The following is a 57,671-nucleotide window of genomic DNA, read 5'->3' as shown; positions in this document are numbered from 1 at the left end:
GATCATGACCAATGGGCTTTTCCAGCACAATGCGAGCGGCTCCCTCAGCCAGCCCCACACTGGCCAAACCCTGGCTGATTGCCCCAAACAGCGAAGGCGGTACTGCCAGATAACTGACTGGAATACGTTGTCCGGGAGATACGGCATCGAGGAGTTTTCGGTAATCGGCGGCCTGGCTTAAATCCATTTGCACATAACGACTGCGTTGCTGCAACCGCTGCAACACGGTTTCATCGATTGATTCATCAACAAAACGTTCGAAATTGGTTTTTAAAAATTGGCCGTATTGATCATCGCTTAAGGCCTCACGCGCACAACCAATCAGTCGCGTCTCCGTTGCCAAAAGATTTGCTTTTTCCAGTTGATACAGTGCAGGAAGCAGTTTGCGTCGGGCAAGATCGCCCAAAGTGCCGAACAGGATCAAATCACAGGCGTTATGGTCGGTTGTCGTTGGCATCATGAACCCTGATTACACTCCTGATAATACAAGTTTCGGGGACAATAACCGCTTGTTCCTCCGCGGAATTGTCCGGATTGTACAATACTGGTGGTTTGCGTCAACTGCTAAAACCGGATTGGGAATTTCATTGTGCAGTCTTTGTCATCATTTAGTACATGCAGCGAAAAATTTGTAAAAAATATTTACTGATTCATGAAAAGGAGTAACATGGGCTATTCTAACCTAAGGAGACAGTAATGCTAACTAAACAGGGTCTTTTTAAACCTGAATCGAACAAGAACAACTCCAGTTACATTTACACCATGCTTGATTGGGAAAGAGCACAAACCATCATTGCAAATAAAACGGACAAATTTTCGTCACCCTGGCTAATCCGGGAAAGCAGCGTCGACGGCCTTCTCTCCATCACTTACTATAATCCTGAGTCTAAAAAAATCCAACACCAACGCCTGTGCTTTAACGGAACGCTATGGGACCATGCGCCTTCCGATCTCGATGCGGCCAAAACAGTCGCCATGCAATGCCAAAAAGTATCCAAAGACAATCTGAGTGAATCTGGCGGCGTGCTTTTAGCCTCTTTTTTATCAGAACACGGTTACCATGCTGATAATTTAATTTATCCGCCGGAGTCGCAGGCAACAAAAAACAAATTTTATACAGGTTATGATCTCAATACAATACAATACAAACCTTGAAAGCCTTTACGACACTCAATGATCAGCGTAATGGATTGGCTTGTGCGTGTACTTCACAAGCCAAACGGTGGCGCCGCCACAATCCGGATCAGCGACTTTGTGCGTCAGTACGGTAAAATGATGCAGTGCCAGCAGGTATTGATATTCCGCCAGGCTTAACGAGGCATGGTAGAGATTCTGCCCGCCATTGTCGCTCCAGACCTCGCCTTCCGAAGGTCCTGTCGTAAAAAGCAAGACGCCGCCGACATGGAGATGATTTTCAAACACCTTGAACATGGCGCGTTGATCATCCGGCGGCAAATGAAAAAAGCTGTGCCACGCAAGGATGGCATCAAACGTTTCACCAAGTTCCAGCGTTCGCATGTCATCGACAATAAAACGCTGCTCAGGAAAACGCTGCCTTGCCAGTTCAATCATTTTGACTGATGCGTCCACGCCGGTAATGGCAAACCCCTGTTCAATGAAATGGCGTGCGATAGGCTCGCCGGTTCCGCAGCCTAAATCCAGTATCTTTTTACTGCTGCGCCGTATGTCATCACAAACCGCATCGAGATAAGGTTTTTCAAACAGTTCGCGGCTGCGGTGCGCGTCATACCAATCGACGATTTTATCGTAAGACTCATACACCTTGTCTTTATTGCTTTGTTCGCTCATAGAAACCCATTGCCTGCGCGCAATAACGGAAGTATCTCGATTAAAGGTCTTTCCGGTAAGTTAATCAGTGGCTTGTTGTCATTACCCGTACTTGCAAGCAGCATAATCAAACTGTTCACACCGTGGCAGACTGCATCGGTGCGGACTGTGCGTGTGGTGAAATTGGTAATAAATCCACCCATTGCCCGTTCAGGGTTTTTAACATTGTACGTATTCTGCGGCGTATAGGCATTCTGTAATAACCAACGGCTGGTCAGGATCATGGCCTCCTGGTAACGCTGACATTGACTACCACCCTGTTGGGTGCAGAATTGATAAAGCACGCCCATGACTTCATTAATCCAGCCATTACCACTGGTCGTCATCGCGTCGAGGTAGCGTCCATTACTGTAAATGTCATTTTTATCCGTAATCTGCCGTGCCAGAATGGCTTTGGCAATGTCATCAATGGTTTTGCGGTAGACCGGGTTGTTGTCCACTTTAGCCAGATCAATCAGCGACATCATCACCCAGCTTGATGAAATGGAGTTGGCCGGTCGGTAATCATCACCGACGATGAAACCCTGTGTCTGTAATTGCTTTAAAAATTGCCCGGCAATTTTTAAAGCACCCTGATGGTAACGTTGATCATGCGTGATCCCGTAAAGTCTTGAAAGCGCTGACAGCGCCTGACCGGAATAAAGGAAAGACTGTTTGTTACTGTCTTTCCATTGGCCACTGGTGCAACTGGCGACAGGCATGACGGTACCGTCCTGATTTACCCGGGTCAACAGCCAATCGCCGGCTTGTTTAGCCGCGGCGAGGTACCGGGGCTCATTGGGATAAAACTGGTTGAGCTCAAGCAGGGTAAAAATGGTTTTTGACGTGGTACCGACCACTACGCGACAGGATTTTTTTTGGGTTTCGGGATTGTAACCGTAGTAAAACCCCCCGGCATGAGGCCCGTCTTTTACCTGATTGGAAAGAATAAAATCAGCAATGGGTTTAAACTGCGCCGACAAGTGCTGATCCGGGTGAGCACGATAAAGCATCAGCAGGGTGTATAAACTGGAGGAGGAGTAAATGGTACGCAACAATTCCTGCTGTTTGTCCTTCCCGGCATTATAAAATTTGAAAAAGCCATGCAATTGCGGGTGCATGGTTTTCAGTAAATACGCTTCGCTGTTTTTGATCTGCTCTTTCAGGGAGTCCGCAGTCATCGTGCGGACGGCCACGCGGCTGCCGGTTAATTCAAGACCCTTTTCGCCGTATTCAATAAAGGAATACCGGCGTGCAGGGTAATAATCAAAGGCCACTTTGAAGCGGTAATGGTTTAATTCCTCTTCATTCAGGCGATCAGTCGGTTGCGGTTTCAGCGACATGTCCGTCGCTTTTTTTAAAACCTCCGCAAGACTTGATCCATGGCTTGCCCCCTCGCCCACCTTGTTACCGAGGTGATAAAGACTGACATGCACACTCCAGTCGGATTTCTGGTAGGAGTTATTCCAGGTGGCATCAAGCGTCTGCAGGTTTTGCAAAGGAGCCTGTTTGATTTGATTGATGGCAATACCGCGCACGTAATTGATGATTTCATCACGGAAAGCCTGATTATCAACCATCGGGACAAAGGGCTTGCTGGCATGACGCATGCTGTAAGACAACGCGGACTGCGGCAACAAGAAAGCAGGAAATAACAAGGTGGCGAGCAATTTGCGCATGGTTAAAAACGGTCCTCACGCCATTTAATAATCTTTTTAAATTACAGGAGATTAACCGCCTAAACAAGCGTGGCATTTACGATTTTACACGACAGTGATAGCATTGGCAGCGGAAAAATTAAAAGGACTTATGCCATCGCCATGAACCATGGGATTAATCGTTTTGTTGTACTCGTTGCTGCCATTGCGGGCCTGTCCGGTTTTCTTTTCGGTTTTGATTCCAGTGTCGTCGCGGACATTCACGATCAGGTTTCAGCGCAATTATCCTTAAGCACCTGGCAATGGTCACAGGTCGTCAGTGCCAGCTTGTTCGGCTCAGTCTGCGGTATCCCTCTAAGCGGCCTTGTCGCCGATCGCATAAGCCGCCGTTCCCTGCTTAAAGCCGTGGCCCTGCTGTTTATTGCGGGCACGCTGATTTGTGCAGACGCTCATACCCTGACGGCGTTGCTGGCCGGTCGTCTTTTAATCGGACTCTGCATTGGCGTAGCCTCTTATGCGGCACCGCTTTACATTGCTGAAATGGCGCCTAAGAGTAAACGCGGAGCCCTTGTGTTAATGAATGGCCTTGCCATCACCTCCGGCCAGGCCGTAGCCTACCTCCTTGGTTATTTTCTCCATGATGCCTCGTCCTCCAGTTGGCGGCTGTTATTAGCCATCGGTATTCTTCCTGCCCTGGTGTTATTTCTTGGCTTGTTTTTTATCCCCCACTCCCCCCGCTGGTTAATACAACATCACGGGGAAGAAAAAGCCCGGGAGGCTTTGAAGCGGATTCGCCGTCATACCACGGAAACAGCCTTGGAGTTAGAGGAAATAAAAAAACAACGGAGTCCTTCAGAAGCCAATCCTTTGGCCCTGTTCAAACGACCGCTTGCCGGACTCGTCCTGCTGGGAATCAGCCTCGGCATTTTCCAACAGTTTTCAGGCATTAACGCCATCCTGTTTTATGGGCCGATGATTTTTCATGACGCAGGCTTCATTCCCGTTAGAAACGCCATCCTTGCCACGTTCTGGCTCAGCCTGATTAATTTCATTTTTACCGGGGTAACAGCCTGTCTTATTGATCGCTATGGGCGCCGGTCTTTGTTGCTGGTCGGGTCTTTCCTGGCCTGTCTAAGCCTTCTGGCGGCAAGCCTTTTCTTTGCACTTCCCCATGCCCCGTCTCCATTTTTCCTGCTGCTGTCCATGACGCTGTATGTCATTGGCTATTGCATCAGCCTGGGCTCGTTATTCTGGGTTGTCATTGCCGAAATTTATCCATCTCGCGTCCGCGGAATGGCCATGAGTTTTGCCACTTTAATGCAATGGGCTGCGAATTTTGCGGTCTCCATTTCATTTTTACAGGCTTATGAACGCTTTGGTGAAAGCACGGTTTTTCTTGGTTTTGCCCTCATTTGTTTAACAGCCTTTGTTGTCACCTATTCTTTTGTCCCCGAAACCTCTGGCGTCAGTCTTGAAAAAATTGAAGACAACCTGGCGAAAGGCTTGAACCTCAGAGATATCGGCCAACCGCTTCGGCACAGGGACAATCCCTTTGACTTCACTCTGGAAAAAACACCATGACTCATTTATCTTATAAACGCTGTCGCCTCGGTATCCTTGGCGCTGGGCGCATTGGCCGTCTGCACGCAGAAAACATTCAATTTCACCTGCCGCAGTTTCAATTAACTGCCATGGCCGATCCCGCTATGGACAGATCCTGGGCTCAAAGACTGCAAATTCCCATCAGCGAAGATAGTCGTGAACTCATTGAGCGTGAGGACATTGACGCCATCCTGATTGCATCCCCCTCCTCGCTTCACATCGAGCAGATTAAAGCCGCGAGTACGGCGGGCAAAGCTGTTTTTTGTGAGAAACCCATGGGGCTTACCGAGGAGTCGATTCAAGACGCCTTAGCAGTTATTGAATCGAATAATAGCCTCTTGCAGCTCGGTTTTAACCGCCGCTTCGATCACAGCTTTTCCACTCTGCAGGCCCAGATTAAAGCCGGTGATATCGGCTCATTGCAGATTGTGCGCATTTCGTCCCGTGATCCAGTATGCCCACCCAAGGGTTATGCCGCCACTTGCGGCGGTTTGTTTATGGACATGACCATTCATGATTTTGACATGGCGCGTTTTTTAACATCCTCCGAGGTTGTGGAGGTTTATGCCAGCGGCGCGGTGTTGATCGATCCGGATTTTGAAGCCTGCAAGGATGTGGACACCGCCATTGTCCAGCTTCGTTTTGCCAATGGGGCTTTAGGGGTTATTGACAACAGCCGTCAGGCCGTCTATGGCTATGATCAACGCATCGAGGCGTTCGGTTCACAGGGCATGCTGCTTGCGGATAATCAACCCAAGCACACGGTAAAGCATTACCGTCAAAACTCAACCACCACCGCCAACCCCAAATTCTTTTTTCTGGAACGGTATCAACAGGCCTTCATTGCGGAACTGCTTGCCTTCCATGAGGCCTGGCAAGAAAGCAAGCCCAGTCCGGTTTCAGGTTGGGATGGCCTTCAGGCCCTGCGCATAGCCAGTGCAGCAAAGCAGTCACTGGCCACTGGCTTACCTATTCATCTGGATTGAGGCGGCTATGACGCAGACTGATTTTGTCTTTGAAAACGATCGTCCCGTGGATGTCATCGTCATGGGACGTGTGGCTGTCGATCTCTATGCGGAACAAATAGGCAGCAGTCTGGTAGAGGCTCAGACATTCCGAAAATATTTAGGCGGCTGCGCTGGCAATATTGCTGTTGGAGCCGCACGGCTTGGACTAAAAAGCCTGATGTTTTCCTGCGTGGGCAAGGATGACATGGGTACTTTTCTCAAACAGACCCTGATGCGGGAAGGCGTGGACATCAGCCTTCTTCAGGAATCCAGCCAGCATTTAACCGGTTTGGTATTGCTGGGAATTAAACCGCCGCATGATTTCCCGCTGATGTTTTATCGTAATGACTGTGCCGATATGCAGCTAAAGCCTGAACATGTCCAGGAAGACAGAATCGCTGAGGCAAAAGCCCTGCTCATCACCGGTACGGGGCTGTCGACTTCCTCGATGTTTGCTACCAGCCGCCATGCAGTCAGCGTGGCAAAAAAAACACGCACCGCCGTCATTATGGATCTGGATTACCGTCCGGTGTTGTGGGGTTTGACGGACCTGGGCAATGGCGAACTCCGTTATTTAACCAGCCGCCGCGTCACCCAAACCTACCAGCAGATTCTACCCCACTGCGCACTGGTGGTCGGTACAGAAGAAGAAATCTGCATTGCAGGGGGCAACGAGGACATTCACAAGGCCCTGCAGACGATTCGCGGCATCACGGAGGCGCCCATTGTCATGAAACAGGGCGAAAAAGGCTGTGAGGTTTATTTCGCCCAGAACAGCAGGCCATATTCCAGCCAATCGTTCCCTGTCCCCGTTCTCAATGTGCTGGGTGCCGGCGATGGTTTCATGGCCGGTTTGCTGCGCGGTCTGCTGAAGGGTGAATCCTTTGATAAGGCCATGACCTACGCCAATGCCTGTGGTGCGCTGGTGGTTACCCGTCATGGCTGTGCACCCGCCATCCCCTTCTGGCCTGAATTAAATTACTTCATCAGCCATTATGCAGAGGATCCTGACATCTGGGCGAGTGATGAATTAGCCAAACTTCATCAATCGTTCACTTCCTCTTCTGAAACCCTGCTTAAACAACCCCAGGGATTCAAAGACGGTTTAAACCGCATTGTCGACATGCAGAAATCCACCTTAACCACAGGCATGAATTTCAGCTCACTTCGACTAAAAAGCGGCCAGACATTTCATTTTGACACCCACTATGAATTTGCGGCTCTGCTGATGACCGGCCGGGTTATTTTCCATTACCAGTCCCTGACAAAAGAAGCGGAACGCACGGATTATTTCTCCCAGCTGCCTCTGGTTCTTCACTGCCCTGCCGGCACACCGGCACATGTGGACGCCTTGAGTGATTGCGAGATCATGCTGATTGAAACAGAAAACGAGCAATCCTTTGCACCTGTGTTTTTCGATGAGTCCAATCTGCTTGAATGCGATCATCGCGGCAAGGGTCTGCTGGACAATACGTCTTACCGAATGGTCCGCACCGTCTTTGACAAACGTAATCGTCCCGAATCGAATCTGGTGGTGGGTGAAATCATTACCTTTCAGGGCCGCTGGTCCAGTTATCCGCCGCATGTTCACCCGCAGCCGGAAATTTACCACTACCGTTTTTCCGAACCTCAGGGCTTTGCCTTCGGGGAAAACGGCCGCGAGGTGTTGCGGATTGAACACAACGACACGTTTCAAATTGCAGAAGGCCAGTCGCATGCGCACTGCACCGCACCGGGTTACGCCATGTACACGCTGTGGTTTATTCGCCATCAGCCTGACAAGCCCTATCTAACCCCCACGTTCCAGAGCGAACACGAGTGGACACGCCAGGCTGGATCACGACTTCGATCATGGCAGGGAAACAATAAGGAAGCGCGATGAAGAAAATTCGATTAACCATGGCTCAGGCTCTTTTACGGTTTTTAGCCAACCAATACGTGGTGATGGATGGTGTCGAGCAGCGCTTTGTGGAAGGCGTCTTCGGTATTTTTGGACACGGCAATGTCACAGGACTTGGTGAAGCCCTGGAATATGACCATGGCGGCCTGATCTATTATCAGGGTCATAATGAACAGGGCATGGCCCATACTGCCATTGCCTTTGCCAAACAGCATAACCGCCTGAGGATTTTTGCCTGCACCTCCTCCATTGGACCGGGTGCAACCAATATGGTGACTGCCGCGGCGACGGCCACCACCAATCGCATTCCCCTGCTGCTTCTGCCCGGGGACGTGTTCAGTTGCCGTCAACCCGATCCGGTGTTGCAGCAGCTCGAAATCCCGCATGACTACACCCTGTCAGTCAATGACTGCTTTAAACCGGTGAGTCGATACTGGGACAGGATTTCCCGCCCGGAACAATTGATGACGGCCTGCATCAACGCCTTTCGTGTGTTGACTGATCCCGCAGAAACGGGTGCTGTGACCCTCTGCCTGCCGCAGGATGTGCAATCGGAATGTTACGATTACCCTGAATCGTTTTTCAACAAACGCCAGTGGTTCATTGAGCGGCCCTCACTGCCTCAGGACGCCCTGCAGCGCGCGGTGAATTTACTTCAGCGGGCAAAATGCCCCCTCATCATTGCCGGAGGCGGTGTGCATTATTCCTTAGCCACAGCAGCCCTGGCTGATTTTGCTGCCAGGCATGGCATCCCGGTGGCTGAAACGCAGGCGGGGAAAAGCGCCCTTTCAGCAAGCCATCCCTTCAATGTCGGCGGCATTGGGGTTACCGGTTCAGAGGCCGCCAATCGCCTGGCTGCACAGGCCGACGTCATTCTGGTGGCGGGCTCGCGTCTTCAGGATTTTACTACCGCATCCAAGTCAGGATTCAGACAGGCAGACTGCCAACTCATCAACCTCAACATCAGCCGTTTTGACAGCGTGAAAATGGACAGTCTCAGTTTAAAAGCCGATGCACGGACCGGCCTTGAGCAATTGTCGCAGGCATTGAAGGATTACCAGACCGACCTGTCCTATCAACAACAGATTAAAGACTACCGGCTGGCCTGGGAAAAGGAATTAAAGCGGATAAGCCAGCCGATACGCGAAGAAGGGCTTGAGCAAACAGTCGTCCTTGCTGAACTCAATCAATTTGTCACCGCCGAGGATGTGATTGTCAGCGCGGCCGGCAGTTTGCCAGGGGATTTGCATCGCTTGTGGCAATGCAAACAGCCTAAGGATTATCATCTGGAATACGCTTATTCCTGCATGGGCTACGAAGTCGCCGGCGGACTGGGTGTTCGTCTTGCCAAAGGCGATACCGGCGAGGTGTATGTGCTGGCAGGCGACGGCAGTTACCTGATGATGCATTCCGAATTGGTCACCTGCATTCAGGAACATAAAAAAATCACCATTCTTCTGTTTGATAACCACGGATATCAGTGCATCCGCAACCTGCAGGAAGCGCACGGCAGCCAGGGATTTGGCAACGAATTCCGCCACCGCGATCCCCAATCCGGGCGATTAACAGGGGAGTATTTAACCATCGATTTTTGTCAGTATGCCACGGCACTTGGCGCAAAAAGTTTTTATGCGGAAGGCTATGAACAGCTTAAAACTGCACTGCAGGCCGCTAAAAAGGAAACACAGAGTTGCGTCATTGTTTTACCGGTTCTGCCTAAAACCATGAGTCAGGGCTATCACACCTGGTGGCGGGTCGGCGTAGCGGCTCAGTCCAAATCACCGCAGGTGCAAAAGGCCTACGAACAAATGACCCGTCAGCTTGAAGCGATTAAAGATTATTAAGGAGCAACACATGAGCATCAAACTCGGCATCGCCCCCATCAACTGGTGCAATGATGATGATCCCTCCCTGGGCCGGGACATCAGCTTTGAACAATGCCTGCGGGAAATGGCGGAGGCCGGTTTTGTCGGCACGGAAATGGGCAACAAGTACCCCCGTAATCTGGCCGTGCTAAAGCAATCCCTGGCTGAAAGAGGCCTTGAAATGGCCAGTGCCTGGTTCAGTACTTTTTTTACCGAAACCGAGCAATACGATGCCACCCTGTCGCGTTTTCTTGATCATTTAAGTTTTATGCGAGCCTTGGGCGCCCGATTCGTCAATGTCTGTGAATGCGGCGGCGCCATTCAGGGAACGCCGCACCCCATTTTTGGAAATAATAAGCCGGAATTCAGCGCCAGCCAATGGCAGCAACTGATCCAGGGCTTACATACCCTTGGCCGCATAGCCCACGATTTCAATATGCAGATCGCCTACCATTACCATGCGGGAACCGGTGTGTTTAACGAACAGGAAATTGATTACCTGATGCAGCACACAAGCCCTGAGCTCGTCGCCCTGCTGCTGGATACCGGTCACGCCGCAATGGCTGGCATTCACCCGGTCAGCCTGATTAAAAAATACGGCCGGCGAATCCGTTATGTGCATTTAAAAGATATCCGCAGCAACATTCTTCATCAGGTCCAACAACAGGACTTAAGTTTCATGGATGCCGTACGTCAGGGTGTGTTTACCGTTCCCGGGGATGGGGAACTGGATTTTGCGGCCGTTCTTCAGGAATTGCGGCAATTCAATTATCAGGGCTGGATGATCGTCGAGGCAGAGCAGGATCCCGCCAAGGCACCGCCTTTAGACTATGCACGCAAAGCCTACGCCTATCTGACGGAAGTGATCTAGCTTGGATCTACGGCACGTCGGGGCTGCGCTACGGCAGGCTGGTTAATGCTATAATTTTAGAAAGTACTGTAACGCATGAACCATGATTGATATTATCACCCATGAAGCTTGCCAGTTGCATGACATGGGGCCATTTCATCCCGAGTCGCCGGCGAGGATTGAGGCCATTGTGGATGAATTGCAAACCTCAGCCCTCCCCCTGCAATGGCATACGGCAAGACCAATCGACAGCCAATGGCTCTACGCCGCCCATGCCAGAGCCCATGTTGATCATGTGATCGCCGCCGTCCCCGTGCACGGGTACAAAGCGGTTGGTCCTGATGCCCTGATGAACCCGTTTTCCCTGAATGCTGCTCTGCATGCCGCCGGCAGTCTTATCCAGGCCGTGGATAAGGTGTATCAGCAGCAGGCCATGCAGGTGTTTTGTCTGGTCCGACCGCCGGGGCATCATGCAGAATATAATCAGGCCATGGGATTTTGCTTTTTTAACTCGATTGCAAGCGGCGTCATTTATGCCCTTAAGCATTACGGGGTTAAAAAGGTGGGCATTGTTGACTTTGACGTTCACCATGGTAATGGCACTCAGCACATTTTAAAAGACAAACCAGACGTTCTTTTCTGTTCCTCTTTCCAACATCCTTTTTATCCTTTCACTCCCTTAGTCAGGGATCATCCGAGCATTATCCATTTACCGCTTGCAGCAGGAACAGCCGGCGAGGAATACCGACTGCGCTTTGAAGAAAGCATTCTTGCGCCGTTACAGGCATTTAAACCCGACATTCTTTTTGTTTCCGCAGGCTTTGACGCGCATAAGCGTGACCCCATTGGCGGTTTAAATCTGGATGAAGATGACTTTTACTGGCTTGGACACACGCTCGCCAATCTGGCCGCAAATTATTGTGAGGGCCACATCATTTCTGTTCTTGAAGGCGGTTACCATCTTGAGGCCCTGGCTGATTCCACCCACAGTTACCTTTGCGGGCTGTATGATGGCAGTCATCATTAATCAAGCGTTTTGCTCTCCCCAGGGGATAAAAGCCGTCATGTCGTTGAACCAATACAATCCAGCCGGCTTAAGCGGCCAGGTGTCGGCGTGATGCTGCAACAGATTTTGCAACCTTTTGCTGACATGCCGGATAATGGTTTGCAGGCACTCGTCGGATGGCGTTTGATAACGATACGCCAACGTAATATGAAAAACGCGGGGTATTTTATGCTCAAGGTGATGGTCCCGCGCCAGCGCCACGATAGCCTCACGCAGGGCTGTCGGCAAATGACCATAAAGCTGGACGACATCACTGACGATAATTTTTTCAATGGTCAGTATTGGCTTCAGGCACTGCTGGTCAAGGCTCGCTTTTAAGCGCTGTAAGAATGGACGATGCGCTGACAGAAACCGGTCCCACCCTTCCCCGCCTTCATTAGCCTGGGTAAACACATTGATGGCCGTCATGTGGTAACTGTCCATGGGCAGGGGCGAAAAATAACGTAATAACAAGGGATCATCGACCAGTGCCTGATAAACTGCCCGCCAGAAGGTTGTGTCTTCCTCCCGGACAGGGCAAATGACTGTCACGCCGGGAAACGGCGCGTAACGGCCATCGGCATTAATCTTTATCCAGGGTGTGGTTGAGTACGGCAATGAGAGCATCCGCAAAGGTGTTTATTGTCATTTTAAAAAGACTTGCGCGTTTGTCAATTTCACATTGTTTAATCGTCAGGAATATACCTATAATCAAGGCAGGTCTTCAAGGAGAGAAAACGATGCGACGCCAATGGTATATCGGTTTTGGAGTGGTTTTATTAGGCATCCTGCTGTTTCTGGTGATGCTGCATGATACCATATGGTTTTTGGCGGTATTGACACCCATTGTCATTCTCTGGATTTACGACATCACCCAGAAAGAGCATACCATCCTGCGCAATTTCCCGGTCCTTGGGCATTCCCGCTACCTTCTTGAATTTTTCCGCCCGGAAATCCAGCAGTACTTCATTGCCGACAATGAGGCGGAAAGGCCATTCAATCGCGAAGCCCGCTCTCTTATTTATCAACGCGCCAAAAATGTACGCGATACGGTTCCTTTCGGCACTGAACGTGAGATCACCCAGGTCGGATATACCTGGGTTTTGCATTCGCTGGCACCCAAACATGTTTCGGAAGTCGAACCACGCATCATTGTGGGCGGACCCGATTGCAAGAAACCTTACAGCGCCTCGCGCCTGAATATTTCAGCCATGAGTTACGGCTCTTTGTCGCCCAATGCCATCATGGCCTTAAACAAAGGCGCACAATTGGGCAGCTTTGCCCATAACACGGGCGAAGGGGGTTTAAGTCCGTACCATCTGCAGGGCGGCGATATCATTTTCCAGTTAGGGACAGCCTACTTTGGCTGCCGCGACGATCAGGGACACTTCAGTGAAGAAGAGTTTAAAATTGAAGCGAACCGTGAACAGGTCAAAATGATTGAAATCAAACTATCTCAGGGCGCGAAACCGTCGCATGGCGGTATTCTGCCTGCCGCCAAGTTAACAGCGGAGATTGCACGCGTCAGGAAAGTGAAAATGGGAGAAGACGTCCTGTCTCCTCCTGCACATACCGCATTCAACTCGCCGATTGGCCTGCTGGAATTTGTGAAAAAACTCCGCGATTTGTCAGGAGGAAAGCCCGTCGGCTTTAAACTCTGCCTGGGCCGTAAAGAAGAATTTCTGAGCATTTGCAAAGCCATGCTGGCCACCAATATCCTGCCGGATTTCATCACCGTTGACGGTGCCGAAGGCGGCACCGGGGCCGCACCGCTGGAATACACCAACCGCGTCGGCGAACCCCTGGAAGCAGCACTGGTGTTTGTGCACAATGCCCTGGTCGGCATCAATGTGCGCGACAAAATCCGGGTCATTTGCAGCGGCAAGGTGTACAGCGGTTATGATCTGGTGGCTAAAATTGCCATGGGTGCCGACATGTGCAATGCCGCACGGGCCATGATGATGGCTATTGGCTGCATTCAGTCCAAACAATGCAATGCCAACACCTGCCCTACCGGGGTCGCAACCCAGAACGAGCGTCTTCAACGAGGCCTGGTTGTGGATGTTAAAAAGCAGCGCGTCGTCAATTACCACCGCAACACCATGAAAAGCTTTCTGGAAATGGTGGGAGCCATGGGCCTTTCCAATCCCAGCGATTTAAAACCGGACTTTCTGATGCGCCGCGTCAGCGAAGAATCCGTGAAATCCTTTTGTGAAATCTATGACTATTTAAAACCGGGTCAGCTTTTAGGGCCGGATATCCCGCCAAGTTATAAAAAATACTGGGATTTGGCCACGGCGGAAAAATTTTAACCCAGTCCCGGCCATGACCGGGGCGGTTACTTTTCCCCGGTCACAACAAACACTGAAAATTTAAAAAGGCAATCCCCCTGGTGGTGCTCTTTCATTTTTTGAGCATAGATTTGCACCATGGCTTCATTAATTCGTTTAATTTCTTCAGGCTGAATTTGCCCATGGAAAAAAGCGATGCCGTTTACAAATTTACGAAAAGTGTCTAAAGAGGGTAAAGTCAATGCTTCGTCCACTCGCTCAATGTGCACGGTTTGAAGCGGCAAAGCATGGAGTTGCTCCATGTCCTGATGAAGTCGGGAGTAATCGACGGGCGGCTTGAATTCGCGGAGGGAAGCAAACTGCCCTGAATCCCTGACACTGTTAAACGTCCACATGAAGGGATCATCCCCGGTGGGGAACAACGTAAACAATTTTCCTCCTCGTTTAAGCGCCCTGGCGATATTAGCAAATGCCCGCTTGATGTCACTTGCCCATTGCAGGCACCAGAACGAGACAATGTAATCAAACGCCGATTCATAGGGCAGCGTCAATACATCCGCCTGTTGCCAGTCGGCATTCGGGTAATCCCTGGCGGTTTCTTTAGCCAGCGCCAGCATGTTTTCCGAAGCATCGACACCCAGAAAAGAACCGAGAGGTACCTTCTCAATGATTTTTAAACTGAAACTGCCGTTACCGCAGCCGATATCCAGCACCGCATCCTGCGGTTTGATTGCCAACTGAGGTAAAAACGTGTCGGCGACGGTAGCCTGAATAAAAGAACCTATGGCATAGTCGGATGCCGGCCATTCCTGCTTTGACATGATTGCCTCACACAATAAGACCCAGGCACTCAGGCCCGGGACAGGGTTATAAACAATGTTTGTTGTCGTATTTGGTGCAATGATGACCAAAGTACATTCGCAACGGTGACGTATAGACCTTCGGTTCCTTCTCCATCAAAAACAGGCGTTCCGGCTGCAGTTCCACGTAATTCGCATGGCTTAACACAGCCGAATAGGTCCGGTCGGCAAAGGCATAGAACCAGTGATTGAGGAATGGCAGGATCAAATCCGGATCGTTGGAATAAAAGCGTTCATAAATGTCATGAATCAAATCATTCATCAAATCATAGTTGCTGGCAAAATAATGACTCTGATTATCATGCCGATAACGAAGCATCGTGCTGTCATTGCGATGATTCAAAACCCCTGCATCAATGTTAAGCGACACCGCAACACCCCGTGCCGACTCCACCTCAAAGGGAACGCCCAGTAAATCCTGGCCATTGTGTGAGCGCAGGTAATTTTCCAGGTAATAAATGGCGCCGTCGTTTAAGGGATCAAAATAACTGTTGATGGCGAATTGAACCGCATATTCGGTCTCGGGATCATACCCGCAGAAAACAAGGGTGTTGTATAAAAATTTTTCATGGGTAATTTTTGACACGAAAAAATCATCAATTTCCTGAAGGATCGCCTCGCAATGGCGTTCACCGCTGAGCACGCCCTGGACACGAACGACCTGAGTAGGGTAAGGCTGATGACGTTCGAACCATTGCTTATGGCCTGCAGCCTCCTGAAAATTGCTGTATTGCTTTACAACCGCCTGGCCGTCAAAAACCGGAGTAATCACTTCCTTAGGCGGTTCTGCCAGGTTGGCAAAACTTAACGGGGACAGAAGAAACAATGGCGCTACAAGTGACATTTTCATAGTTAATTCCTTTTAAAATGAAAAAGACTTCGCGACGGCTTACGAAGACGGGTAACTTCAAAATCCATTCTACTCTGACTTGCTGTTAACACCAAATCAACACAGTGAATCAGGATTCGCCAACCCGTTTGCACGGTCCAGGCGTATCAGGTATGGTAGGAGGCAGCGGCATCGCAGATCAGGCCATAATAGTGGACAAGAACATTCGAATTTATGCAGAAACAGCCGAAGCGCTCGGACTGCCGGCTATTTTTCAGCCGGAACTGAATATACTGAACATTAAGCTCAGCCGCCGTTGCTATTATTTCCATGCCGCCATTACCCCGTTTAACCAGGGCGCGAGTATTTACATTGCCAAACACAAATACTTAGCCAATTACTTGCTCGACAAGGCCGGTTTTCCAGTCCCTAAAGCGACCTTGCTTCTTGCCAAACATTTCAGCAAGGCCATCCTTTGCCAAAAAATAGAGCACTTCCGCTTTCCGCTGGTTGCCAAGCCGGCTCAGGATACGGTGCGTGGACGGGATGTATTCTGCAACATTAAAGACTTAGACACCCTTTATACTTACCTTGACGAACAATTAAAAACACACAAATCCATGCAGGTGGAAGAATTTCATCAGGGCCTTAAAGAATACCGCGTCCTGGTGTTTAAACGCCGCGTGATTGGTGTCGTTGAGCGCTTCGGCGCCAGGGTCACCGGTGATGGTCGCCACACCCTTGCCCAGTTAATTGACGCCAGCAACGCGGCGCGTGAGAAATTAAGCGATAAATTGACCATTTCACCATTGGTGGTGGATCAGGAATACCAGCAATGCCTGACTGAGCAGGGATTAACCCTGGAAAGCGTTCCGGCGGCAGGACAAACCGTTCATTTGTGCCATACCGTCAACACCGGGCGCGGCGGCGATATCGTTTCCCATGGCAAAAACATTCACCCCGGCAACGCCCGCCTGCTGGTCAAGGCGGCAAAAACCTTAGGCCTGCAGTTTGTCGGATTCGATGTGTTGTGTGAAGACATTAATCAGTCCTTTGAACACAGCCGATGGCTTATCCTCGAAGGCAATTTTAATCCCAACATTACCATTCATGAAATCCCTCATCGCGGCATACCAAGTCAGGTTACCCGTGTTCTCTTGATCGATTTAATCAAACGTCACCCGTTTGCCTACCTTGCCGCTTTATCCCGAAAAAAATACGTGAGCATTGGCATAAAATTTACCCTGATTGTGAGTGTCATCCTGCTTCTGGAGCAATTGGCTGGACGCATTTGATTTTTAATTGATTTTCTTATGATTCCTCTTGTAAATCCCTGCTGCGCGTGAAATTATCTTGTTATTTTTTTATTCACAAGGAGTTGAATATGAAAGAACCCCTCCCCAAACAGATCCATGCGTTAAAAACACGAATCAATGCTCTGGGAAAACTCAAAACCATCAACCCCGTCGCCCATTGGAATCCACAGGAGCTCATCCACAGGCCAACCTACATCGAGGTGCCTCTTCATCGGACCAACCTGTTGAGTAAGGCCAAACAAGCCCAAGAGTTTGCCCAGCAGGAATTGCATGATAAGCACAAACAGATGCAGACTTATCTTGCCACCCAACCTCCTCTGCCATTGCCTCAGCAGCAAATTAAGCGCCTATTTAACGAATTCTATTCTGATCTGTCTTTCGAAAAGACCAACCTGCTCTCCCTCTTTGACAATTATGCCCCTTTTGTCGGTGAGCAGCTAATGCCCATTACCACAGCCAATGAACTAAAAAATTTTATTCTGGAAGTCACCCGGTTTGATTATGATCTTCGCCTGGCTCTAAGCCACGCTCAGGCCCTCGCCAGCACGATTGTTCACTGTTTAGAGTTGTACTATCCCTTAGTCAGTACGGATGAAACACTTTGCAATACCATTGAAAATGACTTACGTAATCTGGATAAACTATGCCAGCTAATCGAGGACACAGACGCACGGTATACGCTTTGCAAGGCACAGGTAAGACAACATATTAAAACAGCAAAAGGCAATGCTGAAATTCATCAAAACTACAAAGCGATGGCCGAAGAAGCCAAAGACGCCCGCGAATTAAAAGAGAATAGCAAAAAAAGCGCGAAAGAGGCACTCTCTCTTGCCCTGAAAACGAAAGTGATTGATGGCAGCCGTGCGTGGTTAGCCGCTGACTCGTTTGATTTTGCCATAAAAAAAATGCGCACCCAGCAAACCATTCTCGCCGACAAGGCAAAAACCAACCCCCGCTATGTCAAGGTGAGTGACATTGCGCACAAGCTGTGCAATGACCTGCAGCAATTAAAACATAATTATTTTGACAAGGGGACGATTCAAGACGTTGACACCTTAAGGGTAGCCTACGAAGCCCTGATTCGTGACGCACGGACTGAATTGGCCAACCATCGCGGCGTCAACCGATACGTCGTCGACACCTTAGCCTACTTGAACACCAGAACAGGCGGCTGCTTTGCCTTTTTCAAAGGGCCGAAAACCAATTCGGAAAGAATCCTGAATGGCTTATTGCATGATTTAAATGCGATAGACTTTCCAGAGCCTAAAGACAATCTCCCCCTTGAACAGATGCCGCCATCACCATGTTAAACGGCGTTAATCCCCTATCAAGCCATGTTTTTTACTGTGCTGTTGGACTGCCTCATCCAGGCTGGCGGCTTCTGTCAGGGCCGCTACATTTTCACGGGTAAAAAACCCGTCAAACTGATGGCAGCGCTCGACGTATTCAGTAATCAGAATGGAATACGGCGAATGTTTGGAAAAAATCTGCTTTAGATCCGGCTCCGTTCCACAGGAGCCGAAAACCTGGGCAAGAAAGGGAATGGATAATTCGTTCTGCAGGGTATTCACCACGTAATCAATGTTCTTAAGGCCGCAGGGGTGATCACCGTCAATCACTTCAATGGCAATATGGTGCATGCGCCGTCCATAATTTCTGACAAAATTTTCCGTGGGCATGGGCAGGCCCTCGAAGGAATTCACCATAAAAGGCGTATTATTGGCCGTAAACACCTTGGCCGGCGATTTGATGTCCTGGCCATGCGCGGTGCGGTTGACGTTGGTGGACGAATTCATATCGCTGATGTTATAAGCGCCCCAAAAATAATAATTCGACAGGCACAACAACTCCAGAATCGCATCTTCACGTTCCCCGGCAAGAATACGGGTCGCCATGTGATCAATGCCTTTTAACAAGGGTTTAATGCCCTTGTCGATACTGAGTTGATCCATGCTGTCGAGTGCTTGCTGTTGTGCCTTGGTCAACTTAAAGGGTTGCCCGAGATTAAGGCTTTCAAAGTCAAAAATATCAGCATCGGTATAACCTAACGCATTGAATGAGTAATCAGACAGTTTGGTAAAGGCAAAATGGCCATTGCAATAAAATGTATTTTCAGTGGTGGCCGGATCGCAAAAATGAAACCCCTGGGATTGAAGAATGTCCCTGGTTTCCTGCTGATTTTTTGTCTTAAACAGTTCACCCACGTAGCGCGCATTAAATTTTTCGCGTGAGTTGGGGTACATTTTATTGATGCGGGTAATGTCATCGCGAAAATTGGGATCCAGCGGTTCGAGAATAATTAAAACGGGCGATTCAGTCGTATTCACCAGACAATAAATTTTATGGGTATCACTGATGTAGCTGGCCTGATAACGGTAAGGCGTCATGAGGTAGAGCTCTTTCAAATAACCCAGCGCATCACCCGTCTGCACCTGAATGACCACCGCGCACATGTCACCGTATAAATCCTGCAACCCTGCCGTTTGACGCCGCTCGTAGATTTTCATGCGATATTCATTAAAATAATCCGAGTTGTGTTTGTCGCCTTTAGGGGTATAGGTTAACGGATTGATCATTGCGGACTCCTGCTCACATCACCTTGACTACTTACTAAGTATATACACAAAAAGAGCGGTCGAAGAGGGACAGGTAAAGACTACCTGATCCCAAAAGATGCCTTTAATTCAGTGTTGAAATGTGATGAAATAAGCAGAAAATAGAAGTTTACTCTTAATTTATTAAATTATACAGCCAGCTCATTTGATTAATTTTTGGTCATATGGTAAAATTTTTTGAATTTTAAATTCATCCCTCTTTTAGTAGAAGAACGTGTTATGCCTAACAATAATTCCATAGCAACGCCTGCGTCACTGCAAGAATTTCTGGCGCATTCCGATTCAATGTATCGTGCTTCCCTGGATACTATTCCCTTATTTGACTCCAGCCAGACGCAACATTGGGATAAGCAACAAAAGCAGCATTTTGCTGCCATTTTTTACCATTTGCGGGGCCATTTTATTAATTTCATGTGGTACATGGCCAATTTTTCATCCAACGAGCAAATTAAACAGGTTATATTGAATAATATTCATGAAGAAATAGGCATCGGCACCCGTTTTTCACATGAACTGCTTTACGATCGTTTCGCCACTGAATGCCAGGTCAATATTCATGAGGAAATGCTGTCTGAAACCTTTTATCTTCCTTTTGCCCGTGAATTCAACAAAAAGCATTTACAATGGCTTACCTCCCACAGCGAAGAAGAACGTATTGCTGCTTTTGCCGCGTACGAACGCCTTGATAACCTTGATTACCCGCTTTTGGTCAATCTGGCTAAATCCCTGCACATTTCTCAACAAGGTATGGCCTTTTTTAACGTCCATGTCCATGTAACCCATTTTGATTCGGTACTCGATATATTATTGCCTATATGGGAAACCGATCAGAATAAGGTAAAAAACGCATTTGAATTCATTAATACTCATCAGCAGCGGATGTGGTCAAACTTGTCAGACGCCATCTTTTCACTGACGCGTTCTGAGGCGGTTGTTGCTTAATCAATTTTAGGAAATTTGACAATAAAATGGGCGAACTCATTCATCTTTCCTTTACATTGAATATCTCCTCCCGCAGCCTGCATCAGCAATTTACAATAAGCCAACCCGACTCCGGTCCCGTCTTTGCGATCGGAGTAAAAAAAATCAAAGATTTTTTCCGTATTCTTAGTGTATAACCCTTTCGCCGTATCCTTGACGTGCAGGTAGTTAAAATCATCCTTATCGCCCCCCTTCTCCAACCAGATGAAAATTTGACCTTTACCGGTTTCGTCAATGTATTCAAAGCTGTTTTTTAACAGGTTCCAGATCAGGTTTTTGAAAGCCACTTCCTCTATCCAAACCTGGAAATCATGCTCGTCATCGCAGTGAATCAATGCCTTTTGCTCATCCTTGACAGGATAATCTTCCAGCGTTTTTTTAAGCAAAACAGCCACAGGGTGGATGGCGAACGCGCTTGTATCAAACTTCTCACGTTTAATATTATTAAGCTGCATGCTGATTAGCTGATTGCCCATCTCGATGCCGCGAGTAATCTTGTTGAGGTTTTCCTTCATGTCTTTTTGAATTTCGGGATTATTCAGCTTGGCGAGCAGCAACTCCTGCAGTTCCGCCTGCAAATGAATACTGGCTAATGGCGTGCGCAGGTCATGAGCAATACTCCCTGCCAGTAAGCGAAGTCCCGATAACCGTCCTGCCTGAATAATTTCTCTGTCGCGAGCAAACAGAGCACCAATCAGGATCGCTGCGGAGTAGGTAATGGTAAGACCAAAGACCGATAAGTTACCCGGGATATACTCAAACACATTCGTGGAGAGTTGAAAGAAACAGAAAAAAGCCAACCCCACCCCGAAAAGCAGCAGAATCAGTGCGCCCAAGGCACTGGTTACCAGCAATAGGAAAAAAATAGCCGAGACACAGTTCATCAGCCAAAGGGTTGTACCATGATTCAATAAAGTCAGATAGCAAAAGAAAAAGGGAAGGCAGAAAAGCAGGGTCAGGTACCAGAATACGGGGAGGATTCTTAATAATGAAGCGGGCCAGAATTTATTAAAGGCTAATAATGCGCACAGTGTCGTCGCAATCAGGCGCAGAAAAAACTCCTCCGTTAACTGAAAACTTTCAAGCTTCCAAAACACCCCGAAAAGCGGGTAGTTGATCATCATCACGATACCAAACAGCGTAATCTGATGACTGGCTTCCTCTGTTTGCCTGACCAGGTAGGAGTAAATAAGGGTGAGTGTGTTGTTTAACCACCGCATTATTATTTAATAAAAAAAGAACAATCTAAAGAGAATACCATATTATCCCGTACTCGTGTTGAATTAAGTCAATTCGCAGCCTCTTCTCTGGAAGAGCGCTTCACAAAACATCATTGGTTTAATCTTAGCTATTGACAACCCCAGCCATTGGCCATAACATGTATTCATTGTAAATTATTTTTACTCCCATTGGTGTTGTGATGGATTATTTTGCCAAACCTGAAATCTGTTCAAATCGTCTTGCTCTCCTCCTCCGCTAAGGCGGACAATACTCAATCACACATTCTATTTTTGCTGACCTCCCTTGAATCAAGGTCATTCCCTAATTTAAATAATGAGTAATGATGATGTCTACTTCACGTTTTGCAGCCTGGGTTATGTGGGCCACCGCCTCGGTTTTTTATGCTTATCAATACATTCTGCGAGTCATGCCGAACATCATGCTCGAGGATTTTACTCGTCAGTTTCACATCGACAGCGCCGTATTTGGTCAATTTTCAGGTGTTTACTACATTGGCTATTCCCTGATGCATTTACCTTTAGGCATTTTGCTCGACCGCTTCGGTCCGCGTAAAGTAATGACCGGATGCATTCTGCTCACCGTCGCCGGACTCATGCCTATTATTTTTTCAGAGCATTGGATCTATCCTGTCATTGGCCGGGCATTAATCGGCATGGGGTCCTCAGCGGCCATCCTTGGTATTTTTAAAATCATTCGTATGGCCTTTGACGAACAACGCTTCACCCGATTGCTGAGCCTGTCCGTGACCATTGGTTTGATTGGTGCAATTTATGGCGGCGGGCCGGTCAGCGCACTGTGTGATCAGTGGGGTTATCAGGCCGTGATCAAACTGTTCTGTGTTTTTGGTTTTGCCCTGGCATTGATGACCTATTTCATCATTCCTGATTTACAAAAACCGAATAAAAACAAGGTCATGGCGGATATCAAAGCCGTCGTTACCAACAGGAAAGTAATCACCTTATGCCTGCTGGCAGGACTTATGGTAGGGCCGCTGGAAGGATTCGCCGATGTCTGGGGCGCTGCCTTCTTACAACAGATTTATGGTTTAAGCCATGAAAGCTCAAGCTACATCACCTCCATGATTTTTTTAGGCATGTGTTTTGGCGCGCCTTTTTTAAGTTTAATGGGTGAAAAAAGCGGCAATTATCTGGGTGTCATCATTGGCGCAGGGCTGGTGATGTTTTTCTGTTTTATTCTGATGATTGCCGGTTACCTCACCTCAGTCACTCTGGTGGCCAGTTTTATTGCCGTTGGTGTTTGCTGCGCCTACCAGATTCTGGCGATTTATAAGGCATCCACCTATGTCCCCGAACAGATTGCCGGTTTAACGACCGCCGTCGCCAACATGATCATCATGAGTTTTGGTTATGCTTTTCATTCAACCATCGGCATGATCATCCAGGCGTTTGGCGGCGCTAAAACAGCACAGGCTCTGATTTACGGTGTGGGGATTATTCCGGCAAGTCTGGGGGTTGCCATTCTGGGCTTTTTGATGCTTTTATACCGTGAACGTCAGGCCTCGTCGGCTGCGCAAAGCAACAACTTGTTATCAGCCTGATTATGAGACTAAGCGGCTAAGGATAGCCGCTGTTCTCGGTTATGACGCCTCAAGCCCCGTGACTAAGGACATGAACCTTCGGGATTAAGCTGCTTTTTAAGCAGTAACGCATCCTCTTCTGCACCGTTTTCATCCCGGTAATACCCTTTTTTAACTGTATCGATTTTAAACCCAAGGCTTTCATAAAGAGCGATGGCGATTTTGTTGCTGGGCCTGACCTCCAGCATCACCGTGGTGGTCATGGACTGATTAAGCGAATTCAACAGCTTTTCCAGTAAAAACCGGCCATAACCTTTACCCTGTTGGCTGTTGTCAACGCAAAGATTTAAAATATGACAAACGCCATAACTGTGCCGGCAAATGATATAAGCCACTACCTGCGCCGCGGATTCGTGCAATTCCAATACCTGACAGTTGTATCCAACGAGAACACAATCCCGCAGAATATCACGGCTCCATGGGGCCCGGTGCGCGGCGAGTTCGATGGTATATACCCTGTCAATATCACTGACCTGCATAGGACGTACTTTAAGCATGGGCTTACCCTGACAATTGGCAATTGTTGGAAATAGATGGACGTTTCTCTGAGTATACTCGGTTTGGACGGTTTTGTAACCGAAGGGACAGGGGTTGCTTGCCCGCTATTTCAGGCAAGCAATCAGTACAGAATTTATTTTTTCTTCTTCTTAGGCAGGTACAAATCAGTAATCGTACCTTCGAATGCTTCGGACGATAACATGATGGTTTCAGACAGGGTTGGATGCGGATGAATGGTTAACGCGATGTCTTCCACATCACATTCCATCTCAATGGCCAACGAGGCTTCGGTAATTAAATCACCGGCATTGACCCCGACGATCCCGGCGCCCAGAATGCGGCTGGTTTCAGGACAGAATAACAGCTTGGTCATCCCTTCCCCACGTCCCATGCTCAAGGCACGGCCGCTCGCCATCCAGGGAAACGTGGCTTTTTCATAGGCAATGCCTTTCTCTTTGGCTTCTTTTTCAGTCAAGCCAGTCCAGGCCACTTCCGGATCGGTGTAGGCCACACTGGGAATGCATTTGGGATCAAAATAGTGTTTCATGCCGGCAATAACTTCAGCAGCCACTCGCCCTTCCGGAATGGCTTTGTGTGCCAGCATGGGTTGTCCAACCACATCGCCAATGGCAAAAATGTGAGGGACGTTGGTGCGCATTTGCTTATCCACTTTAATGAAGCCTCGCTCATCCACAGAAACACCGGCTTTTTCAGCATGGATGGTTCCGCCATTGGGTTTGCGTCCGACTGACAGCAGCACCTGCTGGAAGCGCAGCGGTTTGTCTGTGCCATGCTCCCCTTCCATGCTGACGTAAATACCGTCTTTTTTGGCTTCAACCGCGGTAACCTTGGTTTTCAGCAGGAAGGTCACGCCCTTTTTAGTCATGCGTTTTTGCAGCACACTGACTAAATCCGCATCGGCGCCCGGCATCAGTTGATCCATAAATTCAACGACAGTCACCTTAACGCCCAGAGAGGAATAAACCGTAGCCATCTCAAGACCAATAATACCGCCGCCCAGCACCAGGAGATCCCCCTTGATGTCAGCTAGTTCCAGAGCCCCTGTGGAACTGAAGATACGTGGATCCTCAGGTACAAAAGGCAATTTAATGGACTCACTGCCTACGGCAATAATGGCATGTTCAAAGGCAATCGTGGTATTGCCTTCTTTACCGGCGACAGTGACTTCATGCGTTCCCGAGAATTGACCCACGCCAGTGATAACCTCCACCTTGCGCTGTTTGGCCAATGCCTTAAGACCGCCGGTCAATTGACCCACCACGGAATTCTTCCAGGCAACCATTTTCTTATTATCGAGTTTCGGCGCACCGAAACTGATGCCCTGATCGGCCAGTTCATGCGTCTCATCGGTCACTTTGGCAATGTGAAGCAGGGCTTTGGAGGGAATGCATCCCACATTCAGGCACACACCGCCTAAGCTGTCGAAACGTTCAACAAGTACCACTTTTTTACCCAGATCCGCTGCACGAAAGGCCGCGGTATAACCGCCAGGTCCGCTGCCCAGCACCACCACATCAGTTTTAATCGAACTCATTACAAAGCCTCTTTCATTTAAAATTACAGTAAAATTCGACGAATATCGCCCAGTAAATCAGCCAGGTATCGGGTAAACCGTGCGGCTTCCGCTCCGTCAATGACACGATGATCATAGGACAATGACAAGGGAAGCATCAATCGCGGTTTAAATTCACCGGCATCATAGATCGGTTTGATGCTGGAACGCGACAAGCCGAGGATAGCCACTTCAGGGCTATTGACGATGGGTGTAAACGCGGTACCGCCTATCCCTCCCAAACTGGAAATGGTAAAGCAGCCGCCGCTCATGTCGGCTGGCATTAACCCTTTGTCGCGGGCTTTTTTGCTGATTGCCGCCATCTCGCGGGCGATATCGCTCACCTGCAACTGATCCACCTGGCGAATCACAGGAACCACCAGACCATTCGGGGTTTCAACCGCAATACCGATATTGAAATATTTTTTGTAAATCAGGTTCTCACCACTGGCATCCAGTGACGCATTAAACTGAGGAAAGGCCATTAATGCCTTGGTCACGGCTTTGGCTACGAACGCAAGGATGGTCAGTTTGTAACCGTTTTGCGCGGCACGTTCAGACTCTTCCTTACGAAAGGCTTCCAGATCGGTAATATCCGCTTCATCAAATTGCGTCACATGGGGAATCGTGATCCAGGAGCGATGGACGTTTTGGCCGGTTAATCGCTTGATTTTATTCAATGGCTGGGTTTCAATCGCGCCAAACTTACTGAAATCGATGACCGGTGCCTGAGGCAGCGAGAAACCGCTCGCACCGGCAGCAGGTTTTTCACTTAAACGTGATTTAATGTACTGCTGGACATCTTCTTTGGTGATCCGGTTTTTACGTCCACTGCCGGCTACCTCACTTAAATTGACACCAAACTCCCTGGCCATACGACGCACCGCGGGTCCGGCGGCAAGCGCTGCATTGTTGGCAGAAGCAGACGACGGCATGGGAGCATTCGCTGCCGGTGCCGGTTTGGTTGCTTCCCCGGTTTGGGTTGAAACAGGCGGTGTGGGTTGCGCTTTTTCGGATGGCGCAGACACAGGCACTGCCTGTGTTGTTTTCATGGTCAGGATCACGCTGCCCTGCGATACCTTATCCCCGACTTTAAGGACCAGCTTTTCAATTTCTCCGTCAAAGGGCGAGGGAATATCCATCGTCGCTTTATCGCCTTCAAGGGTAATCAACGCCTGATCTTTTTTAACCGTGTCACCGGCACTGACCATTATTTCAATTACATCCACATCGGTGGCACCGCCAATGTCAGGAATTGTGATTTCTTTCGATTGCGAAGCGGTTTCAGTCGAGGGGGATTGAGCCGGTTCAGGATCTTCTGTCCTGGCAGACGGTTCGCTGGCCTCTATCGGTGTTTTCTGTTCTGTCTCAGGCTTACTCTCTGTCGACAAGGCAAGAATAACATCCCCCTCCGACACCTTATCGCCCACTTTCACCAGCAACTCCATTACTTTTCCTGCGGCCGGAGAAGGAATTTCCATGCTGGCCTTATCCGATTCCAGGGTGATCAAAGGCGTATCCACCTCAATGTCGTCCCCCGGTTTTACTAATACTTCGATGACATCGACACCACTCGCGCCGCCGATATCAGGAACTTTCACTTTCATCTCATCTGCCATTTTTATCCTCAGCAAAAAGGGAAAGCCATCATGCACAGATTGCATCATGGCCCTTCATTATTCTTAGATTAAACGGTTACAGGATCAGGTTTGTCGGAATTGATGCCGTAACGCTTAATGGCCTCTGCCATGCTTGCGGGTTTCATTTCCCCTTCGGCAACCAGGGCTTCAAGCGCCGCGAGGACAATAAACTTGGCATCCACTTCAAAGAAATGGCGCAGACGCTCACGGGTATCGCTTCGGCCATAACCATCGGTTCCCAGCACCACGTAGCGGCCGGGAACATACGGTCTGATTTGATCAGCGTACAGGCGCATGTAATCGGTTGCTGCAATCACGGGACCCTGACGTCCGCTTAACTGCTCCTGAACATACGATTGCTGAGGCTTGGCTTCAGGATTCATGCGATTGTGGCGTTCAACCGCAAGCCCGTCGCGGCGTAATTCATTAAAGCTGGTGACACTCCAGATGTCGGCAGTGACGCCAAAATCCTCTTTAAGCAGGTCGGCAGCCTTAATAACTTCCCTTAAAATGGTGCCGCTTCCCATTAACTGAACATGCAGTTTGCCTTTTTTCTTGCTTTGCTGAAGAAGGTACATGCCTTTGATAATGCCTTCTTCGACATTGGCCGGCATATCCGGATGGGTGTAATTTTCATTCATGACCGTAATGTAATAAAAGACGTTTTCCTGCTTCTGATACATCCGGTGAAGACCATGCTGGATGATCACGGCCAATTCATAGGCATAGGTCGGATCATAGGCAATGCAGTTGGGAATGGTTCCCGCCATCAAATGGCTGTGTCCATCCTGATGCTGCAATCCTTCACCGGCCAGAGTGGTGCGTCCCGCGGTACCACCCAGTAAAAAGCCTCTGGCCTGCATGTCGCCCGCCGCCCAGGCCAAATCGCCAATGCGCTGAAAGCCAAACATGGAGTAGTAAATGTAGAATGGAATCATTGGCAGCTTATTGGAACTGTAGGACGTCGCCGCCGCAATCCAGGAACAGAAAGCGCCTGCTTCATTAATCCCCTCTTCCAGAATCTGACCGTCACGGGCTTCGCGATAATACATCACCTGCTCATGATCCACTGGGGTATACAGCTGTCCAACCGGCGAATAAATACCGATTTGACGGAACAATCCTTCCATACCAAAGGTTCTGCATTCATCAGGCACAATGGGTACAATACGATTGCCTAAGGCTTTATCCTTCAACAAGACAGAAAGAATACGGACAAAGGCCATGGTGGTCGAAATTTCGCGATCCCCTGTACTCTGGGTCACGGATGAAAAAGCAGACAGTTCCGGAATGGGCAAGGATTCGAAAGCGTGGCTTCGCGACGGCAGGTAACCACCCAGCGTCTCACGCTGCTTTTGCAGGTACTTCACTTCGGGGCTGTCGGCCGCCGGACGATAAAAAGGAATTTCGGTGATGTTGTCATCGCTGATGGGGATGCTGAAACGATCACGGAAAGCCCGCAATTGTTCAATGGTCATTTTTTTCTGCTGGTGAGTAATGTTCTGCCCTTCGCCAGCCGCACCCATGCCATAACCCTTAATGGTTTTTGCCAGAATCACCGTGGGAGAACCCTGGTGTTCGACCGCCTGGGCATAAGCCGCATAGACTTTTTGCGGATCGTGACCGCCGCGGTTAAGCCGCCAGATTTCCTCATCTGAAAGGTTCTCAACCATCTTTTTCAATTCGGGATATTGACCAAAAAAGTGTTCGCGGACATAAGCGCCGTTATTGGCTTTATAAGCCTGGTAATCCCCGTCAACGCACTCTTCCATGCGCTTCTGCATAATGCCTGTTTTATCGCGGGCAAATAAGGGATCCCAGCGTCCTCCCCAGATGACTTTAATGACATTCCAGCCAGCGCCGCGGAAGACTCCTTCCAGTTCCTGAATAATTTTGCCGTTGCCACGAACAGGCCCATCCAGGCGCTGCAGGTTGCAGTTTACGACAAAAATCAGGTTATCGAGTTTTTCACGGGCGGCAATGGACAAGGCTCCGACGGATTCGGGTTCATCCATTTCACCATCGCCTAAAAAGGCCCACACTTTTCGCCCTTCCGGTTTTATCAGCCCGCGGTTTTCAAGGTATTTTAAGAAGCGCGCCTGGTAAATGGCCTGCAAAGGGCCTAATCCCATGGATACGGTGGGGAATTGCCAGAAATCGCTCATCAACCAGGGGTGAGGGTAGGAAGACAGACCATCAGCCTCCACTTCCTGGCGGAAATTGGCCAGTTGACTTTCATTTAAGCGGCCTTCAAGAAAGGCTCGTGCATAAATTCCGGGCGACGAATGGCCTTGAATATAAATCAGGTCACCGCCATGCGGTGTGGCATTGGGGCCTTTAAAGAAATAATTGAAGCCTGTCTCGTACAGGGTGGATGAGGAAGCGTACGATGCAATATGGCCGCCCAGCTCCGGCGCATATTTCCCGGCGCGCAACACCATGGCGACAGCATTCCAGCGAATCAGGGCATTGATGCGTTTGCCCACGCCCTCATCGGGAGGCATTTGTTTTTCTTCATCCGGTCTGATGGTATTACGATAAGGCGTATGCACCGCATCACGTAATTTAACACCCTCCGTGCTGGCTTTGCTAACCAGTTCCTGGAGAATGTAGGCCGCACGTTCATTTCCATCATTCAGCAATACCGCTTGCAAGGCATCCAGCCATTCACGTGTTTCAATCGGATCTATATCGTTTATCTTTTCTTGGGACATGGATGTCTTCCTCGTCAATCTATAAAACGTTTAACAAACAGCCGCAGCCTGCAGGCGTTTTTTCACCACCCCTCCACAGGATTGCACGCAGGCCACATAATCGCCGCGGCAATTGCACGTTGTTTTGCGGCATTGTAGTGGATCAAAATAAGAATTCAAATCCCGTTTAATGATTTGCCCATTTACAGCACTTTCATGGAAATAATGATTAAAGTTCTTTGCGGCTGTCTGGAAATTATAGGCGGTGCATTGCGCGCAGTTATTGCGGCACACTTTATTGCAGGCACGGGCTTTCTGTTCACAGGACAGGGTACAGGTTTTGTAATTGGGCTTACCCTGCGGCGTAATTATCGGATGTGAGCAGGCGGCGAGCAGAGCCAGAGCCAGAATTGTCAGTACCACACGAGCCATCGAATTTATCATAGTCAACGCTTCCTCGTTATTATTTAACCCGTTTTACAGCCAGGCAACCAGAGTAAAAAAGGCTAAAAACACCAGGTAAACAATCAGGGCATGTTCAACCAGCGTTTGCGCCTGCGGCAGGGTCACCACGTCATTTTCAGACGTGCGCGCCGCGAGTACCCCTCCCTGTCCAAGGAGTAATTCGTTATTATCAGGCTGTGAAAGAAAATACTGGGTAAAGAAACTGAAGCCTCGTTGGAAATTACCCACCAGCAAATAAAGCAGGACGGTCACACGGGCAGTAATCCAGTCGAGGTAACGGGTTATCGTTGCTGCGGCCACGGCCGTTTGCGCCTGAACCTGGCTTAAAGACAGTAACCGGTACACCAGCACGGCTAAAGGACCCAGTAAAATATACCAGAAAATGACGGCAAACAATTGCCCGTTGACGGCAGTAAAATAATCCCGGGCAGCGGAGTCATCCTCTTCACTGGATTTATCCGAAGCGACGGGGTAAAAGGGATTATTGGGTCCCAGACAGTAGTAAAAAATAACAATGTTCAGCAGCAGATAAATGAACCCAAACAGAATATGGCAGAATAAAAACAACACCAGGCCGATGATTAGGAATGGAGGTAAAATCACCGCCAGAAGCCTTAAGTAGGGATTGGCCAATGCAGAACCTTCCGGCAAACGCTGATTAATGGCGTTAAAATAACGGGTAAACCACGTAAACCGGTTTAGGGAAGCAGCATGAATCAGGTAACGTTCACTAAATAGACACAGTACAATGACCAATAATTTCATGATTAATCCTTCTGCATTTTTTCCGAGAGAGCAATCGGTGTTGGGTATTTCAACACCACGAGGTATGACGACACAATAAACGTTAAAATGGTTGTCGCCTGAATCAGATTGGAGGCAACTTCTGAAATGAGTTTAGTACTTAAGGCAATACTTGCCACCAGCAATGAGAATTCGCTCGCCTGACCGAGACGTATGCCGACCTCCTTGGCAATGGTTTTCTTTTCGCCGGCCCGCTGCAGCAGGAACCAGAAAAACAGGGGTTTAAGCACCAGCATGAGGAAGGACAGGATAATCGCGGGTATAAAAACCTGCGCACCAAAACCGAAATTAAACGTCGCCCCGATGGAGAAAAAGAACATGACCAGGAAAAAATCGCGCAGGGGTTTTAAGCTTTCGGCAATGAACAGGGAGATCGGGCTTGAGGCTAACGCAACGCCGGCGACAAAAGCGCCAATGTCTTCTGACAGTCCCAACTGCTTGGCCAGGAAAGAAAGCCCGAGACACCAACCGATGGAGAGCAGAAAAACGTATTCCTGGGTGCGGTCAAAACGGGCAAGGAGCTTTACCAGGATGTAGCGCTCGACTGCAAAGGCGAACAAGGTCAGCGACGGCAGCGCCACCAGCACCAGAATGAAATCATCCAGGGCCAGACCATTGGCCTGGGCACCGTTAATCATGATAAGGATAATGATTGCGATGACGTCCTGCATCAGCAGAACGCTGATCATCACCTCACCGGTGTGCTGATGATGTAAAATGGTTGTCGGTAACAGTTTAAGCCCGATGATGGTACTGGAAAACATCATCGCCGCACCAAGAATCCAGGACTCGGTTTCGTTAAGACCAAACCAGCGGCCAATGAGGTAAGCAGTCATGGCGAAAACAACGGAACTGACGATTGCAATCCAGGTGATCTTGCGCAGCATATGGACTAAATTCTGCGGCTGCAGGTGAAGGCCCAGCAGAAACAACAGGAAGACAATGCCAATATCGCCGACCTGCTGCACCACGGTTACATCGGAAACCAGGCGCAGGCCCCAGGGGCCTAAAGCCGCTCCTAATAAAATGTAGGCGACCAGCAGGGACTGTTTTGTATACAATACCAGAGTGGAAAAAACCGCTGCTCCGGCAAATATTAAAAAAATTGTATAAAAAACTGACTCATTATGCATAAAGTGAATGCCCTACTGTTCGTGTTGTCTGAAATGAATGGCAATACCCAAAATTGGCATTATAAAAAACACCCGGATGGGAATCTACCTCAACATTATCAGAATCAGGATCTTGGCTGTCCCTAGGATAACACAGATTAGCAAAGACCCAATCCTTTTATCCGCAGGAACGCCTGAGGACATCGGTTGCGGCCGGATCCTGCCGGCGGAACATTTCCTCAAAGAGGCAGAATAGACAATTAATTATCAAGATGATAAAATTTTTGGTTGGTCTATGCCAAAGCAAACTTATTCAGTACAATACAGACCTTTTTGCCCAGAAGCCGAAAGCGCTTGCATCGTTGGCCAGCCAACTCAGGCGTATTTTATTTAAAAATCAGGGAGTATTTCAGTAGATGTCGAACAGTAAAAATCATGGCGTTACGGATGTCATCTCCAAAGGCACAGCCAAGGCCTGGATTGTTTGGGGACTGGGTTGCGTCTTTTACTTCTACGAGTGCCTCCTGCAGGTTTCCCCCAGTGTCATGAGTAACGAATTAATGCGTGATTTTGCTGTGACCAGTCAAACCCTGGGCATTTTATCCGGCATCTATTTTTACTCCTATGCCGCCATGCAATTACCTGGCGGCGTCATGATGGATTATTTCGGCCCGCAAAAACTGCTGACCTTAGCGACCACCATCTGCGCCATCAGCACGATTGCGTTCGGTCTGACCGACAATTTCTTCGCTGCCTGCCTGGCACGACTGATGATTGGTTTTGGCTCCGCTTTCGCCGCCGTAGGCGCCATGAAACTCGCTGCCAACTGGTTTCCGGCTAACCGCTTTGCCCTTCTGACCGGACTGATGGTCACCATCGGCATGCTCGGCGCTATCGGGGGCGAAGCGCCACTGGCTTTATTGATTGATCACTATGGCTGGCGCAAGAGCATGGTCATTATGGGCAGCATTGGCCTGGTCATTGCTGTGCTCATTCTGGTCATTGCCAAAGACGCGCCCGCCAATAAAAAACCTGCCGTCGCGTCGTCTCACGATGAACCCCTGTGGAGCAGCCTGGTTGCCCTCGTTAAGAATAAACAATTATGGCTGGTGGCCATTTACGGCGGGTTGATGTACATGTCCACACCGGTTTTTTGCGGCCTCTGGGGTGTCCCCTTTCTGATGTTTAAAATGGGCCTCGCCAAAGCCACCGCCGCCAATTACATTTCTTTAGTCTTCATCGGCTGGGCTATTGCAAGCCCATTGTGGGGAATCTATTCCAACCGCATCGGCCGCCGCAAACCGCCCATGTACATTGGCGCCGTTGGCGCTCTGATCAGCAGCACCCTGTTCATTTTTGCTCCCATTACCACCGGCTGGCAGATGCAGGCACTGCTGTTCATTTTCGGCCTTTTTTCTTCGGCTTTTCTGCCGGCTTTTGCAGTGGCAAAGGAGCTGTGCAGCCGTCGTTATGTGGCCACCGGTTTAAGTTTTATGAACATGATGAACATGGTGGGTATTGCTTTGGCGCAGCCCATCATCGGCTTTATACTCGATAGGATGTGGCAGGGCGAAGTCGTCAATAAAGTCCGGGTCTACCCTCTTGAGGCTTACCATGTTGCACTGGCTATTCTGCCGGTAGGCATTTTAATTTCATTACTGATTTTACCCAGGATAAAAGAAACCTTTTGTCAAAGTGTTCATGATTAATTAATAGAAAAAGACTATGGCTAAAAAACTTTTTATTAAAACCAATGGCTGCCAGATGAATGAATACGATTCATCCAAAATGGCAGATGTCCTGTTAAATACGCACGGACTTGAAAAAACAGACGTTCTTGACGAGGCCGATGTTATCCTTTTAAACACCTGCTCGATACGCGAAAAAGCCCAGGAAAAAGTCTTTTCGCAGTTAGGTCAATGGCGGGAATACAAAGAGAAAAATCCGCATGTGATTATTGGTGTCGGCGGCTGTGTTGCCAGTCAGGAAGGCGGGGATATCATCAAACGAGCGCCCTATGTCGACATCGTTTTCGGTCCTCAGACGCTGCATCGTCTTCCGGCCCTGCTCGAAGAACGGGCACGGACTAAAAAACCGGTAGTTGATATCAGTTTCCCTGAAATCGAGAAATTCGATCACCTGCCCGCTCCCCGTGCCGAAGGCCCCGTCGCTTTCGTTTCCATCATGGAAGGCTGCAGCAAATACTGCAGTTACTGTGTCGTGCCCTATACCCGGGGTGAGGAAATCAGCCGGCCCTTTGACGATGTCCTTGCTGAGTGTTATCAACTGGCTTCGCAGGGTGTCAGGGAAATTAATCTTCTCGGCCAGAACGTGAATGATTACCGCGGCGTGATGAGTCAGGGCGAAACCGCTGATCTCGCCTTGCTCATTCACTACCTCGCAGCCATTGACGGCATTGGCCGGATCCGCTTCACCACCTCTCACCCGCTTGCCTTCTCAGACAACCTGATCAATGCCTTTGCGGAAGTGCCCGAGCTGGCCAACCACCTGCATCTGCCGGTTCAAAGCGGCTCAGACCGTGTGCTGGCCATGATGAAACGCGGTTACACCGCCCTTGAGTACAAATCAAAAATCAGAAAGCTTCGCAAGGTGAGGCCCGACATCCGCCTGTCCACCGACATCATTGTCGGTTTTCCCGGTGAAACCGACAAAGACTTCCAGGATACGATGGATTTAGTCCATGACATCGGTTTTGATACGTCGTTCAGTTTTATTTACAGTGCCCGTCCGGGCACCCCGGCAGCCAACCTGCCGGACGATACGCCCATGGACGTCAAAAAGCAGCGTCTGCAAATCCTGCAAAACCGGCTTTTGATCAATGCAGCACAATACAGCCAATCCATGGTTGGCAGCACGCAGCGTATCCTTGTTACCGGTCAATCCAAAAAAAATGCTCAACAATTAGCCGGACGCACGGAATGCAACCGCGTCGTTAATTTTGATGGTCCTGGCACCTTAATCGGCCAGTTCGTTCATGTGGACATTTCTGAAGCCCTGCCTAATTCCCTGCGCGGCCGCCTCAGCGTTTCCGAGGCTGCCGTCCCGGCATGAGCGCACTGAACAATGAACTGCGGGTTCCTCGCGATCTGCACGGGCAACGCATTGACGTTGCCTTAGCCAGATTGCTTCCTCTCTATTCCCGCTCCCAATTGAGCCAATGGCTGAAACAGGGACTCATCCAGGTCAATCAGCGTCAATTAAAACCCAAAGACAAGATCATGGAGGGCGATGTCATAACGCTGGCAGTGGATGACGAAGCGCATCAACAGTCCAGTGCGCCCTGCGAGCCGGAATTTATTCCCCTCGATATCGTTTATGAAGACGAGGCTTTGCTGGTGGTGAATAAACAGGCTGGCCTCGTGGTGCATCCGGGTGCCGGAAATCCCAAACACACACTGGTCAACGCCCTGCTGCACCATGCCCCCCAACTGGCCTCGCTCTCGAGAGCCGGCATCGTGCATCGTCTCGACAAAGACACCACCGGCCTCCTGGTTGTCGCGAAAACCCTGCCCGCTCATACCTCGCTGGTACGGCAAATGCAGGAACGTGACATTCAGCGTCGTTACGTGACCCTGGTTCAGGGGCATGTGATAAGCGGTGGGGAAATTGATACTTTTTTTGGCCGACACCCCCGTAATCGTTTGAAAATGGCAGTGCTCAATCAGGGCCGGCAGGCGGTTACCCTGTATACGGTCAAACGGCATTATGACGCGTTCACCCTGCTTGATGTGCAACTGTTAACCGGCCGCACCCATCAGATTCGCGTCCACATGGCGCACATCAATCATCCGGTGGTCGGCGATCCCCTGTACGGCGGACGCACTAAAATACCGGCCGAGATTGCCCCTGAATTACGCGAGGCCCTGCAGTCGTTTAAACGTCAGGCCCTGCATGCCGCCTCCCTGTCGTTTCATCATCCAGAGAACAATGACTTATTGACTTTCACCGCCCCTTTGCCGGATGATTTTCAATCCCTGATAAACAGCTTGGATGAGTACCTTGTCTAATTTAATTGCCGACTGGCCCGCCCCTGCGACAATTCGCGCCCTCACCACATTAAGGCACTCGGGTTTTAGCCAGCCGCCCTATGATCAAAATAACCTGGGTCTTCATGTAGGCGACAACCCTGAGCATGTGCTGCGAAACCGCCGCGAATTGGTAACCAGCCTTCGCCTGCCTGGTGAACCCGCCTGGCTTGACCAGACGCACAGCACCACTTGTGTGGTGATTGAAGAAAACCACAACCGCCGCGCCGATGCCGCCATCACCCGTAATAAACAACAGGTTTTAGCCATCATGACCGCCGATTGCCTCCCTATCCTGCTCTGCAACCGGCAAGGGACGGAAATTGCAGCCATCCACGCCGGCTGGCGTGGTTTGGTTAATGGCATTATTGAAAACACAGTGCAGGCCATGCAGAGTCAGCCAACTGATCTCATGGCCTGGATAGGGCCAGGCATCTGCCAATCCTGTTATGAGGTTGGCGATGACATGCGCGATCAGTTTAAAACCCGTTATGACTTTTCATTGCCCGCTTTTCAAAAAAAGGACAGCAAATGGTTAGCTGATTTACCCGGTTTAGCTGCCCTGGTTTTGGAAAATTTGTCCATTTCTACCGTTTCGAAGTCTAATCTTTGCACTTTTGAGCAAAAAAATGACTTCTATTCCTATCGCCGCGAGCCACAAACAGGTAGAATGGCCACTTTAATTTGGTTCACTTAAACGCTCGGAAAAACTATGTCTCGTAAATTACTTTCATTTCTGACCGGTTTACTTTTCCTTGGCCTGACGGCTTCCGCTGCCGCCGATGATAATAAAACCATCACTACCTTAGCCCCCGTTCTCAAGAACGTGATGCCAGCCATTGTCAACGTCGCTGTCCAGGGGGTTATCCCCGCCGGCCCGCCTGCCGCAGACAATGACGATGACGACAATGAACGCCAGCAGCTCACCCCTGAAAAACCGCGCAAATTTCAAAGCATCGGTTCCGGTGTCATCGTCGATCCCAAAAACGGTGTCATCATTACCAATGATCACGTCATCCGTAACGCCACGCTCATCACCGTGACCTTGAATGACGGCCGCCGTCTCAAGGCAAAATTGATTGGCAGCGACAGTGAAACCGATCTGGCGGTGTTAAAAATCGACGCGAAAAACTTAAAAAGTCTGCCCATTGGTGATTCAGACAAAGCCGAAGTCGGTGATTTTGTGGTCGCCATTGGTAACCCCTTCGGTTTAAACAGCTTCGGCAACAGCCAATCGGCTACTTTCGGCATCATCAGTGCCATGAAGCGCAGCGATTTAAACATCGAAGGCATTGAAAACTTCATCCAGACGGATGCCGCCATTAATCCCGGAAACTCAGGCGGTGCCCTGGTTAACGCCCGCGGTGAACTAATCGGCATTAATACGGCAATTCTCTCGCCCTATGGCGGCAATGTGGGCATCGGCTTTGCCATTCCTGTCAACATGGCGAAAGACGTGGTGCAGCAATTAATCAAATTCGGTTCAATCCATCGCGGCCTGATGGGCATTTTTGTGCAGCATTTAACCCCAGAGCTGGCCCAGGCGATGGGCTATCCTGAAGATTTTCAGGGTGCACTGGTTTCGCAGGTGAATGAAAAATCCCCGGCTGAACGCGCTGGACTGAAACCGGGCGATATCATTACCCAGATCAACAACACTAAAATTACCCAGGCGACCCAGGTCAAAACCACCATCAGCCTGCTGCGTGTGGGCAGTGACGCCAAAATCACGGTTAAGCGCGATGGCAAGGAATTAACCTTAAACGCCGTGGTAACCGACATTAAAAAGCACGAGCAGGAATTGCAGGCCACTAATCCCTTCCTTTACGGTCTTGCTTTAAGGAATTTTGAGCAGGATTCGCCTCTGCATGGTCATGTGGTGGGTATTCAGGTGGTAGGCGCCTCTGAAAGCAGTGCCGGCTGGCGCGCAGGCTTACGTCCTGGCGACATCATCATCAGCGCCAACAAGGAACGCACCCCTAACGTGAAAACCCTGCAAACGATTGCGTCTCAGAAAAAACAACAATTGCTGGTTCAGGTTTTACGTGACGCCGGCGCGTTGTATATTCTAATCATCTAGTCTTAAAGGCGGGCAAGTCGTCAGGCTTGTCCGCCCTCAAAAAAATTAAAAAATTAAGCATCTAACTCTTGACAGAATTCCTCATAAACGACAAAATCACGGCCTCTTGTGGCTATGTAGCTCAGCCGGTTAGAGCGCGGCACTCATAATGCTGAGGTCGGTGGTTCGAGTCCACCCATAGCCACCATTTCCAATCCCTTTCATTCGTTCCATTTTTGCTTCCTGCCCCGTACACGTCTGAATCCAGGTACCTTTATTTAATTAATACCCTGATTATTCAAAAACGCTATTGAAACCTTGTAAATTTGGTTATGATGTCAGAATTGCTTATTTCAGTGTTGCTTGATGCGAAAGATTTTATCATTAATCCTGATTTCATTTGGTTTGGCCTGTGCTTATGCGACAACAGTTGCTATCAAAAACATAGCAATTGATGGACGACCTGCCTACGAGCTCAATGCCGGGCATTTTACCAATGAAAACAGCGCCCTTCAGTTGAAGCTCAAGTTGTCTTCCACACTGAAGCAACCGGTAACCATCGAGCATGACAAAAGTCAAAACGTCTATGTCGTTAAGATTGGCCCGATTGAAGATTATACCGTGGCTCAAAACATCAAGCAGTTGTTAAATCACGAACCCTCATCAACCAGCAATGACACGCCCCCCGCCCAGGCACCGCAACTGACGCCGGGAGAGACAGTAAGCGCTGAGAGAAAATTATGGAATCTTCGCAATGCTGACATCCGTGCCGTCATTGCCGAAGTGTCCCGCGTCACAGGCAAAAATTTCATTATTGATCCGCGTGTCCAGGGAAAAATTTCCATTGTCTCTTCAACGCCGATGTCCAATAAAGAACTCTATCAGGTCTTTCTGTCCGTGCTGCAGGTTTCTGGTTACGCGGCCATTCCCAGCGGCGACGTCATCAAGATTATCCCCAACATCGATGCCAAGACTGTCTCGTCTGATTTATTAAGCCAGATGCGCCACCCGCCGCGTGGCGATGACATGATGGTGGAAGTCATACCCGTGCGTTATGTACCCGCCGAACAACTGGTGCCTGTGTTGCGTCCCCTGATGCCGCAATGGAGCAGCATCTCTGCCTATGCGCCATCCAACATGCTGATCCTTTCCGGGCGTGCAAGCAATATTAAAAGTCTTGCGAACATCATCAAACAGGTCGACAGCTCGTCCGCCAATGACATTGACATGGTCAGACTGCGGCACGCCCTGGCCATGGATGTGGCAGCGACCCTGAAAGATTTAATCAAATCGCAAACCGGCAGCGGCCATGCGCAAACCATGATTGCCGCCGATGATCGCAGCAACGCCATCCTAATCAGCGGCAGCCGTACCGAACGCATTAAACTGCGCCTGCTGATTGCCGGCCTCGATCGGCAGAGTCCTAACGGCACCAACAGCAATACTCAGGTTGTATATTTAAATTATTTACGGGCGGAGGATTTGGTTCCCATCCTCGCAGGAATTGCTCAGGCGAATTTCAGCGGCAACGTGGGCACGACCATCGGCACAATTACCCGTCCTGAACTGGACAGCACCAATCCAGCCTCTAACCTCGTGAACAATTCATCCTCCGGGGGTTATGGCGGCAACAGCGGCGGCATGACGCAACCGGCTCAACCGGCGGCGGCCAATCCGGCAGCAACGCCCAATACCACCGGTGCCAGCACTCAAAGTGAGGGGTCGACTAAGCCCACGGTGCAGATTATTGCCGAACCCAATACCAACTCCATCATTCTCAATGCGCCGGCAAGTTTAATCCGCATTCTAAAAGGCGTCATTCATCAATTGGATATTCGCCCGGCGCAATTATTGATTGAAGCGCTGGTGGCTGAAGTGGATGCCAGTGACGTCAACAGTCTGGGTATTGAGTGGGGAACCAATCAGCAGACCGGCGATCCAGGTGATTTTCGTCCAGGGTTTGCCATCATTAACAACCAGACCACCATTGATGATTTTCAGGCCCAGATTTATGCCCTGGCACGCAAGCGCAAGGCTAATATTCTGTCCACGCCGTCCGTCGTTGTTTTGGATAATCGCCAGGCAAAAATTTTAGTCGGTAGACAGGTGTCCGTGGCCTCCACCACCTACCCCAACAACGCCGGCGGCACCACGACGGCAAGCCCCTATGTCACCTTTGATCGGGTGAACGTCGCCCTGCACCTGTATGTTCGTCCGCAAATCACGCGCGGCGAGGGCATCCAGTTACAGATTGATCAGGGCAACGACACCGTGGACCCAGCCAGCACACTGGATACGACTAACCCGGTCTTTAAAATCAGCAGCATTGTCACCTCGGTTCATGTGGAAAGCGGTGACATTGTGGTGCTCGGCGGTTTAACCCAGGACAGTCTGGGTAATGATGATAACCGTCTGCCGATCCTGGGTGATATTCCAGGCATTGGCCGTCTTTTCCAGCACAATATCCGCAACCGCGAAAAGCGCGTGCTCATGGTCTTTATCCGTCCTATCATTTTAAGAACGGAAGCGGATGCAGTGCACTTAAGCGGCGGCAAGTACAATGACTTACGGCAGTCGCAGCTCGATTTCCTCCGCTCTCAGGAAACGTATCACAAACATGATGATGAAACCGTGCTGCCGCCCCTGAAGTCCGCGGATTTACCGCGGCCATTCCAGAATCGCCTGGTTCAACGCAGCACCACTGTAGTCACGACGAAATAGCAATGGACGAATCCAAAAACATCAAGCGATTACCCTATGGTTTTGCCAAAAACCATGGGCTGGTTGCTGTCACCAACGATGAGGAGACACTGCTTTACCACCTCCCCAATTTGTCGCTGACAGCGCTGGCTGAAGCGAAACGCCTATTACAGCACAGGTTGACACTTCAGGAAGTCAGCGAACACGAATTTCAACAGCATCTGGCGCAATGCTATCAATCGCAATCGTCTGTTCTTGATGCAGCCATCGACATGGAAGGCGATTTTGATCTCTCGCAATTTGCGGATCAACTCTCCAACAGCGAGGATTTGCTGGATAACAAGGATGACGCCCCGATTATCCGCCTGATCAATGCCCTGTTTACCCAGGCCATTAAACAGAAGGCCTCGGATATTCACATTGAAACCTACGAAAACCGGGTGATTGCCCGCAACCGCATTGACGGGGTTCTTCATGAAGTGCTGGAAATCCAGCGTGCTATCGCGCCGCTGCTCATTTCCCGCGTCAAAGTCATGGCTAAACTGGATATTGCTGAAAAGCGCATTCCTCAGGATGGCCGTATTGCCCTTCGCATCGGCGGCCATAATATTGATGTGCGGGTATCCACCCTGCCATCCAATTATGGTGAGCGTATCGTACTCAGGATCCTGGACAAACAGGCAGCGCAACTGGATTTAAACCTGCTCGGCATGCCCGAAAGCACCCTGAACATTATCCGGCGCATGATTGCCGAACCCCATGGCATTATTCTATTAACCGGTCCCACCGGCTCCGGTAAAACCACGTCGCTTTATGCCATGCTGACCGAATTAAACGAAGTCAGCCGCAATATCCTTACCATTGAAGATCCGATTGAGTACGATTTACCCGGCATTGGTCAGACCCAGGTCAACACCAAAGTGGAAATGACCTTTGCCAAAGGGTTGCGCGCGATTTTACGTCAGGATCCGGATGTGGTGATGATCGGGGAGATCCGCGATCTGGAAACGGCTGAAATCGCGGTGCAGGCGAGTCTTACCGGCCATCTGGTGCTTTCGACCCTGCATACCAACAGTGCGCTGGGCGCCATTACCCGTCTGCGTGACATGGGTGTTGAATCTTTTCTGCTCTCATCCAGTCTGGTTGGACTTATCGCACAGCGTCTGGTGAGAAAACTATGCTCCTTTTGCAAAGTGCCGCATGAGCTCAGGGATGATGAACTTGAATTGATGAATCTCCCTAAAAATTCCGAAAAAATCACAGTCTATGAACCCAAAGGTTGTGCGGAGTGCAATAACTTAGGCTATCGCGGCAGAACCGGGATTTATGAATTGATTGAAATCGACGAGACCTTACGGCGAATGATTCACCGCGACGAGAATCTTCAGATCCTTGAGGATTACCTGCGCCCCAATAATCCCAGCATCCGTCAAGACGGTTTTAAACGCGTACTGGTGGGCGATACATCCCTGGCTGAAATTCTGCGCGTGACCAGTCAGCACTAATCCTCTTCTTCAAACAGACGAATCGCATTGGGCTGTGTCTCCATGACGAATAGTTTCTCCGCTTGAGGAGGAACAGCGACAGCAGCCGGAGGTGTTGCCTGAGCGACCGGGGTGAGCTGCGAAACAATCAGGTCGTTGCTTAAATCAAGATTTTCTTCCACCACCTCTGCCGTACCGGGATTCAGCGCGGACGCTTTTAACAGGCGCCTGGTTTTTGATTCAATGAAGTACATGACATCATCGACGATATCAAGCCCCTGAGGCTCTGAAAGATTGCTGACCAATACTTCTTTAATGCGTGGATTAGCCAGCGAAATGCGGCTGATTTTCCCGCTGTTGACCATACCTGTGGTCGTCTGCCCTAACTCAACGACATAGACATAGCCCTGGTAAATTTTAAGCTTCGTCGGCGCAGCCAACCCTGAGGCAAAGGACTCGACCACGACATTACTGGATTCAATGCCGCCATTGTGAGAAATTTTAACAATCGTACCCTCCAGTAAACTGGCCGCCAGATAATACTCCCCCCCATTGTTTTCTACCCGCACGGTGGAGGAGGGTTGCTTATACCATAATCCGGTGTAGTCACCAGTCAGTGTTTGATCATGGATGGAATAATCTGCCCGATTAAGGACTAGAATATTACCCAGAAACATGTCGGTTAATATGATTTTCCCTTCCTGACTGTCATCGAGGGTTAAACTGGTGGCGTGAAAATTAAGATTGGTAAGGCCTGAATTAAAATCTGAAAACACAAAGCGGCTTTCAAGACTGGCATCCTTGGCATTGAATTCCTTAACCGATGCAAGATCAGTAACATACAGGGAACGCCGATCCGAATCATAGGCAAAATCCCACATTTGCGCTACCGGCGAATCAAACAGAATCTCCGTTGTACGGGTAGCGACATCAATTTCAAAAATCTGATTCTGATTATTGGTGACGTAGACTTTATCGCCTGAGCGATCCAGCGTTAGATTATCAAGACCGGGTGGAAGCGTTGCCAACAACACGGTTTCTTCGCGCAAGGGATCATGCCGGTAAACATGGCCGGTACGTCTTCCGATAAAATAGACCAGACCATCCCGGTCTACTTTCACAGCAGCCGGTTTATCAATGTTTTCAACCAGCGGGGTCACTACCCCGGTTTCCACATTAATGACAACAATTTGGCCATGCACCACATCGGGTGCATAAAGCAACCCATCCGGGCCAAACTGAAATGAATTCAGCCATCGTCCTTCCGGTAAAAACGGCAATAAGGGGATAGGACGCGGCAAGGATCCCCGCCAATCCAGTTCATAAAGATTATACGGATCAAATCCTGCAACATACAGGCGATCATCCTGACGTCGATAGGCAATGCCGTCTACGCCCAGCAGGCTGGGACCAAAGGTAGCCTTGTACAGGCCCGTTTCCGGTAATAATTGAAAGGCCTCCATATTGGATTGAACCACACTGCCATTATTAAGTACGGTAATAACCCGGCCATCCAGAAAACTGCTGATGGCAATCCCTCCCGGGACATCACGTGAGGGATTTGGCGGAATAAGAGTCAAATCCAGAGGAAAACTGCTCACTTCACTCAGGGTATAAAACACGCCCTCAAATTGTTTTTCAATCACATTAAACAACCGGATGACTTTAGGGGCTGATGCCGTCAGTAATTGATTATTATTGCGGGTCGAAAGGCCATAAGACCCTTTGGTTTCTTCAGTTGACTGCAGAAAAAGGGAGGTGCTGCGGGTTTGCGCCGCTGCTTGATGAACAGGCCATACAGCCAGGAGGCTGATGAAAACTAAAAGACAAAGCCTTAACCGCGCTCTGCTGGCGAGTCGATTCAGAAAAAAATGGGTGACGTCACTACAGGGCTTATCAGCAATAATCATTACTTTGAGCTCCCGGACTTAAAAAGAATCTTCGTTTAATCAACGATAAACTAACTATAGCCCAAGAGCCCTGATTGTGCTTAATCGCTGACTTTTCGCCAGGTTGTCCCCTGCGGGCCGTCTAATAACTCGATTCCTGACTTAGCCAATGAATCCCGGATTTCATCAGCACGGGCCCAGTTCTTGTTAGCGCGTGCCTGCAGACGTTCCTGAATCAATTGTTCAATGCCCTCCTTGTCTTCTTCATTCAAACCAGCCTGCAGGAAATCCAGGGGATTGGATTGCATGAGCCCTAACACACCGGCTAAATGCTTAAGTGTTAAAGCCAGTTGCGGATCGCGGGTTTTATTGACTTCATGACTGAGATCAAATAACACAGACAAGGCTACAGGGGTATTGAAATCGTCATTCATGGCTGCGGCGAACGCTGCTTCCCATTTTTCATGCAGGGTCAACGAGTCATCCCAGTGAATGTCTTTGATGGATTGATAAAGTCGCGCCAACGCCTTGCGGGCATTATGCAGATTCTCTTCGGAATAATTCAGGGGACTGCGGTAATGACTGCTTAACAGGAAATAGCGGATCGCTTCCGCATGGTGTTTTTTCAAGACATCCTGAATCGTGAAAAAATTCCCGACTGATTTCGCCATCTTCTCATTATTAACCTGCAGCATGCCGACGTGCAGCCAATAATTGGCAAACGGTTTTTCGCTGGCTGCCTCGCTCTGGGCAATTTCATTTTCGTGATGCGGGAACTGCAAATCCAGGCCGCCGCCATGAATATCAAATTGTTCGCCCAATTCCTGCATCGCCATGGCAGAACATTCAATATGCCAGCCTGGGCGGCCATCACCCCAGGGTGAAGGCCAGCTGGGTTCTGAGGCTTTGGCTTTCTTCCACAGCACAAAATCAAGCGGCGAGCGCTTTTCCCTGACAACGTCGATGCGCGCCCCGGCAATTAAGTTCTCAATTTCTTTATTGGACAGTTTGCCATAGGCTTCAAAACGCTCAACCTCAAAACAGACATCGCCATTGTCGCTGACGTAGGCAAAGCCTTTTGCCATCAAACGTTCGATTAGGCGAATAATGGCTTCAATATGGGCCGTAGCACGAGGCTCCACATCGGGCGGCAGAATATTCAGGGCACGGGCATCTTCATGCATGGCTTCAATGTAAAGGGATGTCAGCTGATCAATCGGCATGTGCCGCTCATTAGCGCGGACAATGATTTTATCATCAATGTCGGTAATGTTTCTGACATACGTCACGTCATAACCTTCAGCACGCAGAAAACGGACCATGACATCAAAGGCCACCATGGAACGGGCATGGCCTAAATGACAACGGTCATACACCGTAATGCCGCAGGCATACAAGCCGATTTTTCCCGGATGAATGGGTACAAATTGTTCTTTTTTTCGGGTCAGTGAATTGTATAAATATAACATGCCTTCCTCTTAGCTCGTTTTGCCCCAGGTATCCTTTAGTCCGACAATGCGGTGAAAGGCCATGACCTTATGATTTTCCACCTCGTTGACGCAATAATACCCTAACCGTTCAAACTGGAAGGTTTCCCCCACAGGTTGTTTCGCCAGCGAGGGTTCGCAAAATCCCTCACGAACCTGTAAGGAATCCTTATTAAGGAATTGCAGGAAATCCTCCTCGCGCGCCGGGTTCGCGTCATTAAATAACCGATCGTATTGATGGATTTTAACCGGGTAAGCGTGTTGACTCGACACCCAGTGAATCACCCCTTTCACTTTGCGATCAGGCGGGTTTTTGCCTAAGGTGTCTGGATCATAGGTACAGCGTACTTCGATAATCTGCCCGTTATCATCATGAATAACCTGATTGGCACGGATAACATAGGCATTACGCAAACGCACTTCCCGCCCCGGTGCTAAACGGAAATAATCCTTGGGCGGATCTTCCATAAAGTCGGAGCACTCAATGTAAAGCTCGCGACTGAATGGCAGCGTGCGGCTTCCGGCATTGGCATCCTGAGGATGGAAAGCCGCGGTTAACTCTTCAACCTGATCGACAGGGTAATTGTCAATGACGATTTTAAGCGGCTCCAGCACACAGAGCGCACGTTTCGACACTTTATTTAATTCATCCCGAACACATTCTTCGAGCAGGGACATGTCAATGACTGAATCGCTGCGGGAGATACCGATCATTTCACAAAATTGGCGTATAGCCGCCGGTGGATAGCCGCGTTTACGCATGCCCCGCAAAGTCGGCAGACGCGGATCATCCCAGCCGGAGACTATTTTTTTCTCAACCAGTTCGCGTAATTTGCGTTTACTGGTCACCGTATGGGAAAGGTTTAAGCGGGCGAACTCCGTCTGCACGGGGCGGGCAGGCACCGGCAGGTTTTCAATGAACCAGTCATACAATGGGCGGTGATCCTGGAACTCCAGGGTACACAGGGAGTGCGTGATATGCTCCAGGGCATCGGAGATGGGGTGCGCATAATCGTACATGGGGTAAATGCACCACTCGTCACCCGTGCGCTGATGGCTGGCATGGCGTATGCGATATAAAACCGGATCGCGCATGTTCACATTACCCGACTGCATGTCGATGCGCGCTCTAAGCACATGGGCGCCATCAGGGAACTCCCCGGCTTTCATCCGTTCAAACAAATCAAGATTTTCCTCCATGGACCGATTACGGTAAGGGCTCTCTTTACCTGGCATCTGCAATGTGCCGCGGTAAGAGCGGATTTCGTCCATGCTTAAGCTGTCAACATAGGCTTTCCCTGCCTTGATCAACAGCACCGCGTAATCATAGAGTTGTTGATAATAGTCTGAGGAATGCGTCATGTCGCACCACTCAAAGCCCAGCCATTTCACATCGTCGATGATGGCATTGACAAATTCTTCTTCTTCCTTAATGGGATTGGTATCGTCAAATCGAAGATAGCAACGCCCTTTGAATTCCTCGGCAAGACCAAAATTCAGGCAGATGGATTTGGCATGGCCTACGTGAAGGTAACCATTGGGCTCCGGCGGAAAACGGGTCACGACTTGTTGATGTTTGCCGCTGGCTAATTCGTCGGTAATCAACTGGCGTATAAAATGGGCTCTTTTTTCACTGCTTTCTGTCATGTTTTTATCCATTATTCATCGATGGCGCGGCGCATGTCTGCAATCAGAGTCACGCCTTGTAAAATGTAATCGTCCTTACGCTTATAACTGTCGAAGAGGCGTTCCACCAGCGCAGCTCCCACAATCACTCCGTCGGCAAAATCGGCCACCTGAGCGGCCATGTCTGCCGTTTTAATACCAAATCCTACCATAAGCGGCAAGCGGGTTTGCGATTGACGATGCTGATAGTGTTTTCTGACCTCATCCAGGGCAAAGCTGCTGGCGCCGGTTACCCCTTTTAAGGACACGTAATAAAGATAACCCTGCGCGAAGCGATTGATGCGATCCATGCGTTCATCGCTGGTAGTCGGTGAGCAGAGATAAATCATATAAAGCCCTGACTCACGCCAGATTCCAGCAACCTCTTCACTTTCTTCGGGCGGCAAATCCACTAAAATGGTGCCATCCACACCCGCTGCTTTCGCCTCACGGGCGAAACGCTCATAGCCATGAATTTCCACCGGATTAACATACCCCATCAGAATGATGGGCGTGGTGACATCCTTTTGGCGAAATTCTGTCACGTACTGCAAAACCGTTTTCAAGGTCGTGCCGTTTTGCAACGAACGCTCCATAGCCGCCTGAATCACCGGCCCCTCCGCCATGGGATCGGAGAAAGGGATACCGATCTCGAGAATATCAGCGCCAGCATTGACCAGCGCGTGCATCAACTCCACGGTTCTTTCAGGCTGCAAATCCCCGGCCGTGATATAAGGGCTTAAGGCTTTTTTATTGCTGTTTTGCAATCGTTTTAAACATGCATCAATTCGATTCATTACGTCCTGCCTGCGTTAAATGGTCAGATTGTCAATCGCGGCAATGGTATGCATGTCTTTGTCGCCGCGTCCCGACAAATTGACAATGATTCGTTGGTTAGGCGCCATGGTCTTTGCCAGCTTCATGGCATACGCCACCGCATGACTGGATTCCAGTGCCGGAATAATGCCTTCTGTCCGTGTCAGGGTACGGAATGCCTGAAGGGCCTCTTCATCGGTGATGGGCACGTACTGGACACGGCCCTGATCTTTTAGATAGGCATGCTCAGGCCCCACGCCGGGATAATCAAGCCCTGCGGAGATGGAGTGAGTGTCTTTGATTTGGCCGTTTTCATCACACAGCAGGTAAGTGCGGTTGCCATGCAGGACGCCGGGTTTACCTGCAATCAATGAAGCAGCGTGTTCACCGCTTTCAATCCCTTTGCCCGCCGCTTCGACGCCATAAATGGCGACAGACTCATCATCCAGGAAAGGATAAAACAGCCCCATGGCATTCGAACCGCCCCCCACACAGGCCACCAGCGCATCCGGCAGAGCACCGGTTTTTTCAAGCATTTGCGCACGGGCTTCACGGCCAATCACAGCCTGAAAATCACGGACAATCTGCGGATAAGGATGGGGACCTGCCACGGTGCCGATAATGTAGAAGGTGTTGTCGATGTTACTTACCCAATCGCGCATGGCTTCATTCAGGGCATCTTTCAGGGTTTTGGAACCGGCGGTGACTGGCACCACCTCAGCACCCAAAAGTTTCATTCGATAAACATTGCTGGCCTGGCGTTTGATGTCTTCCGAGCCCATGTACACGACACATTCAAGACCCAGTTTGGCTGCCACCGTGGCGGAAGCCACGCCATGCTGGCCGGCACCGGTTTCAGCGATGATGCGGGTCTTGCCCATGCGCTTGGCCAATAACCCCTGTCCCACGGTATTGTTGATTTTATGTGCGCCGGTATGATTAAGATCTTCGCGCTTTAAATAGATACCTGCCCCGCCCAGTTGTCTGCTCAACCGTTCTGCATGGTATAAGGGGGTAGCTCGACCGACATAATCCTTCAATTCTGACGTCAGTTCCGCCAGAAAATCAGGATCCAAACGGTATTTTTCATAGGCTGTCTTTAACTGCTGCAAAGCCTGCATTAAGGTATCGGCAACAAACACACCGCCATACGGGCCAAAATGGCCGTGTTCATCAGGAAGATCGCTGAAACGCATCTACATGTCTCCTAAGGCCTGAACAAATAATTTCATTTGATGATGATCTTTAATTCCGGGGGCCGATTCAATGCCGCTGCACACATCCACCGCATAGGGGCGATAAATGCTGACCGCTTCCCTGACATTGCCGGCATGCAGCCCGCCCGCCATGATCACCGCTTTATCGAGCAATGGAGGAATGGTACGCCAATCAAACACCTTGCCGCTGCCGCCGCGGGAATCGCAAGGCGTATCAAGCAGGATAGCCCTGGCGGCGGTATAATGGTCTGCAGCCCTTACAATCGCCTCCGCAGAAACCGCCGGAATAGCCTTGATGTAGGGAAAGGCAAACTGCTCACAAAACTCAGGGGATTCATCGCCATGAAACTGCAGGCATTGAATCGGTAATTTTCTCACAATTTCATCAACCAGTGCCGTCTTCGGATTAACGACCACAGCGACGGCGCTCATCAACGGAGGCATCGCCTGCATCAATTCATAGGCCTGCTGGATTGAAATAGACCGCTTGCTTCGGTCATAAAAAATAAACCCCGCCGCATCCGCTCCGATTGCTGCCGCCTGCCGGACCTCGTCCTCGCGGGTCATACCGCACATCTTTATTCTTATGCGATTTGAGGTCAATCAACGCTCTCCAAGAAACAAAGGTCCGGGTGCCATTTGCATCACGCCGTACTCCTTGGGATAAGTAACCGCTACCAGATAAAGGCCATAAGGCGGTGCGGTTTCTGCGCCAAGGCGCCTGTCGCGGGCCAGAAGCACTTCTTTTACCCACTCTACCGGCTTTTTGCCGGAACCCACGGCAATGAGCACGCCGGCAATGTTTCTCACCATGTGATGAAGAAAGGCATTGGCGGTAATGTCAATGACGATTAAATCACCCATACGTGCCACCTGCAATTGATGCACGTTGCGCATCGGCGTATTGGATTGGCATTCGACGGAACGAAACGAAGTAAAATCATTTTCACCGACTAAGTATTTGCTGGCCTCCGCCATCAATTGATGGTCTAAGAGCCGATACTGCCAGGTCACATTCCCCCTCAGCAGAGCAGGGCGTATCGATGCATTGTAAATAATGTAACGGTAACGGCGAGACAAGGCTGAGTAACGCGCGTTGAATTCATCCGGCATTTCCCGCCCCCACTTTACGCAGACGTCTTTGGGTAAAAACGAATTGGCGCCGTGAATCCAGGAACGAATGGTTCGTTCCTTGTCGCAATCAAAATGGATAATCTGGTTGGTTGCATGGACGCCTGTATCCGTCCTGCCTGCACAAACAACGCTAATCGGACAATCAGCGACTCTTGACAGCGCTGATTCGATAACTTGCTGAACGGTATGCAGGCCAGTTTGTGCTTGCCAGCCATGGTACTGGCATCCATCGTATTCAACCCCTAAGGCAATACGCATCACTATTCCTGCCCAAAAGGGTCAATGTATAACACCAGCCCGCGTTTGTCCAGTCTGCTTCCGTGAAAGGTGAACCTCACGAACACGATTATTTTTTATCCATTTCATCCAGCAGTTTCTGAGCTTCCGCGCGTTGTTTTTTATTACCGAATTCGACGATTTCCTGCAGGGACTGCCTGGCAGCCTCATGATCATCCATACTAAGGTAAGTTTTCGCCAAAGCCATCAGGGTATCCAGGGCTTTTTTACTTTTCACCAGCTTCTGTTCTTCAGCCGAGCTCTTACTTTCTTCCGATTCATCGGCTACCTCATCAGCCTCAACAGGGAGGTCGGCTACAGAATCATCCCCACTAAACTCAGCCTCGAAGTTAAATTCATTATCCCCCTCGTTTGCCGCGGCAAACGGCTCATCGTCTGCTTCCGGGTTGTCGAGCGCGATGGTGTCAAATTCATAGTCATCTTTCTGACTGGCTTTAGTGGATTTTCCAGGCTTTTGTTCTGGTTCCGGTTTAAGCGGTGCGGCGTTAACGTCGTCTGGTTTCTCTTCCTCGGCAGGGTTGTCAAAATGGATGACCGGGCCTTCCTCATTGGCCTCCTCGTCAAATTTTAGCAGTTCGTCTATCTCAGGCGATTCGATGGTTTGGCTTTCGGCCTTTTCAGGTTTGAGTCTTTCCGGTTCGTAATGCAAACCAGCCTCAAAATCCAGAGCATGATCATCCCTTGTCTCCACCTCAGGTAAGGCCGCCTTTTCCTCTGCCTTTGTTTCAATGGGGGTTGAAATAAAATCAAGTCCATCCTCCGCAGCCTGCTCCACTTCCTCAGAAACCGTTTGCTTTTGCTTGTTCTCTTCCACCATTTTTTCAAGACTGGGTTCAAAATCAAGCACAAAATGGTCGGATTCGGAAGTTTCCTCTTGAATGGGTGCAGGTTCTTCTTCAGCGGGCGTCTCCGGTTGCTTTGCCTCATGCACCTGACTGTCTATACCCACCACCTCGACGGGGTAATCGGCCGCGGTTTTCAGCAGATCACTTAAAGGCCGCTTGAATTCTTTTTTCTCAGACGCCTTTTCCGCTTCGTCAGCAACAGCAGCAGGCTCTTCGGTCAACTCGTAGGCGAGAGGCTCTTCATTATCATGAATGGCCATCGGCGGTTCCGGCTGTACAGGCTCTTTCACAACGGCAGGACTTTCAATGGCTTGTTCAGCCACCGTCTCGTTGACATCAGGTCTCGTTTCGTCCAGGGCACTTGCCGCGGCCGGCTCCTCCGCCGGGGAGCTGTCTGTCGGCTCCACACTGACTGCAGCCGGTTCAATGGCTGCCTGGTGAATGATTAATGCGTCTTTGGATTTGGATTTGGATTTAGACCGGGGTTTGTCGGTGGTTGTTTTATCGCCATCGCTCAAAGCGCCGGTAGAGTCTGCCGGGCTTTCGGTGTCCTCTGAGCGCTCGGGCTCAATGGCCTGAGTCTGCAGCAGCGGCTTGACGGGTAGAGGAGGTATATCCTGATTCGGATGATCATCCGGCTCCGACAGGGAATTGCGGCGGTTTGCTTTTTGTTTCAGGAAAAGCCAGGTAAAAGCGCCGAGGCCACCGGCAGCCAGTATCAACAACAGGTAAATCCATAAATTGGATGAATCGTCTTCAGTCTGCATCTGGCTTGTCTGGGCGGCAATGGCCTGGCGCTGCTTGAGCAGTAATGCCATTTGTTCGCGCAGTTGCCTGATGTCCTCATCGCGCTTGCTCATTTGTTCCTGCAGCGCTTTATTGTTCTTCTCCAGGGATTGCAGTTGGTTTTTCAATTGCGAGTTAACCAGACGCATGGAATCAATGGCTGCATTCGTCACGTCCATCTCCGCCTTCATGGCTGAATCCGGTTTAACCGGCTGCTTGCCGGCAGCCGCCGGCTTTTTGCTGTCTTCCGCCGACATGAGTGAATCCGCGGTGGAGAAGATATCCGTAAAAGCATTGCCCTGGGTGGTTTTTTGCTGATTAAAGACCGGCGCCTGGGGAATATTGGAGGGACTTGCACCCGTGGCTGGATTGGTTATAGGCTTGGTCGATGACTGGTTGTCGAACTGTGACGTGCCAGCAACGCCATCAATGTAAGGCGGCAACAGCACATGTTTAATTTCTTCCTTGTTTCGCCAGGCCAGATCATGGGCCTCCACCTCGCCTCGCGCCAGGTCTTCCGGCACTTTCTTCACTTCATCGCTTGAGGGAATACGCAAACGCTCGCCGGTTTTCAACCCGTTCAGATTGCCTTGGGTAAAGGCCTGAGAGTTGGTTCCCACAATGGCTAAGATGACCTGTTGAATGGTTGTATCCGGCGTGGTGTAGCGCTGGGCAATCTGCCAGATGCTTTCATTAGCAACGGTGGGACCATACGTGGCCTCCTTACGGAATTTGCTGCTCTCGGAACCCTGCTCGACCACATGCGAATAGGAAGGCTTGTCAACCACACCCGGCTCACTGGCATACGTTTTAAGTTTGACCGGGGAGCCCGTGGCTTTTATCCCGCCATTTAGCTGATAACCCGGAGGATCAAGCAACACCGTGTACGCCCGGTAAAGCTGGCCATTGGCCCAGGTTAAATCGACGACAATTTCAAGAAAGGGTTCAACGATGCGCTCATGGGAGGAAATAAAAATGACCGGCTGCCCATGCTCATTTTTCTTGATTTCAAAACGCAGCAGGGTCAATATCTCATTGCGATCGAGGCCAATGCGCGCAAAGTCCTCCACCGAGGCCAGGCGGGCTTTGATGCCGGCGAGAGGGATATCGACATCGATCAGTTGAATTTCCGCTTTGAAAGGCTGATTCAGGGAGGATTCAACCGTCATGTCGCCCATGCCGAGTGAAAATGCAGCAAAGGGTAAAGATGCCATTATCGCGACATACAACCGTGTCTTATTCAATTGGCGCTCCCTGCATGAACAATCTAACCTTTTAATTAATAGCCAAAAAATAGCATCTTCATCACGGGTATTCAACAGGTTCAATGACAATAAGGCTTGATTGCCTTTTCAAATCTCATATTGAAAATTTAATGCCCACTAAAAAGCGGTTTTCAGCAATTTATAAGAAAAGAGCATTGCATAAGCACGCCGGCTATTTCATAATCCGCCCCACCATATTCTCTACGAGGATATTGCATGACCGCCTTGATTCTGGACGGCAAAGCCCTTGCCCGGTTAAAAAAAGACGAGATCAAACTGGCCATTCAGGCACGGATTGCCAGCGGTCGGCGCGCTCCGGCACTGGCCGTCATACTGGTGGGCGATGACCCTGCTTCACACATTTATGTGACCAATAAAAGCAAAGCCTGCTTGGAGGTAGGCATCACCTCCGAATCCTACCAGTTGCCGGCGAAAGCCTCCGAGCAGGAATTGCTGGATTTAATCGACCGGTTAAATCACTCAACCGCCATTGACGGCATTCTGGTGCAACTGCCTCTTCCCGACCACATGAGCACCCACAAAATCATTGAATGCATCAATCCTCTGAAAGATGTTGACGGTTTTCATCCTTACAATCTGGGACGACTGGCGCAGCGCCTGCCGCTTCTGAGACCCTGTACGCCTTATGGCATTATCCAGTTGCTTCAGGCCAATGGCATCGCCCTGCGTGGTCTCCATACAGTCGTGATAGGCGCATCCAACATTGTCGGTCGGCCCATGGGGCTTGAATTTTTAGGCGAAGGCGCGACCGTCACCATCTGCCATCGTTTTACCAAAAATCTCAGAGAGCATGTGCGCATGGCTGATGTACTGGTGATAGCCACCGGCAAACAGGATGTCGTGGATGCCGACTGGCTGCATCGCGATCAAATCATTATTGATGTCGGTATTCATCGTCTCGCCGATGGAAAACTGCGCGGCGATATTGATTTTGACAAGGCGGTTACCCGGGTTGGCTGGATTACGCCCGTCCCAGGCGGCGTCGGCCCCATGACCATTACCGCCCTGCTGCAAAACACCGTCTTTGCTGCAGCACATCAGGACATCAGCCCGCTACCATAAGTAGGCGGTCGGGTTGTCGGGGCATTCCCCAAGCCCGCATTCAGCCAAAATCGCGACAGCATTGGCTAACGCCAGCACAAGTAACAGAGCAGACACCGCATGCATGATGGATTTTGTCGCCGGAGCATTGCGCCATTGGTTCTGGTATTGCGTATCAACACCCAGGATGATGGTATTAAACAGCACAATGGCCATGGAAATAATGAAGGACCAGGTGTACATGTGCAGCCCTAAAATGCTTGAACCATAGGCGCCGCTGCCAGGGAGCACATGCAAGGCAATCTGCCGTAAAGCCACGAAGGCCGTGAATAAGGCCCCTAGTAGCGTCAGGGCATAATGGCTCGGGCGCAGGCCAAAACGCAAATTCAATAGAAAGCCCATCGCTGCGATTAAAAAACCAGCCCGCTGCAGCAGGCATAAAGGGCAGGGCAATTCATTAAAAACAAACTGAAAAACAAAGGCCATCATTAAAATAAGAACAATGGCAAAGGCATTGAGGAGATTAACAAGCTGCATCATACGATTCATGAACACTGTCTTCATTCCTGTTCCTATAAATTAAGATTCAGCTGACTGGTGATGTGGTGAAGAAAAGAAGCCGTGCCCAGCAAAAGAGCAAAAACCAGTGTCGCGAACGACAGGTTTCGCCGTCCGGCCCAGGCAAGCGATACCGCCAGAGCCAGTACCAGAAATAAAAATGCCATCATACCCTTCGTCCCTGAACTTGCGTTTTATTTACTATAACCCTTTGCGCCATGGGTCGCAATGAGGGCCTGTTTGAAATAAAAAAGCAGCGGGTAATCCGCTGCTTTTTTCCTGTATTTGAAAGAGCAATTGATTGCTGTTAAGGGGTTACTGCTGGTGATGGAGGAGGAGCTCCTGACAATAAATTTAATACCAGCAAAACAATAAAAATCACTAAGAATAAGAAGAATAATATTTTAGCAATTTCCGTTGCTGTTGATGCCACTCCCCGGAAACCAAACAAACCCGCGACAATGGCAATCACCAGAAAAACAAGAGCCCAATATAACATGGTTCACTCCTTAATTTAGTGTCTTCTGAATCGTTCCAATTGCTTGTCGATTTCGTCTTTGGTATAACCGTAATGTTTCGTTAGCTTACCATAAATCTCTTGATTGTCTCCTTCGATTTCAAGTAAATCATCATCTGTGAGCCTTCCCCACTGCTGTTTTATTTTACCTTTCATTTCTTCCCAATTTCCCTCAAATATTTCCTTATTCATTTTTGTTTCTCCGTTGGGTAAATTTTTATTAAAACCTAATGAAAAAATAAAATTTACATTCCTCAATATATAAGAATAGTATTAACAAATTTGATTGTAAAATTTAAAAAATTTAAGCACATAATTATTAAGTGTTTTTTTAAAAAATTTGAACAACCAGGAATATGGGATTTAGATAATAAAAGGAAAAGAAAGAGCCTAAGGCCGATTTGGCCTCAGACTGTATTCGTATCGTGATGACTTGCGGCTTTATCGTCTTTAACGATCCAGTTCATCCCAGTCAAAATCACCATCGAGCTCGTCGAATTCTTCCTTGAGTCGTTTCCTCTCCAGACGTTCTTCGAGTTTTTTACGCAGGTGTTTTTTCCGATTTAACTCATCGGTATCCTCTTCGATAGAAAAATCGGTAAACGAGTAGCTGTCATCATCCTGCTCTTTGTGCAAGCTCATGTCGGCCTCCGTAATGATTCCACGTTATAAGTATAGTGCAAAGCGTGCCAATGATGAGGACTGAAAAAAAGAAGGCGGCGCCTTGCCAGTCAGGCTATAATCAACGTCCTGTCGTCTTGCCATTGATTAGTTATGCTCAGTTACCAACACGGATACCATGCCGGAAATTTTGCCGATGTCATTAAGCACGTCACCTTAACCCGGCTTATCGATTACCTTGTGCAGAAGGACAAGCCTGTTTTTTATTTAGAAACCCATTCCGGCCGCGGCCTCTATGATTTAAAAGACAGCCAGGCCAATAAAACCGCTGAATACAAACAAGGCGTTTCGCTGCTTTGGGAAAAACAACAGCAATTGCCGCCGGTTTTTCTACCCTACCTGAACCTGCTTAAAGCACAAAACCCCACGCAGACTCTGCGTTATTATCCAGGCTCCCCCGCCATTGCCATTGCCCAATTCAGGAAGGACGATCGCTTGTTCTGCTGCGAACTCCATCCCCAGGAATTTGAACAGCTTAAGCAGTTAAAACGTCAGGGTAAGCGGGTGTTTTTCAGCGAATCGGACGGCATTCATCAATTAAAGGCTCTGCTGCCGCCCCCCGAACGACGCGGCTTAGTTTTTATTGATCCGGCCTATGAAATCAAAAGCGAATACAAACACATCCCGCAAGCCATAAAACAGGCCTTCGCCCATTTTTCCAATGGGGTTTATTGCCTGTGGTATCCGCTGGTGGATCATTATCACCATCAGCAATTGGTTAGAAATCTGGCTGAAATCCCCGCGGCCAATACCCTGCGCGTGGAATTTAATTTGACTAAGGCTCAAAGCGGCGGCATGACCGGTTGCGGCCTGTGGATAGCCAATCCCCCCTATACTCTGGCAGGCGAAATGAAGGAAGCCCTGGACTACTTACAGTCCCTGTTTAATCCCGG

At 49.5% G+C, this 57,671-nt stretch carries 49 protein-coding genes and 1 tRNA gene (2 of these 50 running past the window's edge); 22 read left to right on the top strand and 28 right to left on the bottom strand.

Annotated elements, in window-relative coordinates; genetic code table 11:
* A protein-coding gene (zwf, locus tag Lrub_RS06975; protein WP_237760763.1) for a glucose-6-phosphate dehydrogenase crosses the window boundary here: on the bottom strand, positions 1 to 460 show its beginning. The gene continues 1,010 nt to the left of window position 1, outside the view; 460 of the gene's 1,470 nt are visible here — the first part of the coding sequence; its start codon is at positions 458 to 460; its stop codon lies off the left edge, out of view.
* Between the two features lie 236 nt (positions 461 to 696).
* On the opposite strand from zwf, the gene Lrub_RS06970 reads away from it, so the two are divergent.
* Positions 697 to 1,155, top strand: a complete 459-nt coding sequence (locus Lrub_RS06970) for a hypothetical protein (protein ID WP_058531437.1) — start codon at positions 697 to 699, stop codon at positions 1,153 to 1,155.
* Positions 1,156 to 1,170: 15 nt separating this feature from the next.
* On the opposite strand, the gene Lrub_RS06965 is transcribed toward Lrub_RS06970, so the two are convergent.
* Positions 1,171 to 1,809 (bottom strand): class I SAM-dependent methyltransferase, encoded by a 639-nt coding sequence (locus Lrub_RS06965; RefSeq protein ID WP_058531436.1) that lies wholly within the window; start codon positions 1,807 to 1,809, stop codon positions 1,171 to 1,173.
* Positions 1,806 to 3,506 (bottom strand): glycoside hydrolase family protein, encoded by a 1,701-nt coding sequence (locus Lrub_RS15080; protein ID WP_058531435.1) that lies wholly within the window; start codon positions 3,504 to 3,506, stop codon positions 1,806 to 1,808. Before Lrub_RS15080 ends, Lrub_RS06965 begins: the two co-directional genes overlap by 4 nt.
* A 69-nt stretch (positions 3,507 to 3,575) precedes the next feature.
* On the opposite strand from Lrub_RS15080, the gene Lrub_RS06955 reads away from it, so the two are divergent.
* From Lrub_RS06955 to Lrub_RS06930, 6 genes are all read left to right on the top strand, one after another.
* The gene (locus Lrub_RS06955) at positions 3,576 to 5,066 is read left to right on the top strand and encodes a sugar porter family MFS transporter (protein WP_237760762.1); all 1,491 of its coding nucleotides are present in this window, start codon (positions 3,576 to 3,578) and stop codon (positions 5,064 to 5,066) included.
* Positions 5,063 to 6,073, top strand: coding sequence for an inositol 2-dehydrogenase (gene iolG, locus Lrub_RS06950; protein WP_058531434.1), 1,011 nt, complete (start codon positions 5,063 to 5,065; stop codon positions 6,071 to 6,073). The genes Lrub_RS06955 and iolG overlap by 4 nt, the downstream gene beginning before the upstream one ends.
* Before the next feature lie 7 nt (positions 6,074 to 6,080).
* Entirely contained in the window at positions 6,081 to 7,976 is a 1,896-nt protein-coding gene (iolC, locus tag Lrub_RS06945; RefSeq protein ID WP_058531433.1) for a 5-dehydro-2-deoxygluconokinase, read from the top strand.
* Positions 7,973 to 9,838, top strand: a complete 1,866-nt coding sequence (gene iolD, locus Lrub_RS06940) for a 3D-(3,5/4)-trihydroxycyclohexane-1,2-dione acylhydrolase (decyclizing) (RefSeq protein ID WP_058531432.1) — start codon at positions 7,973 to 7,975, stop codon at positions 9,836 to 9,838. Before iolC ends, iolD begins: the two co-directional genes overlap by 4 nt.
* Before the next feature lie 10 nt (positions 9,839 to 9,848).
* Positions 9,849 to 10,730 (top strand): myo-inosose-2 dehydratase, encoded by an 882-nt coding sequence (gene iolE, locus Lrub_RS06935; RefSeq protein ID WP_058531431.1) that lies wholly within the window; start codon positions 9,849 to 9,851, stop codon positions 10,728 to 10,730.
* An 82-nt stretch (positions 10,731 to 10,812) separates the two neighbouring features.
* Complete coding sequence (locus tag Lrub_RS06930; RefSeq protein ID WP_058531430.1) at positions 10,813 to 11,736, top strand: histone deacetylase family protein; 924 nt, start codon at positions 10,813 to 10,815, stop codon at positions 11,734 to 11,736.
* Here Lrub_RS06930 and Lrub_RS06925 read toward each other — a convergent pair whose 3' ends face one another.
* Positions 11,737 to 12,372, bottom strand: a complete 636-nt coding sequence (locus Lrub_RS06925; RefSeq protein WP_162263127.1) for a DUF1868 domain-containing protein — start codon at positions 12,370 to 12,372, stop codon at positions 11,737 to 11,739. It abuts the gene before it with no gap.
* A 122-nt stretch (positions 12,373 to 12,494) separates the two neighbouring features.
* Here Lrub_RS06925 and Lrub_RS06920 point away from each other — a divergent pair, with 122 nt between their 5' ends.
* Entirely contained in the window at positions 12,495 to 14,066 is a 1,572-nt protein-coding gene (locus Lrub_RS06920; protein WP_058531428.1) for an FMN-binding glutamate synthase family protein, read from the top strand.
* 26 nt (positions 14,067 to 14,092) lie between these two features.
* Here the strand turns inward: Lrub_RS06920 and Lrub_RS06915 are convergent, their stop codons facing one another.
* Positions 14,093 to 14,866, bottom strand: coding sequence for a class I SAM-dependent methyltransferase (locus Lrub_RS06915; RefSeq protein WP_058531577.1), 774 nt, complete (start codon positions 14,864 to 14,866; stop codon positions 14,093 to 14,095).
* 46 nt (positions 14,867 to 14,912) lie between these two features.
* Positions 14,913 to 15,755 (bottom strand): Lpg0189 family type II secretion system effector, encoded by an 843-nt coding sequence (locus Lrub_RS06910; protein ID WP_058531427.1) that lies wholly within the window; start codon positions 15,753 to 15,755, stop codon positions 14,913 to 14,915.
* 104 nt (positions 15,756 to 15,859) lie between these two features.
* Between Lrub_RS06910 and Lrub_RS06905 the strand changes: the two genes are divergently transcribed.
* Both Lrub_RS06905 and Lrub_RS06900 read left to right on the top strand, forming a co-directional pair.
* Complete coding sequence (locus tag Lrub_RS06905; RefSeq protein ID WP_133134137.1) at positions 15,860 to 17,029, top strand: UDP-N-acetylmuramyl peptide synthase; 1,170 nt, start codon at positions 15,860 to 15,862, stop codon at positions 17,027 to 17,029.
* Between the two features lie 89 nt (positions 17,030 to 17,118).
* Positions 17,119 to 18,360 carry a hypothetical protein gene (locus Lrub_RS06900; protein WP_058531425.1) on the top strand — a complete coding sequence of 414 codons (1,242 nt, stop codon included), beginning with the start codon at positions 17,119 to 17,121 and terminating at the stop codon, positions 18,358 to 18,360.
* Between the two features lie 6 nt (positions 18,361 to 18,366).
* On the opposite strand, the gene Lrub_RS06895 is transcribed toward Lrub_RS06900, so the two are convergent.
* Positions 18,367 to 19,626, bottom strand: coding sequence for a hypothetical protein (locus tag Lrub_RS06895; protein WP_058531424.1), 1,260 nt, complete (start codon positions 19,624 to 19,626; stop codon positions 18,367 to 18,369).
* Between the two features lie 258 nt (positions 19,627 to 19,884).
* On the opposite strand from Lrub_RS06895, the gene Lrub_RS06890 reads away from it, so the two are divergent.
* Positions 19,885 to 20,607, top strand: a complete 723-nt coding sequence (locus tag Lrub_RS06890) for an iron-containing redox enzyme family protein (protein ID WP_058531423.1) — start codon at positions 19,885 to 19,887, stop codon at positions 20,605 to 20,607.
* Here Lrub_RS06890 and Lrub_RS06885 read toward each other — a convergent pair.
* Complete coding sequence (locus tag Lrub_RS06885) at positions 20,604 to 21,866, bottom strand: sensor histidine kinase (protein ID WP_058531422.1); 1,263 nt, start codon at positions 21,864 to 21,866, stop codon at positions 20,604 to 20,606. The two genes, Lrub_RS06890 and Lrub_RS06885, sit on opposite strands and share 4 nt — an antisense overlap.
* 344 nt (positions 21,867 to 22,210) lie before the next feature.
* On the opposite strand from Lrub_RS06885, the gene Lrub_RS06880 reads away from it, so the two are divergent.
* Positions 22,211 to 23,446: an MFS transporter gene (locus tag Lrub_RS06880; RefSeq protein WP_420324346.1), complete on the top strand. Its 1,236-nt coding sequence runs from the start codon at positions 22,211 to 22,213 to the stop codon at positions 23,444 to 23,446.
* Positions 23,447 to 23,508: 62 nt separating this feature from the next.
* Here the strand turns inward: Lrub_RS06880 and rimI are convergent, their stop codons facing one another.
* From rimI to Lrub_RS06845, 7 genes are all read right to left on the bottom strand, one after another.
* Complete coding sequence (gene rimI, locus Lrub_RS06875) at positions 23,509 to 23,982, bottom strand: ribosomal protein S18-alanine N-acetyltransferase (protein ID WP_058531421.1); 474 nt, start codon at positions 23,980 to 23,982, stop codon at positions 23,509 to 23,511.
* A 134-nt stretch (positions 23,983 to 24,116) separates the two neighbouring features.
* Positions 24,117 to 25,538: a dihydrolipoyl dehydrogenase gene (lpdA, locus tag Lrub_RS06870; RefSeq protein WP_058531420.1), complete on the bottom strand. Its 1,422-nt coding sequence runs from the start codon at positions 25,536 to 25,538 to the stop codon at positions 24,117 to 24,119.
* A 23-nt stretch (positions 25,539 to 25,561) separates the two neighbouring features.
* Positions 25,562 to 27,175, bottom strand: a complete 1,614-nt coding sequence (aceF, locus tag Lrub_RS06865; protein WP_058531575.1) for a dihydrolipoyllysine-residue acetyltransferase — start codon at positions 27,173 to 27,175, stop codon at positions 25,562 to 25,564.
* A gap of 68 nt (positions 27,176 to 27,243) precedes the next feature.
* Positions 27,244 to 29,910, bottom strand: coding sequence for a pyruvate dehydrogenase (acetyl-transferring), homodimeric type (gene aceE, locus Lrub_RS06860; RefSeq protein WP_058531419.1), 2,667 nt, complete (start codon positions 29,908 to 29,910; stop codon positions 27,244 to 27,246).
* Positions 29,911 to 29,940: 30 nt separating this feature from the next.
* Positions 29,941 to 30,333 (bottom strand): acyltransferase, encoded by a 393-nt coding sequence (locus tag Lrub_RS06855; RefSeq protein WP_133134136.1) that lies wholly within the window; start codon positions 30,331 to 30,333, stop codon positions 29,941 to 29,943.
* Positions 30,334 to 30,366: 33 nt separating this feature from the next.
* Positions 30,367 to 31,119, bottom strand: a complete 753-nt coding sequence (locus Lrub_RS06850) for a hypothetical protein (protein ID WP_058531417.1) — start codon at positions 31,117 to 31,119, stop codon at positions 30,367 to 30,369.
* Positions 31,120 to 31,121: 2 nt separating this feature from the next.
* A complete protein-coding gene (locus Lrub_RS06845) occupies positions 31,122 to 32,291 on the bottom strand; it encodes a cation:proton antiporter (RefSeq protein ID WP_058531416.1) in 1,170 nt (389 codons plus the stop codon).
* A gap of 395 nt (positions 32,292 to 32,686) precedes the next feature.
* Between Lrub_RS06845 and Lrub_RS06835 the strand changes: the two genes are divergently transcribed.
* The 8 genes from Lrub_RS06835 to lspE all read left to right on the top strand — a co-directional run bounded on the left by Lrub_RS06835 (position 32,687) and on the right by lspE (position 42,580).
* Positions 32,687 to 33,979: an MFS transporter gene (locus Lrub_RS06835; RefSeq protein WP_058531414.1), complete on the top strand. Its 1,293-nt coding sequence runs from the start codon at positions 32,687 to 32,689 to the stop codon at positions 33,977 to 33,979.
* Positions 33,980 to 33,995: 16 nt separating this feature from the next.
* Complete coding sequence (miaB, locus tag Lrub_RS06830; RefSeq protein WP_058531413.1) at positions 33,996 to 35,342, top strand: tRNA (N6-isopentenyl adenosine(37)-C2)-methylthiotransferase MiaB; 1,347 nt, start codon at positions 33,996 to 33,998, stop codon at positions 35,340 to 35,342.
* Positions 35,339 to 36,298 (top strand): 23S rRNA pseudouridine(1911/1915/1917) synthase RluD, encoded by a 960-nt coding sequence (gene rluD, locus Lrub_RS06825; RefSeq protein WP_058531412.1) that lies wholly within the window; start codon positions 35,339 to 35,341, stop codon positions 36,296 to 36,298. The genes miaB and rluD overlap by 4 nt, the downstream gene beginning before the upstream one ends.
* Complete coding sequence (pgeF, locus tag Lrub_RS06820; RefSeq protein ID WP_058531574.1) at positions 36,291 to 37,013, top strand: peptidoglycan editing factor PgeF; 723 nt, start codon at positions 36,291 to 36,293, stop codon at positions 37,011 to 37,013. The genes rluD and pgeF overlap by 8 nt, the downstream gene beginning before the upstream one ends.
* Positions 37,014 to 37,028: 15 nt before the next feature.
* Positions 37,029 to 38,396, top strand: coding sequence for a Do family serine endopeptidase (locus Lrub_RS06815; RefSeq protein WP_058531411.1), 1,368 nt, complete (start codon positions 37,029 to 37,031; stop codon positions 38,394 to 38,396).
* Between the two features lie 110 nt (positions 38,397 to 38,506).
* Positions 38,507 to 38,583 (top strand) — tRNA-Met (locus tag Lrub_RS06810).
* 158 nt (positions 38,584 to 38,741) lie between these two features.
* Complete coding sequence (lspD, locus tag Lrub_RS06805) at positions 38,742 to 41,096, top strand: GspD family T2SS secretin variant LspD (RefSeq protein ID WP_058531410.1); 2,355 nt, start codon at positions 38,742 to 38,744, stop codon at positions 41,094 to 41,096.
* A gap of 2 nt (positions 41,097 to 41,098) precedes the next feature.
* Positions 41,099 to 42,580: a GspE family T2SS ATPase variant LspE gene (lspE, locus tag Lrub_RS06800; protein WP_058531409.1), complete on the top strand. Its 1,482-nt coding sequence runs from the start codon at positions 41,099 to 41,101 to the stop codon at positions 42,578 to 42,580.
* Here the strand turns inward: lspE and Lrub_RS06795 are convergent.
* The 8 genes from Lrub_RS06795 to Lrub_RS06760 all read right to left on the bottom strand — a co-directional run bounded on the left by Lrub_RS06795 (position 42,577) and on the right by Lrub_RS06760 (position 53,939).
* Positions 42,577 to 44,469, bottom strand: a complete 1,893-nt coding sequence (locus tag Lrub_RS06795) for an NHL repeat-containing protein (RefSeq protein WP_058531408.1) — start codon at positions 44,467 to 44,469, stop codon at positions 42,577 to 42,579. The two genes, lspE and Lrub_RS06795, sit on opposite strands and share 4 nt — an antisense overlap.
* Before the next feature lie 80 nt (positions 44,470 to 44,549).
* Positions 44,550 to 45,917 carry a cysteine--tRNA ligase gene (gene cysS, locus Lrub_RS06790; RefSeq protein ID WP_058531407.1) on the bottom strand — a complete coding sequence of 456 codons (1,368 nt, stop codon included), beginning with the start codon at positions 45,915 to 45,917 and terminating at the stop codon, positions 44,550 to 44,552.
* A gap of 9 nt (positions 45,918 to 45,926) precedes the next feature.
* Positions 45,927 to 47,582 carry a glutamine--tRNA ligase/YqeY domain fusion protein gene (locus tag Lrub_RS06785; RefSeq protein WP_058531573.1) on the bottom strand — a complete coding sequence of 552 codons (1,656 nt, stop codon included), beginning with the start codon at positions 47,580 to 47,582 and terminating at the stop codon, positions 45,927 to 45,929.
* Positions 47,583 to 47,593: 11 nt separating this feature from the next.
* Positions 47,594 to 48,397, bottom strand: coding sequence for a tryptophan synthase subunit alpha (gene trpA / locus Lrub_RS06780; protein WP_058531406.1), 804 nt, complete (start codon positions 48,395 to 48,397; stop codon positions 47,594 to 47,596).
* A gap of 15 nt (positions 48,398 to 48,412) precedes the next feature.
* Positions 48,413 to 49,612, bottom strand: a complete 1,200-nt coding sequence (trpB, locus tag Lrub_RS06775; RefSeq protein WP_058531405.1) for a tryptophan synthase subunit beta — start codon at positions 49,610 to 49,612, stop codon at positions 48,413 to 48,415.
* Positions 49,613 to 50,236, bottom strand: coding sequence for a phosphoribosylanthranilate isomerase (locus tag Lrub_RS06770; protein WP_058531404.1), 624 nt, complete (start codon positions 50,234 to 50,236; stop codon positions 49,613 to 49,615).
* Positions 50,237 to 51,025 (bottom strand): tRNA pseudouridine(38-40) synthase TruA, encoded by a 789-nt coding sequence (gene truA / locus Lrub_RS06765; protein WP_058531403.1) that lies wholly within the window; start codon positions 51,023 to 51,025, stop codon positions 50,237 to 50,239.
* 88 nt (positions 51,026 to 51,113) lie between these two features.
* A complete protein-coding gene (locus Lrub_RS06760; RefSeq protein ID WP_133134135.1) occupies positions 51,114 to 53,939 on the bottom strand; it encodes a FimV/HubP family polar landmark protein in 2,826 nt (941 codons plus the stop codon).
* Between the two features lie 237 nt (positions 53,940 to 54,176).
* Between Lrub_RS06760 and folD the strand changes: the two genes are divergently transcribed.
* Entirely contained in the window at positions 54,177 to 55,043 is an 867-nt protein-coding gene (gene folD, locus Lrub_RS06755) for a bifunctional methylenetetrahydrofolate dehydrogenase/methenyltetrahydrofolate cyclohydrolase FolD (RefSeq protein ID WP_058531401.1), read from the top strand.
* Here the strand turns inward: folD and Lrub_RS06750 are convergent.
* From Lrub_RS06750 to Lrub_RS06735, 5 genes are all read right to left on the bottom strand, one after another.
* Positions 55,035 to 55,586: a disulfide bond formation protein B gene (locus Lrub_RS06750; protein ID WP_065235723.1), complete on the bottom strand. Its 552-nt coding sequence runs from the start codon at positions 55,584 to 55,586 to the stop codon at positions 55,035 to 55,037. The two genes, folD and Lrub_RS06750, sit on opposite strands and share 9 nt — an antisense overlap.
* Positions 55,587 to 55,594: 8 nt before the next feature.
* A complete protein-coding gene (locus Lrub_RS14725; protein WP_156413028.1) occupies positions 55,595 to 55,750 on the bottom strand; it encodes a DUF5993 family protein in 156 nt (51 codons plus the stop codon).
* Positions 55,751 to 55,887: 137 nt separating this feature from the next.
* The gene (locus Lrub_RS06745; RefSeq protein WP_058531399.1) at positions 55,888 to 56,079 is read right to left on the bottom strand and encodes a DUF1328 domain-containing protein; all 192 of its coding nucleotides are present in this window, start codon (positions 56,077 to 56,079) and stop codon (positions 55,888 to 55,890) included.
* A 15-nt stretch (positions 56,080 to 56,094) separates the two neighbouring features.
* Entirely contained in the window at positions 56,095 to 56,289 is a 195-nt protein-coding gene (locus tag Lrub_RS06740) for a CsbD family protein (protein ID WP_058531398.1), read from the bottom strand.
* Between the two features lie 258 nt (positions 56,290 to 56,547).
* The gene (locus Lrub_RS06735; RefSeq protein ID WP_058531397.1) at positions 56,548 to 56,739 is read right to left on the bottom strand and encodes a hypothetical protein; all 192 of its coding nucleotides are present in this window, start codon (positions 56,737 to 56,739) and stop codon (positions 56,548 to 56,550) included.
* A 132-nt stretch (positions 56,740 to 56,871) separates the two neighbouring features.
* Between Lrub_RS06735 and Lrub_RS06730 the strand changes: the two genes are divergently transcribed.
* Positions 56,872 to 57,671: the 5' portion of a 23S rRNA (adenine(2030)-N(6))-methyltransferase RlmJ gene (locus Lrub_RS06730; protein WP_058531396.1), read on the top strand. It continues 25 nt past the right edge of the window; the window shows 800 of its 825 coding nt (coding positions 1-800); its start codon is at positions 56,872 to 56,874; its stop codon lies beyond the right edge, outside the window.

This window comes from Legionella rubrilucens, from assembly GCF_001468125.1.
Classification (GTDB): Bacteria; Pseudomonadota; Gammaproteobacteria; order Legionellales; family Legionellaceae; genus Legionella_C; species Legionella_C rubrilucens.
Note: the sequence above shows the minus strand (reverse complement) of the source record. Positions and strands in the feature narration are given on the sequence as shown.

Bases quoted from the DNA above. Each gene is read 5' to 3' on its own strand.
- Lrub_RS06970 (WP_058531437.1), top strand. From the start codon at position 697: ATGCTAACTAAACAGGGTCTTTTTAAACCTGAATCGAACAAGAACAAC.
- Lrub_RS06965 (WP_058531436.1), bottom strand. From the start codon at position 1,809: ATGAGCGAACAAAGCAATAAAGACAAGGTGTATGAGTCTTACGATAAA.
- Lrub_RS15080 (WP_058531435.1), bottom strand. From the start codon at position 3,506: ATGCGCAAATTGCTCGCCACCTTGTTATTTCCTGCTTTCTTGTTGCCG.
- iolG (WP_058531434.1), top strand. From the start codon at position 5,063: ATGACTCATTTATCTTATAAACGCTGTCGCCTCGGTATCCTTGGCGCT.
- iolC (WP_058531433.1), top strand. From the start codon at position 6,081: ATGACGCAGACTGATTTTGTCTTTGAAAACGATCGTCCCGTGGATGTC.
- iolD (WP_058531432.1), top strand. From the start codon at position 7,973: ATGAAGAAAATTCGATTAACCATGGCTCAGGCTCTTTTACGGTTTTTA.
- iolE (WP_058531431.1), top strand. From the start codon at position 9,849: ATGAGCATCAAACTCGGCATCGCCCCCATCAACTGGTGCAATGATGAT.
- Lrub_RS06930 (WP_058531430.1), top strand. From the start codon at position 10,813: ATGATTGATATTATCACCCATGAAGCTTGCCAGTTGCATGACATGGGG.
- Lrub_RS06920 (WP_058531428.1), top strand. From the start codon at position 12,495: ATGCGACGCCAATGGTATATCGGTTTTGGAGTGGTTTTATTAGGCATC.
- Lrub_RS06915 (WP_058531577.1), bottom strand. From the start codon at position 14,866: ATGTCAAAGCAGGAATGGCCGGCATCCGACTATGCCATAGGTTCTTTT.
- Lrub_RS06910 (WP_058531427.1), bottom strand. From the start codon at position 15,755: ATGAAAATGTCACTTGTAGCGCCATTGTTTCTTCTGTCCCCGTTAAGT.
- Lrub_RS06900 (WP_058531425.1), top strand. From the start codon at position 17,119: ATGAAAGAACCCCTCCCCAAACAGATCCATGCGTTAAAAACACGAATC.
- Lrub_RS06895 (WP_058531424.1), bottom strand. From the start codon at position 19,626: ATGATCAATCCGTTAACCTATACCCCTAAAGGCGACAAACACAACTCG.
- Lrub_RS06890 (WP_058531423.1), top strand. From the start codon at position 19,885: ATGCCTAACAATAATTCCATAGCAACGCCTGCGTCACTGCAAGAATTT.
- Lrub_RS06885 (WP_058531422.1), bottom strand. From the start codon at position 21,866: ATGCGGTGGTTAAACAACACACTCACCCTTATTTACTCCTACCTGGTC.
- Lrub_RS06880 (WP_420324346.1), top strand. From the start codon at position 22,211: ATGATGTCTACTTCACGTTTTGCAGCCTGGGTTATGTGGGCCACCGCC.
- rimI (WP_058531421.1), bottom strand. From the start codon at position 23,982: ATGCTTAAAGTACGTCCTATGCAGGTCAGTGATATTGACAGGGTATAT.
- lpdA (WP_058531420.1), bottom strand. From the start codon at position 25,538: ATGAGTTCGATTAAAACTGATGTGGTGGTGCTGGGCAGCGGACCTGGC.
- aceF (WP_058531575.1), bottom strand. From the start codon at position 27,175: ATGGCAGATGAGATGAAAGTGAAAGTTCCTGATATCGGCGGCGCGAGT.
- aceE (WP_058531419.1), bottom strand. From the start codon at position 29,910: ATGTCCCAAGAAAAGATAAACGATATAGATCCGATTGAAACACGTGAA.
- Lrub_RS06855 (WP_133134136.1), bottom strand. From the start codon at position 30,333: ATGATAAATTCGATGGCTCGTGTGGTACTGACAATTCTGGCTCTGGCT.
- Lrub_RS06850 (WP_058531417.1), bottom strand. From the start codon at position 31,119: ATGAAATTATTGGTCATTGTACTGTGTCTATTTAGTGAACGTTACCTG.
- Lrub_RS06845 (WP_058531416.1), bottom strand. From the start codon at position 32,291: ATGCATAATGAGTCAGTTTTTTATACAATTTTTTTAATATTTGCCGGA.
- Lrub_RS06835 (WP_058531414.1), top strand. From the start codon at position 32,687: ATGTCGAACAGTAAAAATCATGGCGTTACGGATGTCATCTCCAAAGGC.
- miaB (WP_058531413.1), top strand. From the start codon at position 33,996: ATGGCTAAAAAACTTTTTATTAAAACCAATGGCTGCCAGATGAATGAA.
- rluD (WP_058531412.1), top strand. From the start codon at position 35,339: ATGAGCGCACTGAACAATGAACTGCGGGTTCCTCGCGATCTGCACGGG.
- Lrub_RS06815 (WP_058531411.1), top strand. From the start codon at position 37,029: ATGTCTCGTAAATTACTTTCATTTCTGACCGGTTTACTTTTCCTTGGC.
- lspD (WP_058531410.1), top strand. From the start codon at position 38,742: ATGCGAAAGATTTTATCATTAATCCTGATTTCATTTGGTTTGGCCTGT.
- lspE (WP_058531409.1), top strand. From the start codon at position 41,099: ATGGACGAATCCAAAAACATCAAGCGATTACCCTATGGTTTTGCCAAA.
- Lrub_RS06795 (WP_058531408.1), bottom strand. From the start codon at position 44,469: ATGATTATTGCTGATAAGCCCTGTAGTGACGTCACCCATTTTTTTCTG.
- cysS (WP_058531407.1), bottom strand. From the start codon at position 45,917: ATGTTATATTTATACAATTCACTGACCCGAAAAAAAGAACAATTTGTA.
- Lrub_RS06785 (WP_058531573.1), bottom strand. From the start codon at position 47,582: ATGACAGAAAGCAGTGAAAAAAGAGCCCATTTTATACGCCAGTTGATT.
- trpA (WP_058531406.1), bottom strand. From the start codon at position 48,397: ATGAATCGAATTGATGCATGTTTAAAACGATTGCAAAACAGCAATAAA.
- trpB (WP_058531405.1), bottom strand. From the start codon at position 49,612: ATGCGTTTCAGCGATCTTCCTGATGAACACGGCCATTTTGGCCCGTAT.
- truA (WP_058531403.1), bottom strand. From the start codon at position 51,025: ATGCGTATTGCCTTAGGGGTTGAATACGATGGATGCCAGTACCATGGC.
- folD (WP_058531401.1), top strand. From the start codon at position 54,177: ATGACCGCCTTGATTCTGGACGGCAAAGCCCTTGCCCGGTTAAAAAAA.
- Lrub_RS06750 (WP_065235723.1), bottom strand. From the start codon at position 55,586: ATGAAGACAGTGTTCATGAATCGTATGATGCAGCTTGTTAATCTCCTC.
- Lrub_RS14725 (WP_156413028.1), bottom strand. From the start codon at position 55,750: ATGATGGCATTTTTATTTCTGGTACTGGCTCTGGCGGTATCGCTTGCC.
- Lrub_RS06745 (WP_058531399.1), bottom strand. From the start codon at position 56,079: ATGTTATATTGGGCTCTTGTTTTTCTGGTGATTGCCATTGTCGCGGGT.
- Lrub_RS06740 (WP_058531398.1), bottom strand. From the start codon at position 56,289: ATGAATAAGGAAATATTTGAGGGAAATTGGGAAGAAATGAAAGGTAAA.
- Lrub_RS06735 (WP_058531397.1), bottom strand. From the start codon at position 56,739: ATGAGCTTGCACAAAGAGCAGGATGATGACAGCTACTCGTTTACCGAT.